Consider the following 50,600-nt stretch of genomic DNA (forward strand, 5'->3'; position numbering starts at 1 on the left):
GAAGAGGATTTATATTGTATTAATTGGGTTCTTTGAGACTTGGTGTCTTGGTGGTGAATAAACATTGAGAAAAAGGTAATATGATTGAAGGGTAATGGAAAAGAAATTAAAGAATGTATATTGAAATACGGTCCAAGATGCAATCTTGAACCAGCTAAAGTACCGGATGCAATCTTGAATCAGTTTAAGGCTGAAAATGTAAAAGGGCCGACTGAACGTATCAGCCGACCCTTACTATTTACAAAACTTAAACTTAAAGCAAAATCTTTAATTAGAAGTTAACTTCATCTTTAGCTTCAGTATCCCACCATAAACGAGTGCTGATTAAATCAGTACCATTCATTGTTTGTTCAACTGTTTCAATAGCTGCAGCATTAGTAATTCTTTGATCCTGAACAAAAGGCATACGCTTAATCCATTCGTCAGCAGGAATAATACCCCAGTCTGCATTACTTAAGTTGTTATACACATGAGGTAATTTAGGATATCCTGTTCTACGGAAATCAGCCCAAGGCTCATTTGGATTTGTAAATGCAGCAATCCATTTTTGAGTAATAATTTTCTCTAATTTTTCTTCGTTAGAAGCAGCTTCATTCCAAGCTACAGTAACAGTAGAACGAGTTACAAAATCATTAACAGTACCATCATCTAATGCATCATAAACAACATCGTTGTAATTGATAGGTGTGCTTGTAGCATCTGCTAAATAAGCATCTACACCACTAGCTCCCCATTGAGCAAATGAAGCTCTAACACCTGCTTCATAGTTAGCTTGTGCATCTCCGGCACCTTCCCAACCACGTAAAGCAGCTTCAGCTAAATCAAAATAAACTTCTGATGATGTTAAATATGGTCTTTCTTCCCATCCTGCAATTGCCGGATTCATTTTAGAATAAGGTAAGTGATCACTCTTAGCTTCCATTCTTCCACCTGCACGTACTCCTTTATAAGGGAATTCAGGGTGATCAGCAACTAATGACTCATCAGAAACAGCCTCGAAAAACTGAGCGATACGTGCATCTTTTAATCCAACCAAAATAGACTCCATAGCAGCAGACATACGAGTATCATCCCATCCTGTAATAACAGCTAAGTAAATTTGAGAACCATATAAAGGAATATAGAAATCATCACCGCTAGATGTAATTAATCCTGCAGCATCTGCAATAGCTTTTTCACCTTGAGCTTTAGCTAAAGCAGGAGCTACTTTTGAAATACGGATCGCTAAGCGTAAACGCATTGAGTTCACTATTTTAGCCCATTTAGCAATTTTTCCTTCATAAACGTCATCAAAATTTTTAATTCCTTCATATTCTAAATTCGCAGCAAAAACTTCCTGAATATCATCTAAATCTGCAAATAAAGCAGTATATAACTGCTCTTCACTATCATATCTACTCTCAGCCTCACCGTATGTAGAATAAATTAGAGGGCCATGATATGTTGTTAAACGAGAAATACCTAAAATACGGATTAATTTTGCCCATTCATTAAAAACTTGTTCACCTTGTTCCTGAGCAGTATTCATAGCTTGCTGAGCAGGAGCCATTAAACTATTATAAATACGTTCCCAATAAGTATTCCAAGTAATAGAATAAGTCGTATTGTTTACACCACTCACAAATGGCGTAGGTGTTGCCATATAATTACAAAAAGATTCAGCAATTAAGTTTTCTTCAATTTGATGACCAAATATATTAGCAAGCATTTTAGGATAGAACGAACCAATATCATTATGATCTTGCCTCAAAGATTCTTGGGAAATCTGATACGGATTAATGTTCGCATCCTCAAAATCATCGGTACAAGAGTTTAATACAATCACCCCTGCTATTAATATAAATAATAACTTTTTCATAAATCAATAATTTTTAGAATGTCAATTTAAGGTTAAAACCATAAGTTCTTGTAGATGGTAAGTTAAAGTTATCCACAGATTGTGAACCTAAACCAGTACTCATACTCATTTCAGGGTCAAAAGGAGCGTCTTTATAAATAAAGAACAGATTGTTTCCTACTACTGATAATGAAGCTGATTGTACAAATGGTAAACCTAATTTTTGTGTATCGAATTTATAACTCAATGCAAGCTGAGCTAAACGGATGTTAGTTCTGTCGTAAAGATAGTGTTCACTTACACCTTCTCTACCACCAATACTCTTATAGTATGTTTCAGGATTCATTTGTGTTACTGCTGTTCCATCAGGCATTACTGCATTTACAGCAACATAACCACGATCTCTTGCGTCAGCAGATCTTTGACTTACTCCGTAACCATCTAACATTGATTCTGTTTGACTGAATGCATTACCACCAAATGCTGAGTTAACCAGGAAGTTAAATGACCAGTTTTTATAATCGATAGAGTTGTTCCATCCTAAAGTAAAATCAGGGTTTATACTACCTCCCAATTCTGGATCTCTTGTTTTTCTGAAAGTACCATCATCATTAAGTAAAAGTTGTCCTTGCTCATTTTTAATGTGCTTATAAACATAAAGGTCTCCAATTGATCCACCTGTAGTAATTCTTGAGACATAACCATCCGCTGACCCAATATTCTTAAAACGATCTGGGTCTCCAGGATAAAACTCAACAACTTTATTTCTATTTAAGGCAAAGTTAAATGCAGTTTTCCAAGTTAATGCACCTGTTTTAACTGGAGTTGCATCTAATATAACCTCAATCCCTTTATTTGTAATTTTACCTGCATTAAAGTATTCTGATGTAAAGCCACCAACTTGCTCATCTGTAGGAAGAGTACGCTCTAATGCTTGCCTTGTACTTGTAATATCATAGTAAGTAAAATCAATACCTAAACGACTTTCTAAAAAGCGCCAACTTGTACCCACTTCATAAGTAACTAACTGTTCTGGTTTACCTTTTTTCCAAGGTTTTCTGGTATTTTTTACAAGCAGACCAGTACCATCATTTTCACTGTTTTGTACCATTTGACCAAATGGTACATCATTGTTAACCTGAGAACCTGAACCTCTAACTTTAGCAAAAGTAACCCAATCAGGTAAATCTACCATTTGAGAAAGGATACCAGTAACACCTACTGCTGGATAGAAATAAGATTCGTTTCCTGTAGTTGCTAGAGTTGAAGACCAGTCATTACGTCCTGAAAGGTCTAAGAATAACATATCTTTATAACCTAATTGTACGTTAGCAAAAGCACCTTCTTTAATAATTTTACCACCATATGAATTCTTGATGATAGATGTAGGCGCCATATTATAAAGCGCAAAAATATTTGGCTTTATTAAATCCATACCAGCTGCATCAGGATTTATTGCAATTATACCATCCTGAAGAATAGATACTTGATAACTTGCACCTGCAATAACGCCTAAGCTAACATTTCCAAAATCATTTTGGTATGTAAAAATACCATCAGTATAAGCTTGTCTGTCAGTAAAGTGTTGATAATCCCACTTACCAGTTCTTGAAATGTTAACCGGGTTACCACCTGCATAATATCTTTGATCGTAAGTTTTTACAGCATAGTCATAGTTACCTCTAACTTTAAAGCTTAACTTGTCTGTAATTTTATAATCAGCACTTAAACTTGCAATAACACGATTTGTTACGTCTTCCCTTGGTTGTTTTTTCAATAACCAGTATGGGTTAGATTGGAAACCACTATCGTAATCATGCCATTCCTGTAAGATCATTGCTCTCTCTTCATCAAAATACGAATAGTTGTTTTTGTAATAAGAGAATGGTTGTTTACCCAAAGAAACATCTCTAGAAGGTGCAGCTCCATCTCTTGGGAACATATACAACCCTGTTAATGGATTGTAGTAATAACCTGCAGTACTTCTGTTTTTAGTTTTTTCGTTTGTTAACATTATATTTGATGTTAATGTTACTTTATCATCAAATATTTTTGCAACTTGTTTAAAAGAGAAGTTATGCTTGTTGTAGTGGTTATTAGGAATAATACCACCTGCACTTGTATTTCCGTATGAGAAGTAAGTAGTTAATTTATCTGTACCACTACTAACAGAAATATTATTAATCGTATTATAACCTGTTCTGAAGAAATCATCCACATAATTATCTTCATAATTACCAGCTGTAGTAGCCCAGCTTTGGTTAGAATTACCTCTAGCACCATACTTAAATTGTAAGTCTGGTGTTTCCATTACACTTTCGAAAGTAGTACTAGAACTCACTGAAACAGAAGTTTTACCAGCTTTACCTTGCTTTGTAGTAATAATTACTACACCATTAGCTCCCTGGCTACCATATAAAATAGAAGCAGTTGCACCTTTTAGTACGTTGATGCTTTCAATATCATCAGGGTTAATCTGAGATAATCCATCACCACCATCAGTTCCTCCCCAGATACCTCCCTGGCTTGTTTTTCTGTTAACCATTGGTACCCCATCAATTACATAAAGTGGTTCAGATAACTGACCAACAGATTTACTACCACGTAATACTGTTCTTGTAGAACCACCAGCTCCAGATGTACTCTTTTTGATCTCTAAACCTGCAGTTTTACCACTTAAACTACTCATGAAGTTAACATCCTTCGACTTCATCATTTCTTCTCCACTTACTTCTTGAGAAGAATAAGTAAGAGTTTTCTTTTCACGCTTAATACCTAATGCTGTTACAACAACTTCATCAAGCCCTGTTACTTCTTCTGTTAATGTAACATTAACTTCAGATCTACCAGCAATAACTTCATCAAGTCCCTGAAACCCTATAAACGAGAACGACAAAGTACCTTCTGCATTAGCCACCTCTAATGTATAATCACCATCAAAGTTTGTAATGGTACCATTAGACATATTTTCTTTCTCAAAAACATTAACACCAGGAATCGGTAATCCTGCACTGTCAATAACTTTACCTGTAACAGTATGCTGAGCAACTAATGTTGCTGATGCAAGGAATACAAGTAAAAAAAGTCCAATTAAATTTTTAATCATGATCCTCATTTGTTTTAGATTGTTTTCATGTTTACTACATCATCTTTAAATACATACTCACATGAAGGTGCCCCCCCTTCAGATGGTCTTTGATAGCCATCAGAATAATAATAATTTTGACCCATCCTCCTTATTTAACTATTAATAATATTCTCTTGATTATTTCTTTACAAATTTAAACAGCTACCACAATGCGAGCAAATTAATTGATTACGCTAAAGCGGCTTTTTATTACCCTAAAACGATAACTTTAAAAACTATTAAAAAAATATTAAAACTTAATAAATTACTGATGTACAGAAAAATAGAATCTTACTTACAGTTTTTAACTTTGAAACATGGATTTATTACTCTATAGCGGCATTTATCGCAAATATCCTTTTAATTTTAAAACATTTTTATCAATTGTTAAACAATATTTACCGGATGGACAACGTAAAAATATCTTAAATACATAGTTACTTACAATCTATAACAGTAAAAAGTAAATATGGTTTTACCATAAAAACAAACATATCAACCAATACAAAAAAAATCCTACCCGCCTAAATAACAGCGAGTAGGAAACCTAAATAAATATTGCAACACCCCTGTTACAATGAAAAAGATTGTATCCGGATCTATATAAATGATCCTCTATTCCTTTAAATCTTCTAAAATTGGTTTTTCAGAAGATTCTACATAATTTCTTAGTTCTGGATTTTCCTGATCAAATACAACAATATCATTAACACCTTTTTTCAACCAACAGCCCGGTAAGTAAAGTGTTTGCTGTGGACCTACACTCCAGTAACGACCCAGGTTATGTCCGTTGACAAAAACAATTCCTTTACCCCACTCCGTCATATCTAAATAGGTATCACCCGATTTCTTAACCTTAAACGAACCTTTATATAATGTTGGTAAATCAGCAGATGAAGCTTGTGCATCTTTATCCAGCGCAGGTTGCTTGTCCATTGGTAGTTTATACATTTGCCAATTTCCGGTTATCTCATAATCATTGATAAATACAGGTTCTATAATACCTTTCTTATTATGAGGCAATTCACTTCCGTAGTTGATTCTACCCATGTTTTCAACCAATATATCCAAAGAACCATTGAACGGAATTTTTACATCCAACTCAAAGTTTTTATCCATACGATTTAATGTTCCTACTTTTTTACCATTTACAAAAACAGTAGCGTAATCACGTAATCCAGGAACTTTAAGTGTACCATTAATAGGTTGAGTAAATCGTTTGCGGTATAACACATAACCGCTACCCTGTAATAGCTCCTCAAATGTTAATGGCGAATTTGATTTTACTGGTTCAATATTTTTAACCCAATCAAATAAACTTTGTGATTGAGTAAGTTTTATTTTACCTAAACTAACAACAGGAATCGCTTCCGGTATTTCAGGCAGACTTACTTTCTGATATTTCTGCATTAAATTACGAATAGCCATATACTTTTCAGTAGCTGCACCATTTTCTGCAATAGGAGCATCGTAATCGTAACTGGTAAGTTGTGGCTGAATAGGTACTTCATCAGTAAAGTTAGCACCTGAAGAAAAACCAAAGTTGGTTCCGCCATGTACCATATAAAAGTTGAAGCTTACACCATTTTTCAGGTACTCTTCTGTTTGTGCTGCAATATCCTCAGCACTGATTTTAATAAATGGTTCTCTCCAGTGATCAAGCCATCCAGGATAAAATTCAGCTACCATATACGGACCTTCTCCGTTATGATATTTATTAACCAGCTTTTTTAACTGCTCAACATTACCTTCTCCATTTGCGGTAGGTAAAACTCCATCAATAGCCCCATACTGAAACAACCACGAACCATCAGAAGTAAAGAAAGGAACATCAAAACCTGCATTTTTCAATGCATCATATATCTTGTGATAATAAGCTCTGTGTTGTTCTTCTGTAACTTCTTTTTGTTGCGACATATAAGAACCAAACTCATTTTCGACCTGAACCATAATGATTGGTCCTCCATGAGTAATTTGTAAATCCTTTACTTCTTCAGCAAGTCTGTTGATATAAGTTGTACACTCCTGTACAAATTTATCTCCTGAACGAATCTCCAAATCTTCATCGTTTAATAAACGCCATGGAAATCCACCGAACTCCCACTCTGCACAGGCATAAGGACCTGGACGTAGAATCACTTTCATGCCCTCCTTATCTGCAGCTTTAATAAACTCTCTTAAGTTCTTTCTGTCTGAAGTAAAATCCCATTGGCCAGGAGCCGTTTCATGATAATTCCAGAATACATAAGTAGCCACTGTGTTTAAACCCATCGCTTTCATCATTTGTAAACGATGACTCCAATATGCTTTTGGAATACGGGCATAGTGCATTTCTCCGGAGTAAACATGATATGGCTGCCCATTCAGTACAAAATCTCCGTTCTTTATTTCAAAAGTTTCTTTACTCTGTGCATTTACAAATAAACCGCAAAGCAAAAAACTTAGTATTACTAATATTCCCTTCATATACTTTGATTTAATAAATGCCTAATGTTGAAATAACCGGACAAGCTTTTGCATCTTCAATTACAACTCTTAATTTATCGGCTTTAACTCCGTTTAAAGGAAGTATTCGTTTGTAACCAACAGTAGTTGCATTCGCTATTGACTTCCAGTTTCCATTCTGATACACTTCAACAGAAAACTTTTTAATTCTTTGTCCTAACTCAATATATTCTTGTAATACCAAATAGTTTAACTGAGTTTCATGTTTTAAAGCCACCTCGATAGTTGAGCCAATTACATTATCATCAGTACACCAATAAGTATCCCTGTTTGAATCAATCAAATTTGTTGCGCAATAATCTGAACTTCCGCCTCTTACGTTAGAAGCCAGTATGGTAGCATCTTTAGCATAATTATTAGAGAATGTTTCATCTAATTTTGCTTTAAAAGCTTTTAAAGATGCCACATCATTCTCATGAAAAACACCTCTTCTGTCCGGAGGAATATTTAACAACAACAATGCACCTCTACCAACTGAAGTAAGATAGATATCAAACAGCTCATCTGCTGTTTTAACCAATGAATCCTCACTAGCGTGATAAAACCAACCCGGACGAATTGAAACATCAACCTCAGCAGGTAACCATGCTGTTCCATCTTCGGAACCGGTGGATAATAAATGCTCTATACCACCTTTTCCGGCATACAACGTATCAGGTGTAATAGTTGACCAGCATGTTTCATTTACAAAACCAGACTCATTACCACACCATCTTACTCCAGGACCAGCATCACTAAAAAAGATCACATCATCCTGAATTTCTCTGACTAAATCCAAAGTTGTTGGCCAGTCATAATATTTTTGTTTATCAATTCTTCGCTCCTCTTTAGCACCGCCATAGTATCCATCACCACCATTTGCTCCGTCAAACCACATTTCAAACACAGGTCCGTATGCATTAAACAGCTCTTTCAACTGGTTTCGGTAATACTCAATATAAGAAGGCTGACCATAATCTGATCTGTTTCTATCCCAAGGCGACAGGTAAACACCAAACTTCATGTCCTGAGCAGTACATGATTCACGTAATTGCTTTACAATATTACCATTACCATTTAAGTATGGACTTTTAGCAATAGTATGATCTGTATATTCTGAAGGCCATAAACAAAAACCATCGTGGTGTTTACATGTTAAAATAACGCCCTTAAAACCAGTTTCCTTTAAAACACTAACCCATTGATCGGTATTTACAGTATCTGGATTAAAGACTGCAGGAGATTCATCACCATAGCCCCATTCTTTATCTGTGAATGTATTGGTAGTAAAATGAACAAAGGCGTTCATTTCCATCTGATGCCATGCCAGTTGCTCTTTAGAAGGTAACGGCAAGCATGCCTCAGGTGGAGTGACCTGAGAACAGCTTGCTATTACTAACCCAAAAATTAATATTAAAAGCTTATGCATTGTCGGTTATTTTTTGAATTTAAAAGCTAATGCTTTTCCTTCAGAAAGTTTTGTAAGGTTTTTAGGTAATGTTACAATAACCTGATCACCTTTAACTGTATATTTTACACGTTGACCTGTAGAAATTAAAGTCATTCTTGCTCCTTTATGAGGAACATTGCCATTCCAGCTAACAGTTGACTCTAGTGCTTTGTCTTCGCCATAAGTGGCAATTGCGTAACAGTATTTTGAATCTTTTGATTGTGTAAAAAACACATCTTCACTTTGAAATACCGGTAATGTACGTGTTGCATAGATTGCTTCACCATTTTTGTTCATCCATGCTCCGATTTTTTCAAGACTTTCAACTTGTCCCGGAGTAAACTCACCTTCCGGAGTTGGTCCAACACCTAACAATAAAGAACCTCCTTTTGCAACTACTTCAACCAATGTTTTAATAACCTGCGATGTAGGTTTATATTTATCTCCCGGCATATATCCCCATGCTCCTCCAAGTGTAATACAGCTTTCCCATGGATGATCCAATGCTGTATCAGGAATATGTTGCTCAGGTGTCTGATAATTTTCAAATTGTCCACCAACTGTACGGTCTACAATTAATAGTCCCGGTTGATTTTCACGAGCCATTTTAGCGATATTAGGCATATCAATATCCTGACTCCATGATGGAATTGGAGCTCCCCAGGCTCTTACTTCGTCAGTTACTGTCTCTAAAGGACGAACCCAACCTCCATCTAACCATAATAAGTCAACGTCTCCGTAATTGGTCATTAACTCCTGAATCTGGTTAAATGTATATTTTTTAAATTGATTCCATCTCCATGGATATCTGTTTGCGTCGTAGTTATTGTTTCTGTCTGGTGTAGCATACTTTTTCCACCAGTAGTAATCACTATGCCAGTCTGGTTTTGAGAAATAAGTTCCCACCATAAACCCTTGATTACGATAAGCCTCTAATACATATTTAAGGGCATCTTGCTTTGGGTTTCCGGCAAATTTAGAGTGAGCGATACTATAATCTGTTTGTTTTGTATCCCATAAACAAAATCCGTCATGGTGTTTTGTCGTAAATACCAAATATTTCATTCCAGCTTTTTTAGACGCTTCTGCCCATTGTTCCGGGTTAAATTTTACTGGATTAAATTCATCTTTTAATCCGAAATACCATTTTTTATAGTCGTTATAAGATATTGTACTGTCTCTTTCAATCCAGTCTTCTGAACACACAGACCACGATTCAATAATACCAGGAACTGCGTATAATCCCCAGTGGATAATAATACCAAATTTTAGATCCTTCCATTGTTCAAGCTTTTCAATTACTTTTTGATCCTGAGGAGCCTGGTAGTGCGCCGTTTGAGGATGTGTGTGCTGGGCTACTGAATACTTCGCTCCTATTGCAAACAATACTAAAAATATAACTACTAATCGCTTCATAATTCTTAAAACTGAAATTCCAAATTGTGAATTGTAGCCTTTTCTCTGTTTACAAGAAACAGAGAAAAGGCTAAATCAACTCATTAATAATCCTAACAAGAAATTCTTGTTAACTAAATAAACCTATGTGAAACCTATTATTCATCTAACGGTCGATAATTCACCCCTAAACTATCGAACCTCTTTAGATGTACTTTTAATCTTTTTACAAAGTCCTCATAATTCTGTTGCGACTCATTTGTCCAAAGAACCTCAGACATAGCGCACAAACGAGGAAATACCATATATTCAACTTTATCTTCAGATGTAATATATTCTGTCCAAACATTAGCCTGACCACCTAAAATATGCTTTCTGCTTTTTTTGTCAAGCTCAGGTGGAACAGGTTTAAATTGATAAACTTTATTAAGAGAAGTAAATCCTCCTATGGATAGTGGTTCATATTCCTGATCACCTTGCAGATGATCGAAATAACAAAATTCACCAGGAGTCATCACTACATCATGCCCTGTATGGGCTGCTTCTATACCACCTTCGTAGCCCCTCCAGGACATAACTGTAGCTCTTTCCGGCAAACCACCTTCTAAAATTTCATCCCAACCAATCAACTTCTTTCCTTTGGATGCAACGAATGTTTCCATTCGTTTAATAAAATAACTTTGAAGTTCCATTTCGTCCTTCAAATTATTTTCTTTCATACGCTTCTGACAAAGCGGGCAATTTTCCCAGCGTTTTTTCGGGCACTCATCTCCACCTACATGAAGATATTCTCCTGGAAAAAGTTCAACAACCTCACTTAAAATATTTTGCAAAAACTCGAATGTTTCTTCTTTACCGGCACAGTAAACATCATCGCTTACGCCCCATTTGGTATATACTTCAAACGGACCTCCTGTACAAGATAATTCAGGATATGCAGCCAGTGCAGCAACTGCGTGCCCGGGCATTTCAATTTCAGGAACTACGGTAATACAAAGCTTTGTTGCATAATCAACCACTTCTTTAATTTGCTCCTGAGTATAAAATCCACCATAAGGTGTACCATCAAATATTTGATTCTCCTCAACATAATGGCCCACCATGGTTTCTGGTCTAACAGAACTAATCTCTGTTAATTTAGGATATTTTTTAATCTCAATTCTCCATCCCTGATCATCTGTTAAGTGCCAATGGAAAGTATTTAATTTATGCATTGCCATCATGTCAAGCATATGCTTAACAAACTCTACAGAATAAAAATGACGGCATACATCAAGGTGCATCCCTCTCCATTTAAAAGATGGTTGATCTTTAACTGTTAACACAGGAATCTCAACAATCTCACCATTCTTTTGATTTGGATAAATAACCTGTAACAAACTCTGAATACCAAACATCAAACCTTGCTTTGAAGCACCCACAACTTTTATGTTGTCTTCGGTAATATCTAAAGTATAAGCTTCCTTATTATCACTGATTGATGCATCAATTAACAGGTTGATACCTTTACCTTGCGATTTACGTTGAGCGATTTTTACATTTACATCTGTTAATGCAAAAACCTGTTCTCTTAAGTAATCAGCTAAAGTTTTAACCTGATCATCTGTAAATTCAATAACGTCGGTTACATCTAAGTTGTAAAATCCATTACCCAACTTTAAATGATTTGGCGCAGGTACAATACTTACCTGTGCCTGAACATTTTGATTTGTTATTGCTATCATACCAAGAAGTAAGAATAGTTTTGAAAAGAGATTGAATACCTTCATGATACACTTATCTTTAAATCGTTATGCTTCCAAATTATACGGGACTAACGCTGCAGCTCCCAATACAGGAATATCACTATTATTTGAAGGAATGATAGCTGTTGTTTGTAAAGCATTTTGGTGAGGAAATTTCTTTAATACTTCTTTCATATTTGCCTCAAAAAGCGAGAAAGAATTTGATAAAGAACCTCCAATAATAATAGCTTGAGGCCCATAAGCATAAATAATTGTTTCTATTAAATGTGCCACATGTTCTCCAAGACTATCAAAGGCTTTTTGTGCTTCAGCATCTCCGTTAGCAGCTCTTTCTGCTAAATCTTTTCCTTCGGTATTATAAGTTCGTTTAAAAAATTTACCGCTGCAATAGTCTTCGTAATTTGAATCTTTATAATAGATTCCTCCAAACTCACCAGCCATTGATAAATTACCAACATGAAGGGTGTTATTTACCAAAACTCCTGCTCCGGTACCTGTACCCATTGCTACAGCAACCAGGTCTTTATATTGTTGTCCTTTACCAAAATATTTTTCTCCCAATGCAAAACAATTGGCATCATTGCCAATAAATACCGGAAGATTAAAATGAGCTGATAAAGTAGCTTTTAAAGGAACATTTTTCCATGCTGGAATGTTTGCTACATTATATACGATTCCTTCTTCAACATCAATAAGTCCGGGAACTCCAAGACCTATACCAGCCACTTTGTCATCCAATAACTCAGCGATTCCCTTTTTTAAATCATCGATAATTTCATCCTGAGATCTGAATGCGTCAGTTGAAGACTTAAATTCCTTAACTACTTTACTATCCTCAACATAGGCAAAATGCATTTTTGTTCCGCCAACATCAACACCTATGTAGTTCTTACTTGCCATACCCTTTAATTTATTCCTTTTATAAAACCGGTTTAGTAAGTAGGCGTTAATATGTTAACGCCTACTATAAGTCAACCTTTAAACTAACCCCTAATCCAGATTGATATCTCCTTCTGCTGATTTTTCAAGTTCACGAGCGTGACCTAAGAATTCGTCAACAGACATTTCTTTTACAAAGATTAATCCGTGAGCGGATCTAAGCTTTGGATTTTTATTTTGATAGAAATAATCTTTACCTAATAGTAATTGTACATTTTGAAGCTGGTTAACCCAGATTTTTTGAGATAGTGTACTAAACTTACCATTTAATTCAAAACTTGGGAATGAAGCATCAACCTGACTTAAGTAACAGTTTTCGAAAATTCTGTCCATTGAAGCCATCTCACCTAAAGAAACTGGAACAATCACATTAGCTTCATCAGGAGTAAACTTAAACCAAACGTTACGGTAACCCCAAACTCTCATTTCAGAAATATCTTTCTCTTTTTTCAACTCTCTTAAAGCTTCAGCTGTTGCCTGTAATACTTTGTAGTGCGTATCAGGACCTGAACCTTCAGGGTCAAATGCTAAACTGATTACTGTAGGATCAACCTTTTTAATCATTTCTAAAAGAGGTGCAACATCTCTGTTTTTCTCTGGTTGTTCTGTAAAAATATCTCCTTTGTAAAAACCTAAACGGTTGTGAGTAATATCTTTTACAGGTACACCAAAATGAGCCCAAACTAATTCTTCTTCAAACTCACGAATCATCCCCTTAATTTTTTGAACTGCAGGTGGATTCTTCTCTCCGTCGTAGCTATTTTTAAGAATAGTTAATACCTCATTAATTTTATCTCTTAAATCACTTTCGTCTTTAACAGCGTAAGTTTCAACTAAAGCTCTTACCACACGGTGACAAAGACCTCTGTTCATCTGGTATTTGTCGTTTCCAGCTAAACTTGTTACGTAGTGGTAAACATCTTTATCCCACTTGAACTTATATCCAGACTCGAAGAAATCAGCATATTTTACCATTTGAATATCTTCTTTGTCTAAAAGAACTTTAGTGTCTTTTAAACACTGAATAACAAAAGTGTTTGTTACCGCATTAAATCCTGAAGTTAAAACAGCAAAGTTGAATTTATTGCTTTCTTCCTGAATGTGCTGACTAATGAAAGGTAAAACACCTAATAAAATATCATCATGGTGAGGACCTGTAAATAAGAATCTTTGGTTTTTCTCAACTCTTAATCCATTACTGATCTTCTCTTTGATAGAAGACACAACTGTTTCAGGAGTTTTTTCAGAAACCCCAGGAATCATACTAGTGTATTTATCCTCTTTTAAATCTTCTAATAAAAGACGATGACCATATTTATTGATGTTTTTACACAAGTTAATTACGGCCTTCTCTGATTTAGCATGTGTCCACTCACCATTTTTATAGTTGTAATCTACATAATCGTTCAATTTTGTAGCTGCACCTTCAGTTAAGTAAAAACGGCTGTTTGGTGATTTTGCTAAAACACTTGCAGGGTAAATATTTGACATTGGTTGCTCTAACGATTGTTTTACAACCTCAGCTTTTGCTTCACCTGCAGCAATAATAATAGCTGTTACTTCTTTATTATATGTAATGGTTTCTAAACCAATAGTAATAACCAATCTGTTTGCAGAAATTTCAATACCTCCAAGGTCACCAGCTGCTACGGCTTGTGTTTCGAAGTTTGTTTCTGTTAAACGAGTTACAGAGAATAAATCAGATCCTCTAACGTTGAAGGCAATGTGCCCGTCAGGACCAATACCTCCTAAGAAAAATCCTATACCACCTTTTTCTCTGATTTTTTGCTCATAATCACTACACCATTGGTCGATCAAGAACACAGATTCCTGTTGGATTTTTTCTGTTGGAGTTGCAGCTTCTCTGTATCGTAATGAAAGATCAACTTTTCCATCAGGGAAAACTTCATTGAAAGTCATTCCTTGAGCCAATGGAATTTCATCACAATTAATTAACAATGCTTTTTCTCTGTCTAAACCAAAGTTTTCGATATAGAAATTAACCACATAGTTATAAAAACTGTTGTGCTGATGAGATCCAATTGGATAGAATTCATCGATTTGAACAAAGTGTAATCCACTTAATTCTGGTTTCTTAACACCCTTTAATCCTGATTTCTCTCTAATTGCTACAACGTCTTTCTCGTTCCAGTTTTTTAATAAATACTTTGTCCATTTAATAAAAAACTCAGGAGTTTTACCTGTAGGTAAACTAATTACTCCCTCCGGGTTTTGAGCAACCCATTCTAAAAATCTTAATGCTGTAAACAATCCTAATTTTGGGAAATTGTCAACAACAACATAAGGAATTTTTGTACTACTCTCTTTAAGCATTGATTGGGCAACAAAAGCCTTCTCAACCTCTGATAATTTTGATATATCGTTCTTCATCTTATAACAATTAATTAACACATTCGTTTTTTAAAGATCACTTACCATAACTTGCAATGTATTTATCAAAGATATTTTCCATTACAACCGCAAGGGCGCCATACATACCTATTTCTGATCCAAAGTTTGAAACAACAATATTTGTTCTTTCTCGGATCTGCTTCATGGCATGTGTATTAATTCCCTGTTGAATTGGTGTGGTAATTAACTCACCTGAATCAGCAAGTTTTCCACACAATACAATCAACTCAGGATTTAAAAGCTGGATCAAAATAGAGATTCCTTTTCCCAGATTTTTTCCGGTTTCATCCAATATATTAATGGCGTACTGATCGCCTGCTAAAGCAGCTTTGATAACATTCTTAAGTACCTTAAAATTTGTACTAGAACCATTATTTTCCAGCAGAATAGATGTTTTTCCATCTGCCACACCTTTTTTTGCCATCTCCAGAATAGTTGTACCTGATGACACTGTCTCCATACAACCTAATTTTCCACAGCGACAAAGATGTCCATTCTCTACCATCGGGATATGAGAAAACTCACCTGCAAAACCTGATGCACCATGATAAAGTTTACCATCGAGCACCATTCCCAAACCAATACCCCAATCTAAATACATGACTAAAACATTCTTTTTGTCTTTAGCACATCCTAGTCTGTATTCAGCCAATGCCATTGCATTAGCATCATTTTCTATGAAAACAGGTCTGCCAATCTTTTCTTCTAATAAATCAGCAACCGCAGCTTCTCCATAATTTAAATAAGTATGATTAATTCCGTTTACAGAATCAATTAAACCAGGCATACTCACTCCTATTCCCAGCAGTTTTTTTCTATTTAAACCTGACTTATCAATTACTGAATTAATGGCTTCAACAATATGCTCTAAAGTATCTTCAGCATTATTAAGCTCAATAGAATACTCTTCTACCTCAGTTATCTGCTGGTTGTTTGCATCATATATAGCAATCTGGGTTTTATAGATACCCATTTCAACTGCCATCACATAAAAGCTATTTGATGTTACTCCATACAAGTCGGGTTTCCTCCCTCCTATCGATTCGCCCTGTCCTTTCTTCTCTACAATATTTTTATCTACCATTTCACTTAAAATGGTCATCATATTAGGCGCACTAATCTTTAGGCGTTTGCATAGTTGGGAGGTAGTTTGTGGTCCTTCTATATATAATACTTTAGCAATTCTAACTTGCTGTACATATCTCTTTTTCTCAACCCCAGCTAACTGGTTCACCAATTCCGTTTCAAAATGAAAGTTATTCATGGGAGTTTTATAAATGTTTTTTATTTTGACAATGTAAAAGAACTACTTTTTTATTTATCATCCAAGACTTTTGTAATTTTTTTAGTAAAGTAGTATCGTAATTTTAATATTTTTATATATTTGTACAATCTTAAAATCCCGAAAAACAATTTCTAATATTTATAAACAAGGGTAATCCAGTGTATATTATGAATTCCAAGATCTTAGAAATTTGTGCTTTTTCGCTAGAAGCATCTATCAAAGCAGAAAAAGCCGGCGCAAACAGAATAGCACTTTGTGCAGCTCCAGGTGAAGGTGGAACAACGCCATCATTCGGGTTAATGAAGAAAGTATGCAAAAACGTTTCGATTCCGGTAGTTGCATTTATAAGGCCCAGAGGGGGTGATTTTTATTATTCCAAAAAGGAATTCAATATTATGAAGGAGGATATTAAGATGGCTAAGAAAGCAGGTTGCTCTGGAGTTACCCTTGGTATTTTAAATAAAGACAATACCATTGATATTGAGCGTACCGCACAATTAGTAGAATTAGCACAACCCATGACAGTGACTTTTGGAAGAGCAATGGACCTTAGTCCCGATCTTACACAGGCTATCACAGATATTATTGAAACGGGTTGCTCCAGAGTACTTACCAGCGGGGGTAGAATTAATGTAGAAAATAGCATACCTTTAATAAACAACTTAATCAAGATTGCAGAAAACAAAATAACAGTGATGCCTGGTTTTAACACTGACGACCATAATTTACAGCTTTTGGTAGAACATTTAAACACCAATGAATTTCATGCTTCTGCAAAAATTGCTTTTACAGAAGACCAGCTAAGCATCTTAGGTTTTGGAGTAAGTGTTTGTTATGATCAGGCTTCGATTAAAAATATGAAATCGATCCTTAACAATCACAAAAGAGAAAATCTGGCATTTTAATATATACTAATTCCAATTGAAACAGTAACATATAAGCACAATGAAGATTAAATTAAGAGTCCCGAAGTTAAAAACCGCCCTGTTTATTGCAGGTATCATGGTTTTATCTACCAACCTAAAAGCTCAAGTAGAAAAATTCAGAGACTGCAGCCTTTCAATAGAAGAAAGAGCGCAAGATTTATTGAGCAAATTAACTTTAGAAGAAAAAATATCTCTTATAGGATTCAATTCACCTGCTGTGGATCGCTTACAGATTCCTGCTTATAATTGGTGGAATGAAGGATTACACGGTGTAGCAAGAGCCGGACTAGCAACTGTTTTTCCTCAGGCTATTGCTTTAGCTTCTACTTTTGATCCGGATATGGCACAATCTGTAGCTGATGCTATTTCTACAGAAGGACGTGCTAAACACAACTTAGCCATTGCACAAGGAAGACATATACAATATATGGGAATTAATTACTGGACTCCCAATATTAATATTTTCAGAGATCCAAGATGGGGACGCGGACAAGAGACTTATGGTGAAGATCCATTTTTAACAGGAAAAATGGGAACTGCTTTTGTAAAAGGACTTCAGGGAACTGATGAAGATCGTTATAAAATTGCAGCCTGTGCCAAACACTTTGCTGTTCATAGTGGCCCTGAAGCATTAAGACACAGATTTGATGCAATTGTTGACGAAAAAGATTTAAGAGAAACCTATTTACCTGCTTTTAAAACTTTAGTTGACAATGGCGTATCAGCTATTATGTGTGCATATAACAGAGTAAATGGAGAGCCTTGCTGTACAAGTCCTACACTATTGGATGAAATCTTAGGTAAAGAATGGGGTTTTGATGGACAACTTACAACAGACTGTGGTGCATTAGAGGATATATACTTACGTCATAAAAGTACACCTACAAGTGTTGAAGTAGCAGCAGAAGCTATTAAAGCCGGCATTAACATGGATTGTTCTGAATTAATTCAGAAAGATGCCATGGAAGCCATCAATAAAGGACTTATTACAGAAGATGATATTAATAAATCAATTTATAAAAACATTATTACCCAACTAAAATTGGGTATGTATGATAAACCCGAAGAATCACCATATGCTACTTTTGGTGCCGATAGTATCAATAACCAATACCATGTTGACCTTGCATTAAAGGCTGCAGAAAAAAGTATGGTATTATTAAAAAACAACGGCATACTTCCATTAAAAAGAGAAGAAATAGGATCGCTTATGGTAGCCGGAGAAAATGCCGCTAACTTTAGTACGTTGGCAGCAAACTACCACGGAGTTTCTGGAAATATGGTAACCTACATCGAAGGTTTAGTCAATAAATCAGGTCCATCAACTGCAGTTCAATACGATTTAGGTTGTAGTTATGCAGATACAGCTCACTTTGGTGGTACATGGGCAGCAAGTTTTACAGATGCGACTATCCTGGTACTTGGTTTAACTCCATTATTCGAAGGAGAAGATGGCGACGCCTTTTTATCGGAACATGGTGGCGACAAAGCTGATCTTAGCATTCCAAAAGCTCATTTAGCTTACCTTAAAGCTATGAGAGCTTATCACGACAAACCAATTATTGTGGTTTTAACCAGCGGTAGTGCCATTGATGTTAAAGCTGTTGAACCTTATGCTGACGCAGTTATTTTAGCCTGGTACTCAGGTGAACAAGGCGGTAATGCATTAGCAAATATCCTATACGGAGATGTTTCTCCTTCAGGAAGACTCCCATTAACTTTTTACAATACTATTGAGGACTTACCTGCTTACGAAGATTATAACATGAGCAACAGAACCTATAGATATTTTACTGATGAAGTGGCATATCCTTTTGGTTTTGGATTAAGTTATACTGATTTTAATTATACATGGAAACAAAAACCAGCTGAAAGAGTTAAAGCTGGAGAAGATATTACATTCAATGTTACAGTAGAAAACACAGGAGAATATGACTCGGATGATGTGGTTCAGGTATATGTACAATATCCTGATATGGAAAGAATGCCTGTTAAAGAACTAAAGGCATTTAAACGTACCTCATTAAAGGCGCATACTTCAAACAATATAGAGTTTTCTATTGATACAGATGATTTACAAAAATGGGATTTGAACAAAAGCAAATGGAAACTATATAAAGGAAATTATAAAATCATGGTTTCTAAAAATGCGAACGAACCTGTTCTTGTACACAATTTCGTTATAAAATAATTTTTCAAAGTTCATAGGTTAGATTTGGTAATAGAAGGTTCAGGGATATCTTAAATTTTAAAGGTTCATGCAAAAGATAATTTTAATATGTGTATTTATATGGTTGCTTTTTTCTTGTAACAATAAAGATAAAAGGATACTCCCTGAACCTTCATCTAAGCCCAATTCTGCCCAATGGGAACAAATCAACAGAAAATACGGAATGTTTATTCATTTTGGGATAAACACCTTTGTTGATATGGAATGGACCGATGGTTCAGTTCCAGCATCAACATACAATCCTACATCAATTGATGCAGAGCAATGGGTTAAAACAGCCAAAGAAGCTGGCATGAAATATATTATCCTGATCTCAAAACATCATGATGGTTTTTGTTTATGGGATAGTAACTACACAACCTATGATGTAGCAAGTTCCGGAAATAAAACAAATGTTATTGAAGCGGTTGCTAAGGCATGTAAAAAATACGACATTGAATTAGGTTTATACTATTCATTGTGGGATAGAAAAGAGAACGGAAATGATTATATCACAGATGTTCATCCTTTAATCTATGCCAATGACTCCATAATGGATAAAACATATAATAAATACATGATTAACCAGATCAATGAACTCATTGATATTACTGAAAAATATACTGATGTTGTTGAGTTTTGGTTTGATGGTGGTTGGGCAAAAGCAAATAACAGATGGCCATTGGAAGAAATATATACCACAATTAAATCCAGAAAACCCAATTGTCAGATAGGAATCAACTGGTCAATAGGTTTACCTGATAATCCAGATTTTCATGTGGTATATCCTAACGATCAAAAAGAAGGTTACCCAATTCGTTATTTCCCTAGTGATTTCAGATTGGGAGACCCTATGCTACCGGCAGAAAACGATCCTAAACTATTTACTCACAACAACAAAACTTATTACATGCCGTGGGAATCTACTGTTTGTATGAGTCAAATGTGGTTTTGTAATTCAAACGATACCACCTACAAATCAGCAGAAGAGCTTGAAGAAATTTATGATACAGCCACTGCTCAGGACAATATTCTGATTTTGAATTGTCCTCCCAATACCAATGGGGTTATGAGAAAAAAGGATATTGAATTATTGATGCAATTAAAAAGCAAAATAAAACCAGGATAGCTGCAATGGAAATTCTTGAGTAGAGACACACTCAAAATAAGAACATAGTAAACACAAGGAATAAAATCAAAAAACAATAACAGATGAAACAAGCCATGAGAATGAATTCTCACACATGAGGATAATTTAATTGGCAAGTTCCATATGGCAATTAAAAACAAATTTACACATATGAAACTATCAATCAGAAAACTTATTTTCCCTTTGATAACAGGAGCAATTTTGGCAAGCTGTTCTGCACCCAAAACAGAAACTGGCAGTAGCAGGTTATCAAGTTACATTGATCCTTACATAGGAACAGATTACCATGGCCACGTATTTTTAGGTGCAAATGTTCCATTTGGTGCCGTTCAAGTTGGTCCTACTAATTACATTAAAGGTTGGGACTGGTGTTCAGGATACCACTATTCTGATTCTATCATGACCGGATTTGCTCAAACACACTTAAGTGGAACCGGAATTGGCGATCTTGGTGATGTTTTAATTACACCATTTACTGGTGAAGTAAAAGTAACTCCGGGAACTGTTGAAAAACCAATGTCTGGTTATTCATCAAAATACACACACGATAAAGAAACTGCGATTGCAGGGTATTACAGTGTTGATCTTTTAACTTATGATATCAAAGCAGAACTTACAGCTACAGAAAGAACTGCTTTTCATAAATATACATTCCCAAAAAACGATCAATCACATATTGCTATAAATCTTGATTTAGGTATTGGTTGGGACCGTCCTACGAAATCCAGCCTTTCTTTAATTAATGATTCAACAATTTTAGGATATCGTTTTTCAACAGGATGGGCAAAAGACCAACGTCTTTATTATGCAATCCGCATTTCAAAACCTATTAAGGATATTCAATTATACAGACAAGATCAGGCTTTAAAAGGCACCGAAGCAGAATCTGATAGTTTAATGGCTATTATCTCTTTCCCTACTCAGGATAAAGAGCAAATCATGCTTAAAGTAGGTATTTCTCCAGTGAGTGGTGAAAATGCATTGGATAACATTGTTAAAGAGAATGCTGGCTGGGACTTTGACAATATTGTTGCTCAGGCACAAGCAAAATGGGATGACGAATTATCAAGAGTAACCATTACAAGCTCTGATGAAGCAAAACTTCGTACATTCTATACAGCAATGTATCACGCTTACACTGCTCCTGCTCTATTTAATGATGCAAATGGAGATTACAGAGGTACTGATAAAAAGGTATACAAAAATGCCAGCTTTAATAACTATACAATCTTCTCTCTTTGGGATACATACAGAGCTGCTCAACCATTTTATACCTTAACTCAAACCGAAAGAGTTTCGGATATGGTAAACTCAATGTTGGCTATTTACCAACAACAAGGAAAACTTCCTATCTGGCCATTACATGGTAGCGAAACGGATTGTATGGTTGGGTACAGTGCAGTTCCTGTAGTTGCAGATGCAATTTTTAAAGGATTCAAGAATATTGATAAGAATTTAGCTTTAGAAGCAATGAAAGCTTCATCTACTCGTGATGACTACGGTATGAAATACATGAAGTCAATGGGCTTTATCCCTTGCGAATTAGAAAAAGAATCAGTTTCTAAAGCCTTAGAATATGCTATTTCTGATTGGAGCATTGCTGAATTAGCAAAAGATATGGATCAGAAAGAAGATGCTGAGTATTATACTAAAAGATCAAAAGCTTACGAACGATATTTCGATAAAGAAACACAGTTTATGAGAGCCGTAAAATCTGATGGAAACTTCCGAACTCCTTTTAATCCATTCCACTCTATCCACGAATGGGGTGATTATACAGAAGGTAATGCATGGCAATACACATGGTTAGTTCCTCAGGATGTTCCTGGATTAATCAGTTTATTTGGTTCTGATGAAGCATTCACTCAAAAATTAGATAGCTTATTTATTGTTAAAGGTGATATGGGCGAACAAGCTTCTGCTGATATTAGTGGTTTAATTGGTATGTATGCTCAAGGAAACGAACCTAGTCACCATATCCCATATTTATATTCTTTTGCCGGACAACAATGGAAAACAGCTGAGTTGGTTCGCAGAATTATGGATGAAATGTACACTGACAAGCCTGATGGTCTTTGTGGTAATGAAGATTGCGGACAAATGTCAGCATGGTACTTACTATCTTCAATGGGATTATACCAGGTAAATCCAGCTAACGGAGTATTTGTTTTTGGTTCTCCTCAGTTTGATGAAGTAAAAATTAAACTTGAAAACAACAAATCATTCAAGGTAACCGCTTTAAATCAGGGTAAAGAAAACATCTATATTCAAAGCGCCAGCCTAAATGGTGAAGCTATCAGCCGTTCTTATATCACATACGATGAGATCATGAATGGTGGTGAATTAGTTTTTGAAATGGGTAATACTCCTAATAAAGAATTTGGTACAGCTGTTGAAAACAGACCATATTCAACAATGGTAAAATAATGTATATAAAAGCCATTTTATATAGTATATATTTTCTAATGACAATATTAATCTGTGTGCCGGTTGGTGCACAGATTAATACAACAGCTCAAAATGTAGATTCTTGTTATATTTTTAACGAGCGTCCTACAAACAACTGTCATGCTTCAACACTTGCTGAGGTTGAAAAAGATAAAATAATGGCAGCCTGGTTTGGCGGAACTTACGAAGGAGCTAAAGATGTTGGAATATATACATCCACTTTTAAGAACAATAAATGGTCGAAACCTGTTTGTTTGATTAAACCATTGATTCAAAACAACGACACACTTCCTTGTTGGAATCCGGTTCTATTCAAAAGTAAAAGCGATATACTATATCTGTTTTATAAAGTAGGCAAAAATCCCCGTGAGTGGTTTGGAGCTATGATTACTTCAAAAGACCATGGAAAAACATGGAGTAAAGAGACCTTTTTACCTGATGGTTTTCTGGGGCCGATCAGAAATAAGCCCATTGAATTAGAAGATGGTTTAATTATTTGCGGATCAAGTACTGAAAGTACAGAAACAAATCAATGGAGAGTTCACGTTGAATTGTATCATGAAAGTAAAAACCAATGGACAAAGGTAAACGTTCCTAATACATCAAACTTCGATGTGATTCAACCTACCTTCATCATACATCCTGAAAATAAAATTCAGATGCTATGCCGAAGTAAACACAATACCATTATTACCAGTTGGTCGGTTAACAATGGTAAAAAATGGAGTAACATGGATTCTTTGAGTGTGGTGAATTCCAATTCGGGTATTGATGCCATTGATATTAATAACAAATTGTTTTTAGTGGTTAATAATCCTCTAAAACAAGGACCGGAATGGTTTTACGGAAGAAATATTTTAGATGTTGAATACAGCGTTGATGGTATTAAATGGAAACATCTTTTCGATTTAGAAAATCATGAAAAAGGAGAATTTAGCTATCCTGCTATTATTCAAACAACGGATCAAAAAATACATATTCTTTATACCTACAATAGAGAATATATCAAACACGTATCATTTAACATAGAATGATACCATAATTTTTCATAAACAATAGGTGGTAGAAACCGGAATCGCAACAATCATTTCTCTCTTTGCGGTTCCGGTTTCTTGTTTTATAGTGTTATCATTCCTGCTCCTGAATTATTACAAATTACATTTAGCTATCGATTAGTTAAACAAAAAATAATATTTATAATACATAAAATAATACCAAGTAAACTGATTATTTATATATTTGAACTTTAAAACAAATCATTCCACCATATTTTAATAACCTAACCTATGAAGTATTTAAAAAAACTGAAATTAAAATTTATTGAGTTACTTAGTGCAGAACTTTCCATACACAAAATTGCGCTCTCTTTTGCTATTGGAATTGTATTAGGCACCATACCATTCTTTCTTGGTGTAAATATCTACTTAAGCATATTCTTTGCCTGGCGGTTAAAATTAAACCATGTACTCGTTCAACTGATTACCAATGTTGTGTATCCACTACAACTATTACTTTTCATTCCTTTTATAAAGTATGGTACGCTTTTGTTATCAAACGATGAAATATATTTTTCTACGAGTTATATTCTTGCCTTATTCAAAGAAAACACACTAGGGGCAATTGTAGTACTTGGTGCCTGGAATATATATGGTCTTCTGCTTTGGATTATAACATCACTAATATCAATCCCTGTGTTATATATTATATCAAAAACTCTTATTAAAAAGCTTAAATTCATTCCACAACCTATTAATTCGTTCAGGTGATAACAAAGTAAACTAAGCGGGTGTTACAGAAAAGATCCGTCACCTACACTAAATCCGGGTTTTATCAGTAATCATAGAAAACAAAACCACTAGACCCAGTATTGCCATAATGGCTCCCAGATAATAAGCACCACTTAATCCATCAATGGCATATCCAACACCTATTATTAATGGGCCTAAGGTTTGACCAATTCTGATGACCATGCCATTTATTGACATAAATATACCACGTTGGTTATCCGGAGCCAAATTAGCGAGCGTAGTGTGTAAACTTGGAATATTCAAACCTTGAGCTGAGCCAAAGAGCATAACCGGGATTAAAAAAACTATTAAGGTATTTAAATTGGGTAGTAAAATGGTAACTAAAAAATAAAGCACAAAGGCGATCTTTAATAATGTTACACTTCCAAATTTCCATGTTAATTTACCTACCTGCGTGGCAACTACTGCTGTGGTTATCGAACTGCAGGAAAGAAGCATACCTATTTGCGGAGCTGTAAGATTAAATTTCTGGGTTAGTAAAAAAGGTAAATATGTTAAAAATGCGCCATACAAAATAATAAATGTAAGTATTCCCAGTATAAAAATTGCAATCACTTCTTTACGAAACAGACTTTGAGAAAACTCTTTAAAATATTGTTTAAAATTGGCTGGTCGATCAATATCAGGCTCTTCAATTCCCCAGATTACAAATAATCCAACGGGAATAGCCAACAATGCTAACACAAAAGGATTATTCCATGCTATTCCGGCCAAAATACCTCCAATTAATGGATAAGATGCTGTTGATAAACTTAGCACGCTAGCATTATAGCCCATGGCCTGAGGACGTTTATTTCCCTTAAAAAAATCACCGATTAACGTGGTATTGATGGACGTTAAAGGAGCAGCTCCCAAGCCTTGAATAACTCTAAGTAAAAGCACGTAATGATAATTACGCACAAAGAAAATGGCAAAACCAGAAATAGCGAAAAGAAATAAACTTGGTATCAGCACCCTTTTCCTTCCCCATCGATCTGCTATTACACCCGCAACAGGAGTTAAAAATATACCAGGAAATGTAAAAGCACTGATTAATAATCCGGTTTGTGTTTTTGTTAATTGAAATATTTGCGAAATTTTAGGCAATGCAGGTGTAATACTGGCAACTCCTAAAACTCCAATTAGTGTGATACTGAAAATAACATATAGTCTTCTATCTTTTAACAGCTTTATTTCCTGGTTCATTATTATCTGTAAATATTTTACTCCCTGTCATGTGTTACCCAAATTAGCTCAGATGTATTAAACCCTATATCTTCAGCTATTTTCAGATAATCATGCTTTATACTATCGGGAATACTGGTTTTTCTTGAAAGGATCCAAAGATAATCTAAATTCTTTCCTGAAACCAAAACGTACTGATAATCCTCATCGATAGCCAATACATTGTAACCAGAATAAAAGGGCCCAAAGAAAGATACTTTCAGCATTCCAATATGCTCTTCTTTAACAAATTTGGCTTTCCCTATGGCTTCTCTCCATTCTTTTTTTGTATAGTCATAGCCTTTGTTCAAAACTCCGATACTACCATCTTCGTTTAATGAATATTCCGCTGTTGTATTATTGAGTCCTCTTTCATATTTAAAATCGAGTCGGGCAATTTCGTACCACTTGCCCAGATATTTTGTTTTATCAAACGATTGAACAGCAACCGCATTTTTGGGTATTGTTCTGCAAGAACAAAGTCCAAACATAATCACTATGATAAATAAATTCAGAATCCACTTGTGATGCTTCATAATCCTAATCATTTCATTTTTATGGCTTATTTCAATTGTTTTCTTCGATAAAAGGTGTTACCTGAGTTCATATCTTTGCATAGAACTCAGGATACTACTTATTTTCTGGTTATCGAATAAATATCTTCTCTTCGGTCTTTTAAGTTTCTTACACTGCCAAACTGATTTAATTCCCTTAACATATCCACATCCACATCTGCAATTAATATCATTTCAGTATTTGGTGTTGCTTCAGCTTTTACACCATTGGTTGGAAATGAAAAATCGCAAGGAGTAAACACCATTGATTGCGCGTACTGAATATCCATATTGTGAACTTTAGGCAAATTACCTACACTTCCGGCAATAGCTACATAACACTCATTTTCAATAGCACGGGCCTGAGCACAATGACGAACACGCGAGTAACCGTTTTGAGTATCCGTTAAGAATGGTACAAAAAGGATATTCATTCCCTCATCAGCTAACATACGACTTACTTCAGGGAATTCCACATCATAACAAATCAGTATACCAATCTTACCGCAATCTGTATCAAAAGTTTTTACTCTGCTTCCACCCTGTAATCCCCAAACCTTAACTTCATCAGGCGTTACATGCAGCTTTTCAAAACGTTCAATACCTCCATCTCTTTTACACAGATAACCCACATTAAATAAGTTTCCATCAACTACTTCGGGCATACTTCCTGTAATAATATTAATATTGTAAGATATGGCCAGTTCTGAAAATCGTTTGATGATTTCCTCAGTGTACTCGGCGAGCTTACGGATGGCTTCAGGTTCTGATAAATGATTGTACTCCGACATGAGTGGTGCATTAAAAAACTCAGGAAACAACGCAAAGTCTGATCTGTAACCAGAAACAGCATCTACAAAGTATTCTACCTGCTGCATTAATTCATCCATATCTTTATACAATCGCATTTGCCATTGTACCAATCCTAAACGAATAATACTTTTTGTTGATGTTGCTGTATGTGTTTCCTTTTCGTAATACACATTATCCCACTCCAACAATACGGCATACTCTTTTGATTCCGTATCACCCTCCAAATAGCCTGTTAAAATACGAGCCGGGTGAAAATCGTTCGACATCTGAAAATTAAGTACAGGATCATGAATCTCCTTATTTCTTACTTTATCAATATACTGACGAGGTGTTAATTCCTTGGCATATTGATAATATTTTGGAATTCGGCCACCAAATACAATCCCCTTTAAATTCAACTTTTCACAAAGCTCTTTTCTATAATCGTACAAACGTCGTCCCAGGCGTAATCCACGAAACTTAGGACGAATAAAAACATCAATACCGTAAAGAATATCACCTTTACTTGTATGTGTATTAAATGTATAGTTACCTGTAATTTGATTATAAGTGTGCTTGTCATCAAACTTTGAATAGTCTACAATAATAGAAAGGGCACAACCTGCCAATTCTCCATCCACTTTAATGGCAACCTGACCATCCTGAAACTTATTTATTAATGCTTTAATGTGATGCTCCTTCCAATAAGCATTGGGCATATTAGAATAGGCCTCTATCATTGCATTCTTAATCTCATCGTAATCTTCTAACTTAAGATATACTAACTCTATATTATCAATTGATTGAATATCTTTTAACTCCATAATATCTTTGCTATTTTATTTGATATACAAATATGAAAACTAATTAAACAGACTAAATTGCGTAAACACGAATTATTAATTAACCTCTACACCTCTTGTTGTAAAAGATAAACCTTGCTGACCGTATGTAGATATCATTACAGCTTCAAACAAAGGATGATTATTGGGATTAGAAACAGCCCAGTCAAACATAAAATTAGCTCCTGAACCTCCCTCCTTGTCTTCCTCTGCAATAACTATTTCAATAGTTTCCATCGGTTTAATAAAAATAGGTTCTTTAATATACTGACGAATATTATGTCCTTCAGTATTAAAATAATCTGCCTTAGTAATGTAAACTGTATCCGACACTGAAATATTACGAATTCCAACAGTTATTGTTAAATCAAAAGTTTTATGCTCCTGGGTATGATAAATATGTGAATAAACGGGCAAGTATGTTTTACCATGCATCATTACACTAAGATCCTGGTTAATCACTTTTTTACTCTCCCAATTTACTTTTGGCATTTGCTCCACTACCGTTTTATTTTGACAGGAAGTCATTAAAAGAAGGATAAATAATATTTTAAATACAGCTTTCATCATTGAGGTTTTGTTTAGCAATGTAGTTATAAATATAAACCAAATAGTGCAAAATAAGTTTTAGTTTGAAGGACCTTTTTTAATAAAAATCAGGATTATTATTTTAATGAAACGAGCATGAAAAACTTATTGTGGATTAGATTGAAAACGAAATAGAAAATACAATAAATCCTTAAGAAATAATTGTCAGCGCATTTTTATGATCATATTTCTGTTTGTCAAAGGACCTATTTACTGCCTGCAAATATTTCAAACAAACTATTAAGTGAAAAACCTCCTAAACAGCAATAAAAATTCCAGTAGTAATACACCAAAACATCTTGACAGAAAACACCTTATATTGTAAATTTATAATGGTTCGAATTCGTTTAATATTAGAGGACTCTTTTTAGTTAAATGTTAGATTTATAACTTTTTGTAAATGTTATAATGATTAAGTACACTTAAAAAACTATACTATGTCACACGAAAAAAAGTTACTTGATGGTAAAAAGAAAAAAGATTCTGCACATTCTTTAAAAGAAAAGAGAGAAATTAAGAGAGAAAAGCATGTAGATTCACCACATGCAAGAAAACCTCGTTCTAAAAAAACATTGTTAGAAAACTTGTAAGAAATAAACGATTTATTTTATCTGATTAAGGGACTTCTCTACAAAGTCCCTTTTAATATTTTGTCTAATAATTAAGGCCTGACATAAGACTAAAACAATGTATAGCCAAAAACGATATTCAACGACTTAAAGTTTGAATTCCAATCTACATAATCAGTTAATATATCACGGTTTAAATAATACCTCACTTCCAAACTATATTTGTCATACTTATATCCTGCTCCAATACCAAGACAAATATTCGAACTGATATCAAGACTGCTTAATTCCGCACCATTAGTTTGTTCAAACTTAAGTTCAGAATTATGCATCACATTAACCAATGCACAACCATTCACAAATAACTTTGATTTATCGTTTAAAAAGAAATAATGTCGCACTCCAATCGGTAATTCAACAGCATTGTAATTGATCTTTGTAATAAGCTTACCTCCAAAAACCATATCTGTTTCTCTTGATGTTTCTGCTTTCAGATACTGAAAAGTTGGCTCTGCAAAAACACTCCACTTATTCTTATTAAAGGGCAAAACCAATTCTAATTCAGCACCCAACCTAAAACCTATTTTATTCTCAAATTTTGAATCCCGGTAATCTATACCAGATTTTTCCATATCAAAATTATTATTCGTAATACCCGGACGTATACTTAAATGAAAAAAATCAGTATTTCTTTTTGATTCATATACAGTATATGTTGAATTGCTGCAATCATTATACTTTACAAAAATCTGCTCCAACTGATTCTTATCATAACGTAGATTTTCTATTTCTTTAAATCCTATTGAAGTACATTTTAATTGAGTAATAATTTGATTTTTATACGAATTGTTCTCCTGAATTCTATCCTGAAACTCAAAACACTTATATATCAACTGCTCAATAGGTGAGTCTTGAATCTGAATAAAAAAGCGCTTTAAGTTACCATACTGATAAGAATACAATGAGGCTTTTCCTTCTACCAGAACTTTCAAAAATAAGGTTTCTTCCTCAAAAACAGGATTTCTATCTGAACTCAATTGATCTACACTACTACTGGAGCGATCAATTTGAACTTTGCCAGATACAAATTTTGCCTGATTATAAATACAAAACTCCTTTACGTCCTCAATAACTTTTTTTTGAGTTTGTGCCCCTAATGTAGTTTGAAAGTCAAATGACGATGGGTTATTTCGCCAATCTGAATTTTTGATAAAACATTCTGTTTTTTGCCCTTCTTTATTAATAAAGTAACCTTTTTCAAATATTACCTGAGCATTAGATTCTATCCCAATAATGGATAGTAGAACAACAATAAATAGTAATTTATTCATTTTTTTGTTTGGTATTAATTAATTTGTTTAGTCAGGATATAAAATCCTTTTAAATATTTTGGCAAAGAAGCAGAATATTTTCGTCATATATTCCAACATGCATCATTTTTTGATTAACGCATGTGCGTAATCCATAAAACAAGACATCAATTTATATTTGAGCTCAGAACTGTCCTAATTATTTTTGTTAACTGGCGTTTCACCCAGACCCGACTTCATTTGTTCATAACGTATTTATTATTTTAATTGTATTCACGATTTTTAATTCTTGTTTTGATACAAGAAACGAAGCAAAGAAAATCAAGGCTGCACCCACTTCTCTCAAAAAACTACAGTTATTTGACTGAAATCGTTTAAACTCACTGCGTTCAAACAAAAACGATTTTTAACCGTCAAGCTAACCTTGTTTTTTGGTTCATTGGCTGATGCCATGTAGAACCTGCTAAAGAATTGAAATCTTTTTTTTATTTAGGACAGATATGATTTGAGCTGTAAACTTCTTTAATAAATTACCCTGAAATCTATGCATTTAATTATGATAAAGAGCAAGAGACAATATAAATCCTAATTTTCACAAAGGATCACTTGAAAAAAATTAAAATAGTCCTGCTATAATCTCCAATTAATTTTTTACATATCTTTGATACTTCATTATACCACCCATGCAGAGATGACTGCAATCCTGGCATCATCTATTACACATTGTTTTTATTAAATCAATATATTATGAAACGAGCCTTAAATTAGGTGAGTTCCATATGGTAATTAAAGTAAATTTATACATATGAAAGGAGTAGTTACAAAAACTCGTTTGGATGGGTTTTATGAAGTAAAGACTGATACTATTGTATCTGTTTTTGAACTTGTTGGATGTTCTGTTGTGAACGTTGGCGATGAGATAGAAGGAAGTTTAGACTGCCTAGGTGGTAAAGAGCTTACTAATATCACTCAAAAAGAATCGTTCGATGCCGTGATTCAAGAAGTAAACTAAAATTTTTCTGTTATTGCAAAGTAAGCACTTTGTTTGTAGCCTTATTGGTTAACATTTGAATTGTTTACTTTGCAATTACTTAAAATACTGATTAAACAGCTCTACAATCCTTTTACATACTGTTTGCATGTTGTATGTAAAATATTATCCCTTAATTTTTCTTTTGCATTTCTATCACCTTTTATTGCTGCACTAAATAAAGATATCAACGCTGAAGTATTTTTATGTTGCTCTGTATTCGTTTTTACGTTACTTAAATCGATAAATAACTCATTAAAAAAGTTTGGTATTTGCTCAATAATATCCAGGTTTAAAAAACTTTGATCATTGTATATACGATGGTAGTTACCTTTAGATTTTTCTATTATATAATTGCTACCATTCATATTGGTAATACTGGCAGCTTTACTGCATGTAGCCAGACAACTATGATCCATCTTAGCCTTATTACATCCAATTGTCTGCTTAAATAAGCACTGTCGGGTAGTCATTAACTCTATAGGATGATAAATACTATAAAACAACTTAAACTCCCTGGGCTTTACAATACGCTGAACCTGCATCTTGTTAATTTCGTTGGAGACAAAAGCTCCTGCTGCATTAAACGTTTCTTTCAGAGTTTTCAAGCTATACGAATTGATTATATTCAATCCTGGTCCTGCAATCCAGGGAATTCCATGTTCGTAAGCTGTAAAAGCTATTCCTGAATTATCCGTAACTACTAAACCAGGCTGAATAGTAAGTATAAATTCCAATGCTTTTTCATAATCATCGCCAATAATCACAGCAGGAAACCAAGGTATTAGATTCCTGTTATTTTGAAATAGCTGTACCAATTTATCCCACTGCGAACCAATGCTTGAAGGTATCCTGAAATATATTTTAGCATCGGTTTGCTGACAAAAATCTAAATCCTCAAGCGATGAAATTACAACAGAAAGCGATGGCTCTACATTTGTGTTTAACAAAGTTTTTAGCTTAGGAATGGAAACATGTTCAATGATCTCTTTTGAATCATTTAATAAATAAAGCAGCATCTTTTTTATGGAAGTCAGTTCTTTAAAGGGAATAAACATCTGTTTCAGATGAGCACCTAACTCCATTTTATCAATAACAAAACCCAAATCATTAATCGCCTTAAGTCGTTTAAGTACTACTTCTTTTGAAAGTGATTCTGTTCCTTTGTCTGTAAGAATTGCTTTTGATGAAACTGTAAAAGATTTTTCTGTAGAAATAACAGTGACCATTAATGGTTGCCCCATTTCACCCGACAGTTTTATTGTCAATGGAATTTTATCAATACTCAGCTGGTCTATTTGAGTTTTAACCTCTTGTTTTAACAAATCCTTTTCACTGTAAAGCTGAAGTGCAGCTTTTTCCTTTTCTTCCTCACCCTCCAATTGCTGTGTATTAAATAAATGTTGCAAAGTTTGATCACGAGGATTATCTATAAACATCTGATTAATATCTCCACGCAGGTATCCATTTGAAAAGTCTCTGTTAAATACCTTGTAAAGCCTTTGATGATCATCCTGAAATTCAACACTACCATCTAAACTCTTTATTTTTTGCTTATACGTATTTACAACGGAATAGATATAGTCGTACTTTTTTATACGTCCTTCTATTTTTAAAGAATAAACACCTGCCTGATACAATTCTTCAATATTGTTGTAAGCTGAATTATCTTTTAAATTCAAAGGATAGTGATGCCCGGTGTTGGTAGTTTGATATTGATCGCGGCAAGGCTGACTGCATCGTCCACGATTACCGGAGTTACCACTTTGAACCGAACTCATATAACAAATCCCGGAAAAGCAAAGACATTGCGAACCATGTACAAATACTTCGGTTTGTACATCTAAAGAATTACAAATCTTGTTCAGATCCTTAATTTCATCCAGACTTAACTCCCTGCACAAATTAACACGAGTGGCACCCAATTTACTTAAAAACTTAACTTGTCCGCTATTATGGGTTGTAAACTGGGTAGATGCATGAATAGGCAGAGTTTTAAAATAAGTATTGAGAAGATAAAACAATCCCAAATCCTGAATAATAACACCATCAATATGAGTATTCACCAATCTGTTTAACAATTGAAATAAGGCCGGGATTTCACTTTCTAGAATCAGAATATTCAGCGTAAGAAACACTTCGCAATTGTGCTCGTGAGCTAGTTTTACAATACCCATCAAATCATCTATACTGATATTTGCAGCTCTGTTTCGGGCATTAAATTTATTTAATCCACAATACACCGCATCCGCCCCACCTATAATTGCAGCTTTTATGCTATCCACATCTCCTCCAGGAGCCAATAATTCCATCTTTCTCATTTCAAGGCAAAGATAGAAGAATTTGTGGGTTGCCTAATAGATTTAGTTATATAGAGTAACAGCTACAAGTCACTAAATATTATATACTAAAAAATAAAACTAATAGGAATTATAATATACGAATTTACCGGCATACCTTCTATTTTTGCAGGAATCCATCGAGGCATAACACTAATAAGCCGCAAAGCTTCTTCATTAAAGCCTCTGCAACCATCCAGTCCTCTAAGAATAACAAAATCTGACAATGTGCCATCTTCGTTTACAACAACACGTACATAAACCTTCCCGAAACAATCATCCTGACTTGGCCACTTCATATTCTTCTGAATAAATGATTTTAAACTTTCCCTCGTATCATTGTTCCCGTTGTATTTAAACTGAGCCATCTCATCCACACTCCCAAAGGCAGCAATTTGATTTACAAGATGCGAACATTTATTCTCTTTATAGGGAATTGCAATAGGTAGGCAGTATTTAACCCAGATTGGTTGTTCGTAACGCAAAGCAGGTTTCCAATGTGGTAGCATTTGTATTACTCTCTTAATTTCATTTTCAATCAGGCTGTCCAACACTAGCTTTTTATTTGCTTGTTTACTCTCAGATTGAGTTTGAACGTTAACAACTTTACCAACTGAATCAATTATAAAATATACAGATACTTCGCCTTGCCAGGCTGTTTTGTTCAATATTCTAAAGTCGAGATTGGATTCAATAAAACACCATAGCGAATCATTTCCTCCGGGGAACTCTGGCGATTTATCAATAACAGACATTACTTCCTCATCATCAATTTGAAAATCGACAATTGAACCATTTTCTGTTTGCGAGTACATTGATACTCCAATTAATATTAAGATGAAGAAGATATAAATTCGCTGCATATGTTATATTATTAACCTGAAATCGACTAAGTTTTTACGGTTAATTCAGGTTATTATGCACTAAAGATAAGTTTTATAACAAAAAAAACCCATCCCAAATATGAAATCCATATTCGGAATGGGAAATTAACTTATTGAAAAATTATTTAGTTTAAGCGTCTATGTCTCTTTACTTTCTGGTTCCGGAAATTCGATACAATCCAGCACCATGAGTTGGAATAGTTGTTGCAAATTCTTCTGCTGAAACTGTACCTAAATCCTCATGATTCCATAAATCCCGAATAGTACATTCTCCTTCAAAACCTAATTCTTTTAAATGAATAGGAATAGATTTAGAATTATTAAGCACTGGGTTTTCTGTATAAACTAAAAACTCCATTGTTACACCATCTGCAGCATCTTTAACCTCATCATCGTATCCACACAAAGCTTTAAATTTGGTATATCCCTCAGGAATATCATAAACAATCACAGAGTTAGAATGGGTTCCAATTCCTGTTTGATAAGTTTTTCCGGCAACCGTTAAGGTTTTTCCGGCAACCGATTTGTTTTTTTGTACTTTACCCCAACCACTATCTGCACTTGTCCATTCTAAGTCAGTTAAAGAAAGTGTTTCTCCTTTATCATTGTATAGTGTTGGATTAATCCAGTCAGCATGGTCGTTATTAAATTTATCACCAGCATCAGTTACCACTAAATATAGTTTGTCAGCTCCGGTAATATCAGCCTCTAATTCTTTTCCTTTAGGAGCAATTCTTCTGCTTATTCTACCTGTATTTACCAAAGCCTTTTTAATATCAACATTACGAGGAGTTGGATCTTGAGTTGCCAACATAAACTCAACTGTAGTTCCTCCTTTTACGTCTGTTGCAGCTTTATCTAAACCGGCAAATGCTGTAAAACGAACGCTGTTGTCAGGAATCTGATACATAATAATAGATTTGGAGTGCGTTCCAATACCATTTTTATAAACTGTACCCTTTACATTAAGTTCTTTACCTGAAACACTTTTGTTGATACTAACCTTACCCCATCCGGCAGTTGCATACTCCCATTTAAGATCAGTAAGTTTAATTTTCTTTCCTGTTGATAACTCAATTTCAGGATTAATCCAATCGGCATGATCCCAGCTGTGTCCATCACCACCATCATTTACAATTAAGTATAACTCGGTAGTTCCTTCCGGTAACTTTACATCTATATTTTCACCAAATCCATCAGTTAAGTGCGATACAGTACCACTTCTGTATAAAAGATCTTTAGTCTTAACAAATCCGTCGCCTTCATTATTGAATAAAGCCACAAACATATCTCCGTTTGCAGGATCCTCAGCTGTCCAAACAGTCATACCATCTTTTGAATACAACTCTTTATTGTTTTCTGAATGCTGATTTACATACAACACTTCTTTATTGGTAATAATTTCATTAGTGAACTCATCGTTGTCCGGCAAGTTACCACCAAACATCAATGGTGACTTAAACATGGACCATAAAGTCATTAATGAATATTGCTCATCTTTAGTAAAGTTTGTATAACGATCTGTAGCTCTTTCGCCACGAATAAATTTACCTAAAGGAAGCATATCTGCATCTGGCCAGGCACCTTTTGTAATATATGGAGCCCATTTAGCACACATGGTAAATGAGTAGTTTAACTGTGCCCAGTTATCCCAAAAATCATCGATGGTTCTCCAAAGGTTCGCATTGTTTTTTGCATGCTCATGCTGATCAATGGGTGTAGCTCCAGGCGACATACTGAATACAATAGGACGTCCACATTGGTCTATCGCTTTACGGATCATTTCAATTTCATCTGTATGATATGGACGGGACAAATCATCTACTTTAATATAATCAACACCCCATGATGCATATAAATCTAAAATTGAGTTATAATACTCCTGCGATCCTTCTTTTCCTTTTACAATAGTATAATTATCTTTTAACCAGGTACACTCATATTCTGTAGAATAGATCTGATCAGCTGTTACATTGGTTCCTTTAATAGGCATTTTATTAAATACCGCTTCTTTAGGAACACCACGCATAATATGAATACCAAATTTTAATCCTTTATCATGTATATAATCCGCCAAAGGTTTAAATCCAGCTCCGTTTGCAGCTGAAGGAAACCTTTTAGGAGATGGCATATATCTGCCAAACTCATCAATAATGAAATCTGTTTCATCGTATGGATTATAATGACCAGTTGTTTGATTGTCGGCAAACCAACGTATATCAACTACGATATATTCCCAACCAAATTCTTTTAAATGCTCTGCCATATAATCAGCATTTGCTTTAACTTCATCCTCAACTACTGAAGGTCCAAAGCAATCCCAACTATTCCAGCCCATTGGTGGAGTGGCAGCCCATTGCTTAAATCCGATTAACTCCTCGCTGGTAGATTTTGATTTACTCTTTTCATTACAAGCTCCCAGTATAAATATCAGAGCTACAAAAGAATTAAGATTTAGAATTTTCATGTGTTTAATATTTGTTTCATTTGGTCACATGGAACTCACAAATAAATTTAATCATCCTCTTGTGTGTGAATTGGGACAATCAAATTTACATGTTCGTTTCATCTGTTTAAAATTTGATTTTAGATGCAAGATAAAACATGTCTGAACTAAAAACAGGTCATACTTGTTTCATCTATGTGATAAATAAGCGTATTAATATTTTTAATTAATATAAGATATTTAAAATACAGTAATTTTTTGAATTCATATAAGATTCTATAAAAACGTACCAAATCTATAATATTATCACGATTTTTAGGTGCATTATTTGTTCAAATATATAGACATATCAAGCAAATTGTCCACCCAACAAAACAATAATAGTCTATTCTTCAATAGAATGACCATCTCTTAGAGGTACCTTTACTTTTTTTCGTATTTTACCAATCAAATACTTTAAATATATACTATCATGATAAAAAAAATACTTTTATTCGTTCTGCTAATGACTGCAACACTAGTGTCTGCTCAGGATATTATTAAAACAAAAAATAGTTCATTTACGCTTCATCTTCTTGGCCATGGAACTTTATATATCGATTACCAGGGAACCATTATCCATATTGATCCATGGACAAAAGTAGGTAATTACGAATCTTTGCCTGATGCTGATTATATTTTAATAACCCACGACCATGGCGATCATCTTGATGCCGGTGCCATCTCTCCTATTTTGAAAGACAACACTGTTATTATAGCTCCTTCTGTATGCAAAGATGGATTAACCAGTTTTAAAGATGTTCAATTCCTGACCAATGGGGATAAAAACAAAACTCCTTGGGGAAACATAGATGTTGTTCCTGCTTACAATTTGGTTCACATGCGCGAACCTGGAAAACCATGGCATCCTAAAGGTGTAGGTAATGGTTATGTTTTAACTATTGATGGCACTTCTGTTTATATTGCCGGTGATACTGAAAATATACCAGAGATGAAAAACCTGAAAAATATTGAAGTAGCCTTTTTACCCATGAATCTTCCTTATACTATGACTCCGGAAATGGCTGCTGATGCTGCAAAAACGATTCAACCTAAAATATTGTATCCTTATCATTTTGGAAATACAGATACCAGCAAGCTTACAGAGCTTTTAAAAGGAAGTAATATCGATGTTAGAATAAGAGATATGAAGTAAATTAATTAACAGACAGGATTAACAAGATTAATAGGATTGGAATCTAAAATTCTTCTCTATAATACATTTACAAAATGTAAATTCATCTTGTTAATTATGTTAATCCTGTCTTATAAAATATAACCTATTATCAATCTTGAATTCTTAACCAATTTGTAATAACCAACCAAACCTAAACAAACCATGCAGAAAAAAGACTTAACTCATCAAATAATCAAATGCGCCTACAAAGTTCATAACACATTAGGTTCTGGATTTCTTGAGAAAGTATATGAAAATGCCCTGGCTATAGAACTCAAAAAACTAAATTTAGAAGTAAAAATACAATCCCCAGTTTCTGTTTATTATGACGATGAGGTTGTAGGCGAATATTTTGCTGACATTATAATAAACAACGAAATTATTATAGAATTAAAAGCTGTATCTGAAATCTCAAAAATTCATGAAGTGCAATTAGTAAATTACTTACAGGCTACAAAAATAGATATAGGCTTATTAATTAACTTTGGTGAATCTGTACAAATCAAGAGAAAATATAGGGTATATCAAAACAACTAAATAATTCTATTTTAACATAAATAAGATAATAATTAATGGACATACTAACATGATTTACAAAATGTAAATCAATCCTGTTAATCCTGTAAATCCTGTCCAATTAAAAGGTATAATGTCGTATAACCCAAATAGCTGAATCAGAGTCAATATACAGAAATTCTTAAATACTAAACTTCAAGTAACAGACAGGATTTACACGTTTTACAGGATTCTGAATCTACGATTCTTTTTACTAAACATTTACAGGATGTAAATCAATCCTGTTAATCATGTCCTAATTAAAATGTATAATGCTATATATCCCTAATCTCTAAACCAGATTTAATAGATAACAGATCTTAAATGAAAAACTTCAAGTAACAGACAGGTTTTACAGGATTTACAGGATACTGAATCTGCGATTCTTTATACTAAACATTTACAGGATGTAAATCAATCCTGTTAATCATGTCCAATTTATTTTGTCCATAAAAAAAGAGGTAAGTTAGCCCAAACTTACCCCTTTTATATGAAATGGAATAACGGTTTTACATTTCCTGATATTCTTGTTCAGAATATTCATTATGAATCACCTCATTAAAATTATGGTAATTGCCATTTGTTTTGCCTTTTGTGTTCAATCTAAGATCCATATTGTATGATGTCTTTTTCTGGTAATGGTGTGTTTCTTCTTCAATTATGAAATACTGTGTTATTTGTCGTAAATCTGCAGCCTGAGCAGCCATTTCCTCTGAGCTACTGGCCATTTCTTCAGATGAAGATGCATTTTGCTGCGTTACCATACTCTGCTGCTGTATTGCTGTGTTTACCTGATTAACACCAACCTCCTGTTCTCGACTGGCAGATACTATTTCTTCCACTAACCTTGATGTTTCCTGAATATCGGGTACAATAGATTTAAGTTTTTTATTAGAATCCTCTGTTAATCTTAATCCATTGGTGGCAAGGTCAACAATTTCACTGGCTGCAAGCTGACTGCGTTCAGCCAGTTTTCTAACTTCAGCTGCAACAACAGCAAAACCACGGCCCTGATCACCGGCTCTGGCTGCTTCAACTGCAGCATTAATGGCTAATAAATCTGTTTTCTCCGCGATTTCTACTACTACATTTATCTTAGCATAAATATCTCTTACAGCCTTCATACTTTCTTCTGAGGCAACAGCTACTTGTTCAACAGAATTAGATGCTCTCCCGGAAATATCCATGGTTTTCAAAGCATTTTCAGAGTTTTGAAGAATATTAGCGGCCATTTGTTCCATAGAAGAAGACACTTCTTCTGCAGATGCAGCCTGCTCACTTACCCCACTGGATATTTGTTGAGCCCCCGAACTTAATTGTTGACTTGCTCCTGCAATATTTTCTGAACCTGATATCACATTCGCAATAATTTCTTTAAGTTTTTCAGACATGGTATGCATCGACTGATAAACTCCCTGTAGACTTAATGTTTCATTAAATTTAATATTCAGATTTCCTTTGGCAATATTATCAGCAATCCTGGCAATTTCTTCTGGTTCCTCTCCTAAGGTACTTCTAATCTCTTTCTTAATTAAATACGTAACAAAAAATATGACTAAAAATAACACTAAAGCTGAACCTAAAATTATGTTACGCATATGAATAACCGGCTGCATAATTTCTGCCTCATTAATTTCCGCAATTATTACCCAATTTAAACCATTAATATCCAATTTATCATGAGAACTTAGTACAGGTATTCCCCGATAACCTTCAATGATATTGGTTCCCCTGTTTCCTGCAAACGCATCTTTTACACTTTCTGTATCAACTCGCTGTTTTAACGCAGTTTGTTCTGTTGAAAAACGACTATCGCTTCTTAATGTATAATCATCACCAACTAAATAAGTTTCCCCTGATTCCCCCAATCCGGTACTTTCCTGCATTACTTTATTTATAGATTCCAGTGAAATTTGATAAACCATAACACCAATAAGAGTTCCGTTATCATCTTTTACAGGTCCTGAAACAAAAGCAGCCGGCTCTTTTGATATATCATAATATGAAAAATCAACGATACCGAAATCTTTTTTCCCTTGTAAAAAGGCTTTTGCCAATCCTGAATTTGAAATAGCTCCGGAAAGAAGATTTTGTCCCAAATCAGCTTCTTTAGCTACGGTGTAAACCACATCTCCTTTTGGTGAAATATAAAACAAGTCGTAATATCCATATTCATCCACATACATTTTCAGCTTTGGATCATGTAATCTAATCCATTCCTGATATTGAGGATCATGTAATCCTCCTTCATTAAAAGCATCTACAAAGCGATGAACAGATAATTGAACAGCTGAATTATAAGCATATACTTTAATATCCCCCATTTTTTTTACAAAGAAATCTTCTAACTGATGCTTTTTAATCTGATTTAAAGAAGACAACTGATCATAAGTTCTATTTACTAATGCTTTACGTGACGACGTATAGGAAATAACCCCTAAAACGCAAACCGTTATGACTCCTATAGCAAGGAAGTAGGTGGTTAGTTTTTTTGTAAAATTCATAACTTTTAAATTTAATGTTTGTGTTAGTCGTAAAAAGTTGACTCCGCTTTAGCTATTCCCATCCACAATTAGGTTTAAGCTTCATTCGGGTTGTGTTTTATATTGTTATATAGGTGTTGTGTAAATGACAGGTCTCTAAAAAATGTCCCAGAATTGATGTAGATATCTTTCCTGATTTAAGTGTGTGAGGTTAATAAGGTTTGCTTTTAATACTAATAAACTCATAATTTTAGGATTTAGATATATTGTTATATTAAGCCATTTTAAGTAATTGTAAATATAAAATGACTGAATATCAGCCCAAAGGGTATATTGTACTGTTTTTATAATTCGATTTATATATTTAGTACTACCCCTTTGGTACTATTGTACCACATCAATGGTATGGAGGAAGCATGTTAGTGTATGGTAAAGTGTATTATACCGTTGAATACATGAATCTGAAGAGATGGTTTTGATATTAATATATATATCAAGAGGCAGTCACTCATGTCAGCTTCTCAGAAGCTAAATTTGTAATCTAGGAATACTTTGAATGTATGAATCTTATATAGGAATACTATTTATTGAGAGATATTATCTTTATTATATAAATACTATAGTGTACAACACAATTATCCTTCTAAAGAATAGAAATCTGCTTTATAAGGATCTAATTGGGCCTCAGCAAATAAACCAAAATGCATATGATTACTTATTTTTAATCCTCAATAATTGCGCTCTAACTGCAACTTTAGTGTTTTGCAAATTCATATTTATTACCAGCGCCACAAAAATCATTGAAAAACCTACAGAACAAACGCCGCTCCATCCATATAATTCCCAAGCCAGTGAACCTACGGCAGAACCAATTGCCCCGCCAATAAAATTTGCTACAATAAATACGGTATTCAATCTGCTACCCTCATTACTGCTTATTCCCATAATTACAGTTTGATTGGAAACCATTGTTCCCTGCACTCCAAAATCCAAGGTTATGATACCAATTATAACAACCCATATATTTAAAGGAGATAAACCTAAAACAGAATAGGATATGATGCCAATAAATATGCATGACAAAATGATTTTATTGGAACTTAATTTATCATTTAAACCTCCAATCATACGGGCTCCCATGGCTCCCACAACGCCCACCAGACCGAATAATCCTATTTGATTCGTATTTAAACCAAAAGCTGGACTTTCCAATAAAAAGGTTAATGTGGTCCAGAACATACTAAATGCCCCAAACATCATTGTTCCTGTGATAGCAGCTTTACGAAGCGCTCCGTATTTTTTTGTGATTTCAAATAAGGACCTTAAAAGCTTTAGATAATTTAAGTTTTCTACAGTCTGTGTTTTGGGCAGTTTAAAATACAGCACAACACCTAAAATACCCATCATTGAAGCAGCAAATGCAAACATATATCTCCAGCCAAACATATAGCCAATAGAACCAGATACTGTTCGGGCCATTAATATGCCTATTAACATGGTGCTTGCTATGGTACCAATGGCTTTACCTCTCTTTTCCGGCGCCACAAGTTGAGCTACCAAAGGAACGATCAACTGCGGAATTCCGGTTGTTAATCCAACGGTAAAACTAAAAACATACAATAGGGTAATATTGTGCGATGTTGCAACCCCAATCAGAGAAGCTGTCACCAACGAGATTAGTATCAGTATTATTTTTCGCTTTTCGCGGATATCACCCAATGGTACAAATAAAAATATGCCTAAGGCATAGCCTAGTTGAGTATATGTTGATAATAAGCCAACCTTTTGAAACGAGATATGAAATGTTTTTGCAATATCTGCCAGTAATGGCTGATTATAATAAAGATTGGCTACTGAGATACCTGCCGCTAACGCCAATAAAAAGATTAGTCCCTGCGATATAACTGATTTGGAGTTTTGTTGCATATTTAAATGGTTACTGATTCTTTAATCTGTTACAATGATACATGTGAAATCTCTTCGCAAACCTTTAATAGCTTATCCTGAATTTCAACCTGGGCTGCTTGTTGTTTAGAATCTACTTCTTGTTTATGAAAAAGCAAACGACTACTATGTAAAGCCTTAGCTTCCACTGAAACAGCTAACCAAGCTTGTGTTTCATATCCTTTATCCAGATTATCCCGTGCTCCTGCTCCTCCCATTTTGGTAGGTACCCAACCCGGATCAACCGCATTTACAACAATATCGGGCCACTTACGACTAAAAGCTAATGCCAAAATCAAATCATAAAGTTTGGTATCGGAATAACTCGGAAAAGCTTTACCCTGAGCAATGGATTCCAGCATAAATTCACCGGCATCGCCCTGACGGTGCATACTCGAGCTTAGGTAAATCAACCTTTCCGGACGATCGATTAATGCTGTAAGCATGTAAGGAGCCAGCGTATTGACAGCAAATAACAGAGGCAAGCCATCTTTACTTTGAGCTTTTTCCGGAACATGCAAAATACCTGCATTATGAATAATGGCATTAAACTTACCAAGCATATTTACTTGTATGGCCAGTTGTTTTATTTCTGAAATAACAGACAAATCACCCACAACAACTGCTTCTGCTCCCGGAGCTTGTTGCATGGCATCTTTGGCTCTTTCATTGTTTCGTGCATGAAGCACAACCTGATGCCCCTGGCTTATTAGTTTTTTAGCGGTTAAAAGTCCTAAGCCATCTGATGATCCTGTTATAAATATTCGTGACATGATATGAAGCTTATTGCTCTTATTCTTTTTAGTAGATTTATTTACATGGTATCAAACATCCTAAAACATAGAGGTTAACAGAATATTTTGATACAGAAATGTAATTGCTAAGATATAATAAGAGCGGTTTTCAGGATAAAACTAATAAAATCAACTTCCTAAAACAATAATTAATACACCAATCATAATACCAATCAGGGCAATTGCTTTTCGTTTTAGGTTGGTTTCTTTGAAGATCAAAGCTCCTAATGAAAAAGATATGATTACACTGGTTCGTCGTAATACGGACAGGATGGTGATTAGGGAACCGGGATAGGTTAAGGCATAGAAATACGAAAAGTCTGCTATGCTTAAAATAATTCCAATTACTGGTATCGACCATCGCCATTGAAAGGCTTCGCCTTTTTTTCGATTGGGATACCATAGAAAAAACAGAAATGGAAGAAAAACGAGTATCATATAAATAGAAAACCAGGCTTGAATGGCCATTCTATCGAAATTGGCAATCAAATACTTATCATACAAAGTACTAAAGCTTCCGAAAAAGGTAGCCAGCATAATAAAAAGCACCCACCTGTTTCGTTTCAGATTAATCCCTTCCTTGTTTCCTGCCAGCGAAAAATAGTAGAAAAACAAAATAACCACAACAATTCCAATCCACTGCCAGATAGTATAGGTTTCGTGGTAAATAACCAAAGCTCCTATTAAAGTCCACACCGGACCAGTTGCTCTGATTGGTGTAATAATGGTGATGGGTAAATGCTTTAATGCAAAAAATGCAAACACCCACGAAACACCTACAATAAACGATTTTATAAATAGTAAAAAATGCGTTTTTAAGGCTATGGGCGCTACATAAAATAAAGATTCTGGTGATAAATAATTCAGATAAGAGGCAATAATAAGCGGAACAAAAAGTAATGCTCCGGTAAGTGAGGCATAAAACAGCACCGGAATAACCGCATTATTATTTAACGATAACTTTTTACTGATATCATAAATCCCCAATAAAAAGCAAGAAACCAAACCCAGAATTATCCACATCATTATATATTTTTAGTGCTGCAAAGATAAAAGTTTGATTGGTCTTTATAAAGGATTGGTAGGGTTTACACAGATTAAGAAACTAATAATAGATTATAAAGTTCACCAAAATAAGTATAGATTGAATAGAAAAAATTTACTGAATTTTACGTTTAACTTTGGAGAAATGTTTAGTTCAACAAACCCTCTAATCTGTAGGGTATGCAAGCAACCCTACATTAGAGGCAAAGTGTTGGCAATAGTTTTTTTTATAAAGAACTCACTTCTTTTTCTTCTAAACACTTTTCTATATTACCAAAAGAAGTGTAGCTATAATAAGTTTTTTGCCCTTTAACAAGTTCAATTTTTTCTAGTCGGTCAGGTAAATCCCCACCCATTATGATAGGTGCAGAATTCGGGTTTCTTAATATTTCTTCTAACTCAAGCGAGGACGGTTCAGATAAGCTAAATTTTTGTTGTAAATGAGAACAATAACCATCTTTTGATATTTCTCTAACGGGAAAAACATAATTATATGCCTTCACTCCTTCTAGTCTTGAGTAATTAACTTTAGTAGAAGGAAATTTCACCCCGTCGATTTCATCTTTTTTACTTACATATTCTAATAATAATTGTGGGATAATGTATTCTGGTTTAAAACTTCCCTTTGTATTTAGTACCTTGACAGTACAGGCTAATATTAGAGGAAAAGTAACTAAATATCGGAGCAAATAAGTCACTCGATAATCTTCACTTATATGCTCTAATTCGACAAATAGGTCTTCAATTCTATGAATTTGGAGAACATTTAATTTTTCTTCATTAATTACTTTTGTAAACCATAAATCCCTTAATCTGTACCTATCAAACTCCTCCCAACACACATAAGTTGTATCTCCCAAGTAAAGAGCGGGAAAACCGGGGATACTATAACGGTTGGTTGAAACTACATTCCTGTGTTTAAAATCTATATGAAATAAATCTTTTTTATTAAAATGAGTCCCATTACCAGAACGTGCTCTATAAAATGTAGTTCCCTTTTCAATAGTTGTAGTTATACCAATATCGCTGAATAATAATTTATCCAAAACATCAAAAAAACTACTTGATGCCTCAGATACTTTACCTTTAAAATATAGTTCAACTGTATTTATTATTGCATTTGTTAAATCTTTAATTTTAGGTAATATTAAAGACTTAGTTCCTTCCTTAAATGGCACAATCGCATCTACTATTTTGTCTAAATTAAAACTATAATAATCACGGTATTCATAAAGTAAGTTCGCTATATAATCCGGAAAATAACTATCTGATGCTTGTTTAGTAGGTATAGTGAAATACTTAATATTAATTGCTTGTAAAATTGAATCGTAAATATATTTAGGTGAATTCATTATCTATTTATTTCTACTGTAACTGCTTTTAAATTATTGCCAACTCATTTCTAAACGCAACCTAATTCAGTATCCGTCATATTAATGTTATTTACATACATAAATTGGCATTGTATCCGTCATTAAAACTGTATTAAATTACGTTATTTGAAATAACCTCTATACTTACTCTGAAAATTTAGAAAAGTTACGTTATTGAATTATAATACTATTTAAACTGTTACGATAGAGCTTTAAGCTTAAAATTTGCACCGCATTATATACCAATTTAATCAAATGCAAAATTTATTCTATAGTCATACTCAACTGTAACATTTTTACCATTCAATTTTCCTGGTTTCCATTTTGGGGAACTCTTAATAACCCGAATAGCTTCTTCATCTAATGATCTATCGGCTTTTCGGGTGACTTTTATATTACCAACTGAACCATCTTGCATAATACAGAAGGTAAGATATACTCGTCCACAAACTCCATTTTCTTGTGCTACACGAGGAAAAACAACATTCTTTGAAACATATTCGTCAAATCCTTTCCAACCTCCTTCAAATTCAGGCATTACATCTAATTCGTCATCAAAAATGTCTCCTTTAATTAATTCTCCTTTTTCATTGTAGCAATTAACCTCATTTCGGACTACCCCATTTTTATAGTTCACTATATTAGATACATCTCCGTTTTGATTATAAAATACAAACTCACCATGCTTCACTTCGGGATCAAGAGTTTTATAAAAACCTTTCATTTGAATTTGACCATTTAAATAATAATCTGTTACAGCATATAGCAAGTCCTTTTTAATGATTCTGTAATACGATGCGTTACTGCTACTTGTTTCCTCCCAATGATTGTCGTAAAATATGGTATCCCTTGTTTGACTGTATGAGCAATAAGAATATAGTACTGCAATACATAAGAATAATATTTTCATAATTGTTATAGTTTAATAGATAATGCCTTCTGAAATTTTCTGTATTCCCCAATATTAGAGGATTATAAACGCTACAACTGTGGCATATATTTACTATGATCGCCGCTGCTAAACTCCTTTACTTTTTGTTCATGTATTACGGGTTGTGATTTTGTAGTGGTATGCATTGGAAACTTGGCTATTCTTTTAGTCAGGTTAGGATGTGTAGATATTTTTTCGGCAAACCATACCCAAAAACCTCTATGGGTTTTTCCCTGTTCCACAAAATTTTTAACATCAACTCTACCATATAGCTTTTTACCCGAAGAAAGAAGTACCAATCCATTTACAACGCCATCAGGACTTAAAGATGCTCCTATATTATCGCAGGTATATTCACATGCTCTTGAATAAGCCTGGTTTAAAAACGGAATGATAAAAGATGGAAACAGAAATAATCGTTTCTGAAGGTGTTTTCTTTTTATATGACCTAGTTCGTGGCCAATGATAAATTCAACCGAAGCCAGGTTTTTCTCATAAGCCTCTTCTAATACATCAGAATAAATAACTATATAATTCCTGCCCATAAAACGTGTTGCAAAAGCATTTAACAACCCTCCTGCTTGTAAAAGAAATACATCAGGAATTCTTTTTAAACCTATTTTCTCACACTGCTCAACAACAATTTTATAAATATCGGGGAATTGACTTTGAGTAAGTTTAATAGAATTACCTCGCAAATAACCCACTAATATTCCCATTCTGAATAAAAGAGCAAATACTATTAGTACTGCATATAAAACAATAATGGTTATTGTATGAGTGCTGATTGGTATTGGTGATCCTTTAACAAATAATAGTATTAACGCAGCATAAGCCGCCATACTTACCAATAACTTAATACCAAAGTAAAATCCTTCTTTGGAGCTTACCTTATAGTTTAATCTGTTGTTCATTTTATGTTTGATTTTTATTTTTCGGGTGTTTGATAAGGTTTTATTTATATTCTTCCCAGCTCTGTGTTTTAATCTGAGAATTACGTTCTTTCAGTTCCTCCAGATAACTTGCAACTCCCCCATCAGTTTGTTTATTAAACTCCATTGCTGCAGTTTTTGCTATTTCATTGGCTTCAAGAGCACCGGTATAATCACCCTCACAATAAAGAAACCAACTGTAATGATCCCAATTATCCATGTCATACATTAAGTTTCCGCAGGAATTATTCACTAAATCTCTAATATTAAAGAAGTAATATATTTTATCTGTTGAAATATTGGTCAAGATAACTGAGCATACAAACAAGCAGATCATTGTTATAATTCCCCATAGATTAGATGATCGATACGCTTTTACATGAATAAAACTTAGCAAGCCCAAACCAAAGCCTATAATTAAATATAACGAGATGCCAAAGAGAGGAATTGTAGTCCAATAAAAAAGGCGAGCCAGTATGTACATTAAAAAAAAGGAGCTGGATAGTAAAGCAAAACTTAATGCCTTTTTTTCTTTTATTCCTTTTATAAAAAAGATGATGCTATAAATAAAGAATAATCCTGTTCCTAAAAAGATTATAATTGATGATGGATAATGTATCAACTTTAAAATTAGTCCTAAAAAAAACAGGACAATAGATGCGATCAGTAATTTCTTCATTAATGGTTAGTTTTGCTTATTTCATTTTGTTTGCTCGATTTTGTGCCTTATAATATTAGAATATTCTGCTCTTATTATTAGAAATCATGATCACTAACAGTAATTCATTAATCATATTTTCTTTCTCCAAAATTTATGTATTCTGCAGTATATATATTATCCACAAAGTATAATAGTACTTCAAAATAAATTCTGATTTATTCATTATATCAATTTCAATTTGAAATACGTCACTTTGATTTCTTATTTACTTATTAGTTTATGGTCTTGTCCATATACATGAATAAAAATAAGGCTAATAGCTATTGTAAATAATTTTCTCATCATTCTATTCTAGATCTGTGTGTAGTTCTTATAACTGAAGGCAATATTGTTAAAACGCACATGAGTAATATATTCTTTATTTATTACACTTATAATTTCTTAAGACATCTTTATATTACGTTAGTTATAATTTAGAGTCTGAATATACTCCATAAATAGTCAAATGTTTCATTATGTATTCAAAAAGTTATTTGTAATTGATAAAAACATAATTTTTTGGGTTAAAGGTTACAGGGTAGAAAGGAATAAAGGTAATGGAACATGCAGAATGGAACAGGGAAAAGGACATGTGTTTAATGATAACAAATTATTTTATAATTGACTTAAGTTTTTGGCTAGTGGACAGGTCATAGATTCTGATTGAAAGATATTATTTGCTGATTAATTAAAATAATGAGGTGATTGGAAGGGTATTTTACATGATGGACTTTCTATATTCTCTGATTGAGTCACTTTTTTTGAGAGTGTTCAAAACTTTGTGTCATAATAGATTAAAAAGAAAATAACTTTGCCTCATGACAAAAGAATTTGATTACAAAAAGTTTAAAGAAGC

General features: G+C 34.1%; 35 protein-coding genes. 10 read left to right on the forward strand and 25 right to left on the reverse strand.

Annotated features, from left to right (window positions below; translation table 11 throughout):
- Positions 1-271: 271 nt before the first annotated feature.
- The 9 genes from OM075_RS17235 to OM075_RS17275 form a co-directional block, all read right to left on the reverse strand.
- Entirely contained in the window at positions 272-1,858 is a 1,587-nt protein-coding gene (locus OM075_RS17235) for a SusD/RagB family nutrient-binding outer membrane lipoprotein (protein WP_301191778.1), read from the reverse strand.
- A gap of 13 nt (positions 1,859-1,871) precedes the next feature.
- The gene (locus OM075_RS17240) at positions 1,872-4,943 is read right to left on the reverse strand and encodes a SusC/RagA family TonB-linked outer membrane protein (protein WP_301191779.1); all 3,072 of its coding nucleotides are present in this window, start codon (positions 4,941-4,943) and stop codon (positions 1,872-1,874) included.
- 636 nt (positions 4,944-5,579) lie between these two features.
- Positions 5,580-7,430 (reverse strand): beta-galactosidase, encoded by a 1,851-nt coding sequence (locus tag OM075_RS17245; protein ID WP_301191780.1) that lies wholly within the window; start codon positions 7,428-7,430, stop codon positions 5,580-5,582.
- Between the two features lie 10 nt (positions 7,431-7,440).
- The gene (locus tag OM075_RS17250; RefSeq protein ID WP_301191781.1) at positions 7,441-8,877 is read right to left on the reverse strand and encodes an alpha-L-fucosidase; all 1,437 of its coding nucleotides are present in this window, start codon (positions 8,875-8,877) and stop codon (positions 7,441-7,443) included.
- 6 nt (positions 8,878-8,883) lie between these two features.
- Positions 8,884-10,314, reverse strand: coding sequence for an alpha-L-fucosidase (locus OM075_RS17255; RefSeq protein WP_301191782.1), 1,431 nt, complete (start codon positions 10,312-10,314; stop codon positions 8,884-8,886).
- A gap of 137 nt (positions 10,315-10,451) precedes the next feature.
- Positions 10,452-12,062, reverse strand: a complete 1,611-nt coding sequence (locus OM075_RS17260) for a beta-N-acetylhexosaminidase (protein WP_301191783.1) — start codon at positions 12,060-12,062, stop codon at positions 10,452-10,454.
- 21 nt (positions 12,063-12,083) lie between these two features.
- Positions 12,084-12,938: an ROK family protein gene (locus OM075_RS17265; RefSeq protein WP_301191784.1), complete on the reverse strand. Its 855-nt coding sequence runs from the start codon at positions 12,936-12,938 to the stop codon at positions 12,084-12,086.
- Between the two features lie 90 nt (positions 12,939-13,028).
- A complete protein-coding gene (locus tag OM075_RS17270) occupies positions 13,029-15,368 on the reverse strand; it encodes a 6-phosphogluconolactonase (RefSeq protein WP_301191785.1) in 2,340 nt (779 codons plus the stop codon).
- 37 nt (positions 15,369-15,405) lie between these two features.
- Positions 15,406-16,653, reverse strand: coding sequence for an ROK family transcriptional regulator (locus OM075_RS17275; RefSeq protein ID WP_301191786.1), 1,248 nt, complete (start codon positions 16,651-16,653; stop codon positions 15,406-15,408).
- Between the two features lie 188 nt (positions 16,654-16,841).
- Here OM075_RS17275 and OM075_RS17280 point away from each other — a divergent pair, with 188 nt between their 5' ends.
- The 6 genes from OM075_RS17280 (at position 16,842) to OM075_RS17305 (ending at position 25,173) form a co-directional block, all read left to right on the forward strand.
- A complete protein-coding gene (locus OM075_RS17280; RefSeq protein ID WP_301191787.1) occupies positions 16,842-17,579 on the forward strand; it encodes a copper homeostasis protein CutC in 738 nt (245 codons plus the stop codon).
- A 40-nt stretch (positions 17,580-17,619) separates the two neighbouring features.
- Positions 17,620-19,791, forward strand: a complete 2,172-nt coding sequence (locus OM075_RS17285; RefSeq protein WP_301191788.1) for a glycoside hydrolase family 3 N-terminal domain-containing protein — start codon at positions 17,620-17,622, stop codon at positions 19,789-19,791.
- Positions 19,792-19,858: 67 nt separating this feature from the next.
- Positions 19,859-20,938: an alpha-L-fucosidase gene (locus OM075_RS17290; RefSeq protein WP_301191789.1), complete on the forward strand. Its 1,080-nt coding sequence runs from the start codon at positions 19,859-19,861 to the stop codon at positions 20,936-20,938.
- Positions 20,939-21,109: 171 nt separating this feature from the next.
- Positions 21,110-23,386 carry a GH92 family glycosyl hydrolase gene (locus OM075_RS17295; protein WP_301191790.1) on the forward strand — a complete coding sequence of 759 codons (2,277 nt, stop codon included), beginning with the start codon at positions 21,110-21,112 and terminating at the stop codon, positions 23,384-23,386.
- 38 nt (positions 23,387-23,424) lie between these two features.
- Positions 23,425-24,441 (forward strand): sialidase family protein, encoded by a 1,017-nt coding sequence (locus tag OM075_RS17300; protein ID WP_301191791.1) that lies wholly within the window; start codon positions 23,425-23,427, stop codon positions 24,439-24,441.
- Between the two features lie 252 nt (positions 24,442-24,693).
- A complete protein-coding gene (locus OM075_RS17305) occupies positions 24,694-25,173 on the forward strand; it encodes a DUF2062 domain-containing protein (protein WP_301191792.1) in 480 nt (159 codons plus the stop codon).
- Between the two features lie 48 nt (positions 25,174-25,221).
- On the opposite strand, the gene OM075_RS17310 is transcribed toward OM075_RS17305, so the two are convergent.
- From OM075_RS17310 to OM075_RS17325, 4 genes are all read right to left on the reverse strand, one after another.
- On the reverse strand, positions 25,222-26,400 hold the full coding sequence (locus tag OM075_RS17310; RefSeq protein WP_301191793.1) for an MFS transporter: 1,179 nt from the start codon (positions 26,398-26,400) through the stop codon (positions 25,222-25,224).
- Between the two features lie 17 nt (positions 26,401-26,417).
- Positions 26,418-26,954: a lipocalin family protein gene (locus OM075_RS17315; RefSeq protein WP_301191794.1), complete on the reverse strand. Its 537-nt coding sequence runs from the start codon at positions 26,952-26,954 to the stop codon at positions 26,418-26,420.
- A gap of 98 nt (positions 26,955-27,052) precedes the next feature.
- Positions 27,053-28,588 carry a carbon-nitrogen hydrolase family protein gene (locus OM075_RS17320; RefSeq protein ID WP_301191795.1) on the reverse strand — a complete coding sequence of 512 codons (1,536 nt, stop codon included), beginning with the start codon at positions 28,586-28,588 and terminating at the stop codon, positions 27,053-27,055.
- Positions 28,589-28,663: 75 nt separating this feature from the next.
- Positions 28,664-29,176: a DUF3124 domain-containing protein gene (locus tag OM075_RS17325; protein WP_301191796.1), complete on the reverse strand. Its 513-nt coding sequence runs from the start codon at positions 29,174-29,176 to the stop codon at positions 28,664-28,666.
- Positions 29,177-29,631: 455 nt separating this feature from the next.
- On the opposite strand from OM075_RS17325, the gene OM075_RS17330 reads away from it, so the two are divergent.
- On the forward strand, positions 29,632-29,784 hold the full coding sequence (locus OM075_RS17330) for a hypothetical protein (RefSeq protein WP_301191797.1): 153 nt from the start codon (positions 29,632-29,634) through the stop codon (positions 29,782-29,784).
- An 89-nt stretch (positions 29,785-29,873) separates the two neighbouring features.
- On the opposite strand, the gene OM075_RS17335 is transcribed toward OM075_RS17330, so the two are convergent.
- Complete coding sequence (locus tag OM075_RS17335) at positions 29,874-31,094, reverse strand: porin family protein (RefSeq protein ID WP_301191798.1); 1,221 nt, start codon at positions 31,092-31,094, stop codon at positions 29,874-29,876.
- 784 nt (positions 31,095-31,878) lie between these two features.
- Between OM075_RS17335 and OM075_RS17340 the strand changes: the two genes are divergently transcribed.
- On the forward strand, positions 31,879-32,085 hold the full coding sequence (locus OM075_RS17340) for a hypothetical protein (protein ID WP_301191799.1): 207 nt from the start codon (positions 31,879-31,881) through the stop codon (positions 32,083-32,085).
- Between the two features lie 101 nt (positions 32,086-32,186).
- Here OM075_RS17340 and OM075_RS17345 read toward each other — a convergent pair whose 3' ends face one another.
- From OM075_RS17345 to OM075_RS17355, 3 genes are all read right to left on the reverse strand, one after another.
- The gene (locus OM075_RS17345) at positions 32,187-34,424 is read right to left on the reverse strand and encodes a peptidase U32 family protein (RefSeq protein ID WP_301191800.1); all 2,238 of its coding nucleotides are present in this window, start codon (positions 34,422-34,424) and stop codon (positions 32,187-32,189) included.
- 86 nt (positions 34,425-34,510) lie between these two features.
- Entirely contained in the window at positions 34,511-35,305 is a 795-nt protein-coding gene (locus OM075_RS17350) for an energy transducer TonB (protein WP_301191801.1), read from the reverse strand.
- 169 nt (positions 35,306-35,474) lie between these two features.
- The gene (locus OM075_RS17355; protein WP_301191802.1) at positions 35,475-37,793 is read right to left on the reverse strand and encodes an NPCBM/NEW2 domain-containing protein; all 2,319 of its coding nucleotides are present in this window, start codon (positions 37,791-37,793) and stop codon (positions 35,475-35,477) included.
- 451 nt (positions 37,794-38,244) lie between these two features.
- Here OM075_RS17355 and OM075_RS17360 point away from each other — a divergent pair, with 451 nt between their 5' ends.
- A complete protein-coding gene (locus tag OM075_RS17360; protein ID WP_301191803.1) occupies positions 38,245-38,967 on the forward strand; it encodes an MBL fold metallo-hydrolase in 723 nt (240 codons plus the stop codon).
- Positions 38,968-39,150: 183 nt separating this feature from the next.
- Positions 39,151-39,525 carry a GxxExxY protein gene (locus tag OM075_RS17365; RefSeq protein ID WP_301191804.1) on the forward strand — a complete coding sequence of 125 codons (375 nt, stop codon included), beginning with the start codon at positions 39,151-39,153 and terminating at the stop codon, positions 39,523-39,525.
- A gap of 527 nt (positions 39,526-40,052) precedes the next feature.
- Here OM075_RS17365 and OM075_RS17370 read toward each other — a convergent pair.
- The 8 genes from OM075_RS17370 to OM075_RS17405 all read right to left on the reverse strand — a co-directional run bounded on the left by OM075_RS17370 (position 40,053) and on the right by OM075_RS17405 (position 49,723).
- Complete coding sequence (locus OM075_RS17370; protein ID WP_301191805.1) at positions 40,053-42,047, reverse strand: methyl-accepting chemotaxis protein; 1,995 nt, start codon at positions 42,045-42,047, stop codon at positions 40,053-40,055.
- A 690-nt stretch (positions 42,048-42,737) separates the two neighbouring features.
- The gene (locus tag OM075_RS17375) at positions 42,738-43,952 is read right to left on the reverse strand and encodes an MFS transporter (protein WP_301191806.1); all 1,215 of its coding nucleotides are present in this window, start codon (positions 43,950-43,952) and stop codon (positions 42,738-42,740) included.
- Positions 43,953-43,981: 29 nt separating this feature from the next.
- On the reverse strand, positions 43,982-44,743 hold the full coding sequence (locus OM075_RS17380; RefSeq protein ID WP_301191807.1) for an SDR family NAD(P)-dependent oxidoreductase: 762 nt from the start codon (positions 44,741-44,743) through the stop codon (positions 43,982-43,984).
- A 150-nt stretch (positions 44,744-44,893) separates the two neighbouring features.
- The gene (locus OM075_RS17385; RefSeq protein ID WP_301191808.1) at positions 44,894-45,790 is read right to left on the reverse strand and encodes a DMT family transporter; all 897 of its coding nucleotides are present in this window, start codon (positions 45,788-45,790) and stop codon (positions 44,894-44,896) included.
- A gap of 245 nt (positions 45,791-46,035) precedes the next feature.
- Entirely contained in the window at positions 46,036-47,160 is a 1,125-nt protein-coding gene (locus tag OM075_RS17390; protein WP_301191809.1) for a hypothetical protein, read from the reverse strand.
- A 268-nt stretch (positions 47,161-47,428) separates the two neighbouring features.
- Complete coding sequence (locus OM075_RS17395) at positions 47,429-48,091, reverse strand: energy transducer TonB (RefSeq protein ID WP_301191810.1); 663 nt, start codon at positions 48,089-48,091, stop codon at positions 47,429-47,431.
- 71 nt (positions 48,092-48,162) lie between these two features.
- The gene (locus OM075_RS17400; protein WP_301191811.1) at positions 48,163-49,026 is read right to left on the reverse strand and encodes a M48 family metallopeptidase; all 864 of its coding nucleotides are present in this window, start codon (positions 49,024-49,026) and stop codon (positions 48,163-48,165) included.
- A 40-nt stretch (positions 49,027-49,066) separates the two neighbouring features.
- On the reverse strand, positions 49,067-49,723 hold the full coding sequence (locus OM075_RS17405; protein WP_301191812.1) for a hypothetical protein: 657 nt from the start codon (positions 49,721-49,723) through the stop codon (positions 49,067-49,069).
- Positions 49,724-50,600: the final 877 nt, after the last annotated feature.

Source organism: Plebeiibacterium sediminum, from assembly GCF_026013605.1.
Classification (GTDB): Bacteria; Bacteroidota; Bacteroidia; order Bacteroidales; family Marinilabiliaceae; genus Saccharicrinis; species Saccharicrinis sediminus.

Coding starts and splice junctions, on each gene's coding strand:
- OM075_RS17320 (WP_301191795.1), bottom strand. CDS start 28,588: ATGGAGTTAAAAGATATTCAATCAATTGATAATATAGAGTTAGTATAT.
- OM075_RS17235 (WP_301191778.1), bottom strand. CDS start 1,858: ATGAAAAAGTTATTATTTATATTAATAGCAGGGGTGATTGTATTAAAC.
- OM075_RS17405 (WP_301191812.1), bottom strand. CDS start 49,723: ATGAAGAAATTACTGATCGCATCTATTGTCCTGTTTTTTTTAGGACTA.
- OM075_RS17330 (WP_301191797.1), top strand. CDS start 29,632: ATGTCACACGAAAAAAAGTTACTTGATGGTAAAAAGAAAAAAGATTCT.
- OM075_RS17365 (WP_301191804.1), top strand. CDS start 39,151: ATGCAGAAAAAAGACTTAACTCATCAAATAATCAAATGCGCCTACAAA.
- OM075_RS17385 (WP_301191808.1), bottom strand. CDS start 45,790: ATGATGTGGATAATTCTGGGTTTGGTTTCTTGCTTTTTATTGGGGATT.
- OM075_RS17360 (WP_301191803.1), top strand. CDS start 38,245: ATGATAAAAAAAATACTTTTATTCGTTCTGCTAATGACTGCAACACTA.
- OM075_RS17340 (WP_301191799.1), top strand. CDS start 31,879: ATGAAAGGAGTAGTTACAAAAACTCGTTTGGATGGGTTTTATGAAGTA.
- OM075_RS17275 (WP_301191786.1), bottom strand. CDS start 16,653: ATGAATAACTTTCATTTTGAAACGGAATTGGTGAACCAGTTAGCTGGG.
- OM075_RS17395 (WP_301191810.1), bottom strand. CDS start 48,091: ATGAAAATATTATTCTTATGTATTGCAGTACTATATTCTTATTGCTCA.
- OM075_RS17315 (WP_301191794.1), bottom strand. CDS start 26,954: ATGAAGCATCACAAGTGGATTCTGAATTTATTTATCATAGTGATTATG.
- OM075_RS17380 (WP_301191807.1), bottom strand. CDS start 44,743: ATGTCACGAATATTTATAACAGGATCATCAGATGGCTTAGGACTTTTA.
- OM075_RS17325 (WP_301191796.1), bottom strand. CDS start 29,176: ATGATGAAAGCTGTATTTAAAATATTATTTATCCTTCTTTTAATGACT.
- OM075_RS17240 (WP_301191779.1), bottom strand. CDS start 4,943: ATGATTAAAAATTTAATTGGACTTTTTTTACTTGTATTCCTTGCATCA.
- OM075_RS17285 (WP_301191788.1), top strand. CDS start 17,620: ATGAAGATTAAATTAAGAGTCCCGAAGTTAAAAACCGCCCTGTTTATT.
- OM075_RS17335 (WP_301191798.1), bottom strand. CDS start 31,094: ATGAATAAATTACTATTTATTGTTGTTCTACTATCCATTATTGGGATA.
- OM075_RS17245 (WP_301191780.1), bottom strand. CDS start 7,430: ATGAAGGGAATATTAGTAATACTAAGTTTTTTGCTTTGCGGTTTATTT.
- OM075_RS17355 (WP_301191802.1), bottom strand. CDS start 37,793: ATGAAAATTCTAAATCTTAATTCTTTTGTAGCTCTGATATTTATACTG.
- OM075_RS17400 (WP_301191811.1), bottom strand. CDS start 49,026: ATGAACAACAGATTAAACTATAAGGTAAGCTCCAAAGAAGGATTTTAC.
- OM075_RS17300 (WP_301191791.1), top strand. CDS start 23,425: ATGACAATATTAATCTGTGTGCCGGTTGGTGCACAGATTAATACAACA.
- OM075_RS17390 (WP_301191809.1), bottom strand. CDS start 47,160: ATGAATTCACCTAAATATATTTACGATTCAATTTTACAAGCAATTAAT.
- OM075_RS17265 (WP_301191784.1), bottom strand. CDS start 12,938: ATGGCAAGTAAGAACTACATAGGTGTTGATGTTGGCGGAACAAAAATG.
- OM075_RS17345 (WP_301191800.1), bottom strand. CDS start 34,424: ATGAGAAAGATGGAATTATTGGCTCCTGGAGGAGATGTGGATAGCATA.
- OM075_RS17350 (WP_301191801.1), bottom strand. CDS start 35,305: ATGCAGCGAATTTATATCTTCTTCATCTTAATATTAATTGGAGTATCA.
- OM075_RS17370 (WP_301191805.1), bottom strand. CDS start 42,047: ATGAATTTTACAAAAAAACTAACCACCTACTTCCTTGCTATAGGAGTC.
- OM075_RS17375 (WP_301191806.1), bottom strand. CDS start 43,952: ATGCAACAAAACTCCAAATCAGTTATATCGCAGGGACTAATCTTTTTA.
- OM075_RS17305 (WP_301191792.1), top strand. CDS start 24,694: ATGAAGTATTTAAAAAAACTGAAATTAAAATTTATTGAGTTACTTAGT.
- OM075_RS17310 (WP_301191793.1), bottom strand. CDS start 26,400: ATGAACCAGGAAATAAAGCTGTTAAAAGATAGAAGACTATATGTTATT.
- OM075_RS17260 (WP_301191783.1), bottom strand. CDS start 12,062: ATGAAGGTATTCAATCTCTTTTCAAAACTATTCTTACTTCTTGGTATG.
- OM075_RS17280 (WP_301191787.1), top strand. CDS start 16,842: ATGAATTCCAAGATCTTAGAAATTTGTGCTTTTTCGCTAGAAGCATCT.
- OM075_RS17295 (WP_301191790.1), top strand. CDS start 21,110: ATGAAACTATCAATCAGAAAACTTATTTTCCCTTTGATAACAGGAGCA.
- OM075_RS17255 (WP_301191782.1), bottom strand. CDS start 10,314: ATGAAGCGATTAGTAGTTATATTTTTAGTATTGTTTGCAATAGGAGCG.
- OM075_RS17250 (WP_301191781.1), bottom strand. CDS start 8,877: ATGCATAAGCTTTTAATATTAATTTTTGGGTTAGTAATAGCAAGCTGT.
- OM075_RS17290 (WP_301191789.1), top strand. CDS start 19,859: ATGCAAAAGATAATTTTAATATGTGTATTTATATGGTTGCTTTTTTCT.
- OM075_RS17270 (WP_301191785.1), bottom strand. CDS start 15,368: ATGAAGAACGATATATCAAAATTATCAGAGGTTGAGAAGGCTTTTGTT.